The sequence below is a fragment of the Methylobacterium sp. GC_Met_3 genome (assembly GCF_026540775.1).
Classification (GTDB): domain Bacteria; phylum Pseudomonadota; class Alphaproteobacteria; order Rhizobiales; family Beijerinckiaceae; genus Methylobacterium.
Map to the genome: position 1 here is coordinate 55349 of NZ_JALNUL010000013.1, position 55361 is coordinate 110709.

General features: G+C 68.7%; 53 protein-coding genes and 1 pseudogene (1 of these 54 cut by a window edge). 31 read left to right on the forward strand and 23 right to left on the reverse strand.

Features of this window, described 5'->3' with window-relative positions:
* On the reverse strand, window positions 1-113 hold the 5' end (the start) of the coding sequence (locus tag OXS27_RS16960) for a hypothetical protein (RefSeq protein WP_267357701.1). Its footprint begins 880 nt before the window's first position; 113 of the gene's 993 nt are visible here — the first part of the coding sequence; the start codon lies at window positions 111-113; the stop codon falls past the left edge of the window.
* 393 nt (window positions 114-506) lie between these two features.
* On the opposite strand from OXS27_RS16960, the gene dnaK reads away from it, so the two are divergent.
* The 4 genes from dnaK to OXS27_RS16980 all read left to right on the forward strand — a co-directional run bounded on the left by dnaK (window position 507) and on the right by OXS27_RS16980 (window position 5018).
* The gene (gene dnaK, locus OXS27_RS16965; protein WP_243919146.1) at window positions 507-2426 is read left to right on the forward strand and encodes a molecular chaperone DnaK; all 1920 of its coding nucleotides are present in this window, start codon (window positions 507-509) and stop codon (window positions 2424-2426) included.
* A gap of 226 nt (window positions 2427-2652) precedes the next feature.
* A complete protein-coding gene (gene dnaJ / locus OXS27_RS16970; protein WP_267357704.1) occupies window positions 2653-3804 on the forward strand; it encodes a molecular chaperone DnaJ in 1152 nt (383 codons plus the stop codon).
* A 139-nt stretch (window positions 3805-3943) separates the two neighbouring features.
* Complete coding sequence (locus OXS27_RS16975) at window positions 3944-4582, forward strand: rRNA adenine N-6-methyltransferase family protein (protein ID WP_243919150.1); 639 nt, start codon at window positions 3944-3946, stop codon at window positions 4580-4582.
* Between the two features lie 109 nt (window positions 4583-4691).
* Window positions 4692-5018 (forward strand): hypothetical protein, encoded by a 327-nt coding sequence (locus OXS27_RS16980; RefSeq protein WP_243919151.1) that lies wholly within the window; start codon window positions 4692-4694, stop codon window positions 5016-5018.
* 145 nt (window positions 5019-5163) lie between these two features.
* Here the strand turns inward: OXS27_RS16980 and OXS27_RS16985 are convergent, their stop codons facing one another.
* From OXS27_RS16985 to OXS27_RS17010, 6 genes and pseudogenes are all read right to left on the reverse strand, one after another.
* Entirely contained in the window at window positions 5164-5469 is a 306-nt protein-coding gene (locus tag OXS27_RS16985) for a hypothetical protein (protein WP_267357825.1), read from the reverse strand.
* 127 nt (window positions 5470-5596) lie between these two features.
* Window positions 5597-6085: pseudogene (locus OXS27_RS16990) on the reverse strand (phytanoyl-CoA dioxygenase); the annotation flags it as partial.
* Window positions 6086-6371: 286 nt separating this feature from the next.
* Entirely contained in the window at window positions 6372-7685 is a 1314-nt protein-coding gene (gene deoA, locus OXS27_RS16995) for a thymidine phosphorylase (RefSeq protein WP_267357707.1), read from the reverse strand.
* A 1-nt stretch (window position 7686) separates the two neighbouring features.
* Window positions 7687-8418 (reverse strand): deoxyribose-phosphate aldolase, encoded by a 732-nt coding sequence (gene deoC / locus OXS27_RS17000; protein ID WP_267357709.1) that lies wholly within the window; start codon window positions 8416-8418, stop codon window positions 7687-7689.
* Window positions 8415-9233 (reverse strand): purine-nucleoside phosphorylase, encoded by an 819-nt coding sequence (locus OXS27_RS17005; protein WP_243919164.1) that lies wholly within the window; start codon window positions 9231-9233, stop codon window positions 8415-8417. Before OXS27_RS17005 ends, deoC begins: the two co-directional genes overlap by 4 nt.
* Entirely contained in the window at window positions 9226-9654 is a 429-nt protein-coding gene (locus OXS27_RS17010) for a cytidine deaminase (RefSeq protein WP_243919166.1), read from the reverse strand. The genes OXS27_RS17005 and OXS27_RS17010 overlap by 8 nt, the downstream gene beginning before the upstream one ends.
* 144 nt (window positions 9655-9798) lie before the next feature.
* Here OXS27_RS17010 and OXS27_RS17015 point away from each other — a divergent pair, with 144 nt between their 5' ends.
* Window positions 9799-10053: a type II toxin-antitoxin system prevent-host-death family antitoxin gene (locus tag OXS27_RS17015; protein ID WP_243919168.1), complete on the forward strand. Its 255-nt coding sequence runs from the start codon at window positions 9799-9801 to the stop codon at window positions 10051-10053.
* Window positions 10050-10322 carry a Txe/YoeB family addiction module toxin gene (locus tag OXS27_RS17020; RefSeq protein WP_243919169.1) on the forward strand — a complete coding sequence of 91 codons (273 nt, stop codon included), beginning with the start codon at window positions 10050-10052 and terminating at the stop codon, window positions 10320-10322. Before OXS27_RS17015 ends, OXS27_RS17020 begins: the two co-directional genes overlap by 4 nt.
* A gap of 10 nt (window positions 10323-10332) precedes the next feature.
* On the opposite strand, the gene OXS27_RS17025 is transcribed toward OXS27_RS17020, so the two are convergent.
* From OXS27_RS17025 to OXS27_RS17045, 5 genes are all read right to left on the reverse strand, one after another.
* The gene (locus OXS27_RS17025; protein ID WP_267357715.1) at window positions 10333-11097 is read right to left on the reverse strand and encodes an anti-sigma factor; all 765 of its coding nucleotides are present in this window, start codon (window positions 11095-11097) and stop codon (window positions 10333-10335) included.
* 193 nt (window positions 11098-11290) lie between these two features.
* The gene (locus OXS27_RS17030) at window positions 11291-11938 is read right to left on the reverse strand and encodes a sigma-70 family RNA polymerase sigma factor (protein ID WP_267357717.1); all 648 of its coding nucleotides are present in this window, start codon (window positions 11936-11938) and stop codon (window positions 11291-11293) included.
* Between the two features lie 55 nt (window positions 11939-11993).
* Window positions 11994-12548: a glutathione peroxidase gene (locus OXS27_RS17035; protein WP_267357719.1), complete on the reverse strand. Its 555-nt coding sequence runs from the start codon at window positions 12546-12548 to the stop codon at window positions 11994-11996.
* A gap of 237 nt (window positions 12549-12785) precedes the next feature.
* Entirely contained in the window at window positions 12786-14477 is a 1692-nt protein-coding gene (locus tag OXS27_RS17040) for a CHASE3 domain-containing protein (RefSeq protein ID WP_267357721.1), read from the reverse strand.
* A 232-nt stretch (window positions 14478-14709) separates the two neighbouring features.
* Window positions 14710-15837 (reverse strand): patatin-like phospholipase family protein, encoded by a 1128-nt coding sequence (locus tag OXS27_RS17045; protein ID WP_267357723.1) that lies wholly within the window; start codon window positions 15835-15837, stop codon window positions 14710-14712.
* 375 nt (window positions 15838-16212) lie between these two features.
* Between OXS27_RS17045 and ispG the strand changes: the two genes are divergently transcribed.
* From ispG to OXS27_RS17060, 3 genes are all read left to right on the forward strand, one after another.
* The gene (ispG, locus tag OXS27_RS17050) at window positions 16213-17544 is read left to right on the forward strand and encodes a flavodoxin-dependent (E)-4-hydroxy-3-methylbut-2-enyl-diphosphate synthase (protein WP_243919173.1); all 1332 of its coding nucleotides are present in this window, start codon (window positions 16213-16215) and stop codon (window positions 17542-17544) included.
* Window positions 17545-18044: 500 nt separating this feature from the next.
* Window positions 18045-20039, forward strand: a complete 1995-nt coding sequence (locus OXS27_RS17055) for a potassium transporter Kup (RefSeq protein ID WP_243919175.1) — start codon at window positions 18045-18047, stop codon at window positions 20037-20039.
* A 597-nt stretch (window positions 20040-20636) separates the two neighbouring features.
* Window positions 20637-20972, forward strand: a complete 336-nt coding sequence (locus OXS27_RS17060; RefSeq protein ID WP_243919177.1) for a hypothetical protein — start codon at window positions 20637-20639, stop codon at window positions 20970-20972.
* Between the two features lie 446 nt (window positions 20973-21418).
* Here the strand turns inward: OXS27_RS17060 and OXS27_RS17065 are convergent, their stop codons facing one another.
* Window positions 21419-21700, reverse strand: a complete 282-nt coding sequence (locus OXS27_RS17065) for a type II toxin-antitoxin system prevent-host-death family antitoxin (protein WP_267357726.1) — start codon at window positions 21698-21700, stop codon at window positions 21419-21421.
* A gap of 353 nt (window positions 21701-22053) precedes the next feature.
* On the opposite strand from OXS27_RS17065, the gene OXS27_RS17070 reads away from it, so the two are divergent.
* The 3 genes from OXS27_RS17070 (at window position 22054) to OXS27_RS17080 (ending at window position 25313) form a co-directional block, all read left to right on the forward strand.
* The gene (locus OXS27_RS17070; protein WP_267357728.1) at window positions 22054-22533 is read left to right on the forward strand and encodes a (2Fe-2S)-binding protein; all 480 of its coding nucleotides are present in this window, start codon (window positions 22054-22056) and stop codon (window positions 22531-22533) included.
* Window positions 22530-24860 (forward strand): xanthine dehydrogenase family protein molybdopterin-binding subunit, encoded by a 2331-nt coding sequence (locus OXS27_RS17075; protein ID WP_267357730.1) that lies wholly within the window; start codon window positions 22530-22532, stop codon window positions 24858-24860. The genes OXS27_RS17070 and OXS27_RS17075 overlap by 4 nt, the downstream gene beginning before the upstream one ends.
* A gap of 75 nt (window positions 24861-24935) precedes the next feature.
* Window positions 24936-25313, forward strand: a complete 378-nt coding sequence (locus tag OXS27_RS17080) for a hypothetical protein (RefSeq protein WP_267357732.1) — start codon at window positions 24936-24938, stop codon at window positions 25311-25313.
* A gap of 346 nt (window positions 25314-25659) precedes the next feature.
* On the opposite strand, the gene OXS27_RS17085 is transcribed toward OXS27_RS17080, so the two are convergent.
* Together OXS27_RS17085 and OXS27_RS17090 are read right to left on the reverse strand one after the other, a co-directional pair.
* Window positions 25660-25884 (reverse strand): hypothetical protein, encoded by a 225-nt coding sequence (locus OXS27_RS17085; RefSeq protein WP_243919186.1) that lies wholly within the window; start codon window positions 25882-25884, stop codon window positions 25660-25662.
* A 218-nt stretch (window positions 25885-26102) separates the two neighbouring features.
* Window positions 26103-26816, reverse strand: a complete 714-nt coding sequence (locus tag OXS27_RS17090) for an NAD-dependent deacylase (RefSeq protein ID WP_267357734.1) — start codon at window positions 26814-26816, stop codon at window positions 26103-26105.
* A 123-nt stretch (window positions 26817-26939) separates the two neighbouring features.
* On the opposite strand from OXS27_RS17090, the gene OXS27_RS17095 reads away from it, so the two are divergent.
* From OXS27_RS17095 to OXS27_RS17135, 9 genes are all read left to right on the forward strand, one after another.
* Complete coding sequence (locus tag OXS27_RS17095; RefSeq protein WP_267357736.1) at window positions 26940-27500, forward strand: isochorismatase family protein; 561 nt, start codon at window positions 26940-26942, stop codon at window positions 27498-27500.
* Window positions 27497-28642, forward strand: coding sequence for a helix-turn-helix domain-containing protein (locus OXS27_RS17100; protein ID WP_267357738.1), 1146 nt, complete (start codon window positions 27497-27499; stop codon window positions 28640-28642). The genes OXS27_RS17095 and OXS27_RS17100 overlap by 4 nt, the downstream gene beginning before the upstream one ends.
* Window positions 28643-28719: 77 nt before the next feature.
* Window positions 28720-30147 carry a dihydropyrimidinase gene (gene hydA / locus OXS27_RS17105; RefSeq protein ID WP_267357740.1) on the forward strand — a complete coding sequence of 476 codons (1428 nt, stop codon included), beginning with the start codon at window positions 28720-28722 and terminating at the stop codon, window positions 30145-30147.
* Window positions 30148-30193: 46 nt separating this feature from the next.
* Complete coding sequence (locus OXS27_RS17110; protein ID WP_243919191.1) at window positions 30194-31189, forward strand: ABC transporter ATP-binding protein; 996 nt, start codon at window positions 30194-30196, stop codon at window positions 31187-31189.
* Between the two features lie 17 nt (window positions 31190-31206).
* On the forward strand, window positions 31207-32469 hold the full coding sequence (locus OXS27_RS17115) for an extracellular solute-binding protein (RefSeq protein ID WP_243919193.1): 1263 nt from the start codon (window positions 31207-31209) through the stop codon (window positions 32467-32469).
* A gap of 211 nt (window positions 32470-32680) precedes the next feature.
* Window positions 32681-33610 (forward strand): ABC transporter permease, encoded by a 930-nt coding sequence (locus tag OXS27_RS17120; RefSeq protein ID WP_267357743.1) that lies wholly within the window; start codon window positions 32681-32683, stop codon window positions 33608-33610.
* A gap of 2 nt (window positions 33611-33612) precedes the next feature.
* Window positions 33613-34503 carry an ABC transporter permease gene (locus tag OXS27_RS17125; RefSeq protein WP_267357746.1) on the forward strand — a complete coding sequence of 297 codons (891 nt, stop codon included), beginning with the start codon at window positions 33613-33615 and terminating at the stop codon, window positions 34501-34503.
* A gap of 428 nt (window positions 34504-34931) precedes the next feature.
* Window positions 34932-35213, forward strand: coding sequence for a hypothetical protein (locus OXS27_RS17130; protein WP_243919201.1), 282 nt, complete (start codon window positions 34932-34934; stop codon window positions 35211-35213).
* 160 nt (window positions 35214-35373) lie between these two features.
* Window positions 35374-36072: a 50S ribosomal protein L25/general stress protein Ctc gene (locus OXS27_RS17135; RefSeq protein WP_243919203.1), complete on the forward strand. Its 699-nt coding sequence runs from the start codon at window positions 35374-35376 to the stop codon at window positions 36070-36072.
* Window positions 36073-36140: 68 nt separating this feature from the next.
* On the opposite strand, the gene pdxH is transcribed toward OXS27_RS17135, so the two are convergent.
* Window positions 36141-36764: a pyridoxamine 5'-phosphate oxidase gene (pdxH, locus tag OXS27_RS17140; RefSeq protein WP_267357748.1), complete on the reverse strand. Its 624-nt coding sequence runs from the start codon at window positions 36762-36764 to the stop codon at window positions 36141-36143.
* Window positions 36765-36857: 93 nt separating this feature from the next.
* On the opposite strand from pdxH, the gene OXS27_RS17145 reads away from it, so the two are divergent.
* Window positions 36858-37394 carry an RT0821/Lpp0805 family surface protein gene (locus tag OXS27_RS17145; RefSeq protein WP_267357750.1) on the forward strand — a complete coding sequence of 179 codons (537 nt, stop codon included), beginning with the start codon at window positions 36858-36860 and terminating at the stop codon, window positions 37392-37394.
* On the opposite strand, the gene OXS27_RS17150 is transcribed toward OXS27_RS17145, so the two are convergent.
* A complete protein-coding gene (locus OXS27_RS17150) occupies window positions 37388-37675 on the reverse strand; it encodes a hypothetical protein (RefSeq protein WP_267357752.1) in 288 nt (95 codons plus the stop codon). The genes OXS27_RS17145 and OXS27_RS17150 overlap by 7 nt on opposite strands.
* Before the next feature lie 339 nt (window positions 37676-38014).
* Between OXS27_RS17150 and OXS27_RS17155 the strand changes: the two genes are divergently transcribed.
* The 9 genes from OXS27_RS17155 (at window position 38015) to OXS27_RS17195 (ending at window position 48290) form a co-directional block, all read left to right on the forward strand.
* Complete coding sequence (locus OXS27_RS17155) at window positions 38015-39634, forward strand: formyl transferase (protein ID WP_267357755.1); 1620 nt, start codon at window positions 38015-38017, stop codon at window positions 39632-39634.
* Between the two features lie 122 nt (window positions 39635-39756).
* Window positions 39757-41727, forward strand: a complete 1971-nt coding sequence (locus tag OXS27_RS17160) for a monovalent cation:proton antiporter-2 (CPA2) family protein (RefSeq protein ID WP_267357758.1) — start codon at window positions 39757-39759, stop codon at window positions 41725-41727.
* A gap of 24 nt (window positions 41728-41751) precedes the next feature.
* Window positions 41752-43188, forward strand: coding sequence for an MATE family efflux transporter (locus OXS27_RS17165; protein ID WP_267357760.1), 1437 nt, complete (start codon window positions 41752-41754; stop codon window positions 43186-43188).
* Between the two features lie 117 nt (window positions 43189-43305).
* Entirely contained in the window at window positions 43306-44055 is a 750-nt protein-coding gene (locus OXS27_RS17170; protein WP_267357762.1) for a DUF937 domain-containing protein, read from the forward strand.
* A gap of 106 nt (window positions 44056-44161) precedes the next feature.
* A complete protein-coding gene (locus tag OXS27_RS17175) occupies window positions 44162-44473 on the forward strand; it encodes a cupin domain-containing protein (protein WP_267357764.1) in 312 nt (103 codons plus the stop codon).
* A gap of 151 nt (window positions 44474-44624) precedes the next feature.
* Entirely contained in the window at window positions 44625-45929 is a 1305-nt protein-coding gene (gene glyA / locus OXS27_RS17180; RefSeq protein ID WP_243919212.1) for a serine hydroxymethyltransferase, read from the forward strand.
* A 97-nt stretch (window positions 45930-46026) separates the two neighbouring features.
* Entirely contained in the window at window positions 46027-46560 is a 534-nt protein-coding gene (gene nrdR, locus OXS27_RS17185) for a transcriptional regulator NrdR (RefSeq protein WP_243919214.1), read from the forward strand.
* Window positions 46557-47666 carry a bifunctional diaminohydroxyphosphoribosylaminopyrimidine deaminase/5-amino-6-(5-phosphoribosylamino)uracil reductase RibD gene (gene ribD / locus OXS27_RS17190; RefSeq protein WP_267357767.1) on the forward strand — a complete coding sequence of 370 codons (1110 nt, stop codon included), beginning with the start codon at window positions 46557-46559 and terminating at the stop codon, window positions 47664-47666. Before nrdR ends, ribD begins: the two co-directional genes overlap by 4 nt.
* A gap of 3 nt (window positions 47667-47669) precedes the next feature.
* Window positions 47670-48290 carry a riboflavin synthase gene (locus OXS27_RS17195; RefSeq protein ID WP_267357769.1) on the forward strand — a complete coding sequence of 207 codons (621 nt, stop codon included), beginning with the start codon at window positions 47670-47672 and terminating at the stop codon, window positions 48288-48290.
* Window positions 48291-48296: 6 nt separating this feature from the next.
* Here the strand turns inward: OXS27_RS17195 and OXS27_RS17200 are convergent, their stop codons facing one another.
* The 6 genes from OXS27_RS17200 to OXS27_RS17225 form a co-directional block, all read right to left on the reverse strand.
* Window positions 48297-48725 (reverse strand): PaaI family thioesterase, encoded by a 429-nt coding sequence (locus OXS27_RS17200; protein ID WP_243919220.1) that lies wholly within the window; start codon window positions 48723-48725, stop codon window positions 48297-48299.
* A gap of 94 nt (window positions 48726-48819) precedes the next feature.
* Complete coding sequence (locus OXS27_RS17205; RefSeq protein WP_243919222.1) at window positions 48820-50391, reverse strand: SpoVR family protein; 1572 nt, start codon at window positions 50389-50391, stop codon at window positions 48820-48822.
* Between the two features lie 235 nt (window positions 50392-50626).
* Window positions 50627-51928: a YeaH/YhbH family protein gene (locus OXS27_RS17210; protein WP_267357772.1), complete on the reverse strand. Its 1302-nt coding sequence runs from the start codon at window positions 51926-51928 to the stop codon at window positions 50627-50629.
* Window positions 51929-52108: 180 nt separating this feature from the next.
* Window positions 52109-54061 carry a PrkA family serine protein kinase gene (locus OXS27_RS17215; RefSeq protein ID WP_243919237.1) on the reverse strand — a complete coding sequence of 651 codons (1953 nt, stop codon included), beginning with the start codon at window positions 54059-54061 and terminating at the stop codon, window positions 52109-52111.
* Window positions 54062-54280: 219 nt separating this feature from the next.
* Window positions 54281-54724, reverse strand: a complete 444-nt coding sequence (locus tag OXS27_RS17220) for a cadherin-like domain-containing protein (RefSeq protein WP_243919238.1) — start codon at window positions 54722-54724, stop codon at window positions 54281-54283.
* Window positions 54725-54860: 136 nt separating this feature from the next.
* Window positions 54861-55280, reverse strand: a complete 420-nt coding sequence (locus tag OXS27_RS17225; protein WP_243919239.1) for a hypothetical protein — start codon at window positions 55278-55280, stop codon at window positions 54861-54863.
* Window positions 55281-55361 lie beyond the last annotated feature (81 nt).

Consider the following 55361-nt stretch of genomic DNA (forward strand, 5'->3'; position numbering starts at 1 on the left):
CCGAACAGGCGTTCGAAGAAGTTCTGCGCCTGCGCCGGTGGGGCAGCGAGCAGGGCGGGAGCCGCGACGGCGAGCGCCAGGACGGGGAGCAGGGAGCTGCGGGTCGGGCGCATCGGACTCTACGACGAGGACACGAAGTGGTGGGGCCACACGCAACCCCTTGTCGAAGTGTTAACACGCCGTCGATGGCGCGGACGTGGCAGCGAAGCAACAAAATGCAATCACGCCATCCGGAGCAACGGCGGTCGCGGGCGCGATTATCAAGACCTCACAATCTGTTATCGCGGACATACGGGCCCGACCCGGTCGCGCAGGCTTCGCCTTGCGAGCCCGTCCGGGGGTTCTTATATCGCCCTCGACGCGGGATTGCGCGCTGGGTTTCAGCCGTTCACGGCCCTTGATCCGGCCCGGGTCCCATACTCACATCATCTTCGGACACCGCCATGGGCCGAGCTGCTTCGGGGCTCGGCGGTCTGCTTGAACGCGACACAAAGAGGGATCCCACCATGGGTAAAGTTATCGGTATCGACCTCGGCACCACCAATTCCTGCGTGGCCGTCATGGAAGGCACGCAGCCCAAGGTCATTGAGAATTCGGAAGGCGCCCGCACCACGCCGTCCATCGTCGCCTTCACGGATGACGGCGAGCGCCTCGTCGGCCAGCCGGCCAAGCGTCAGGCGGTCACGAATCCAGAGCGTACGTTCTTCGCCATCAAGCGGCTCGTCGGCCGGACCTACGACGACCCGATGACCCAGAAGGACAAGGGCCTCGTGCCTTACCCGATCGTCCGCGGCGACAACGGTGATGCCTGGGTCGAGGCCGACGGCAAGAAGTATTCGCCCTCACAGATCTCCGCCTTCACGTTGCAGAAGATGAAGGAGACCGCGGAGTCGCATCTTGGCCAGCCGGTCACGCAGGCGGTCATCACCGTCCCGGCCTACTTCAACGACGCCCAGCGTCAGGCCACCAAGGATGCCGGCAAGATTGCGGGTCTCGAGGTGCTGCGCATCATCAACGAGCCGACCGCCGCGGCGCTGGCCTACGGCCTCGACAAGAAGAAGGCCGGCACGATCGCGGTCTACGACCTCGGCGGCGGCACCTTCGACGTGTCGATCCTGGAAATCGGCGACGGCGTGTTCGAGGTGAAGTCCACGAACGGTGACACCTTCCTGGGCGGCGAGGACTTCGACAACCGCATCGTCGAGTACCTGACGGCCGAGTTCAAGAAGGAGCAGGGCATCGACCTGACCAAGGACAAGCTCGCCCTTCAGCGCCTCAAGGAGGCGGCCGAGAAGGCCAAGATCGAGCTGTCCTCGGCGACGCAGACCGAGATCAACCTGCCCTACATCACGGCAGACCAGACCGGCCCGAAGCACCTCGCGCTGAAGCTGTCGCGCGCCAAGTTCGAGTCGCTGGTGGACGATCTCGTCCAGCGGACGATCGAGCCCTGCCGCAAGGCGCTCAAGGATGCCGGCGTCTCGGCCTCCGAGATCGACGAGGTGGTGCTGGTCGGCGGCATGATCCGCATGCCGAAGATCCAGGAGGTGGTGAAGTCCTTCTTCGGCAAGGAGCCCCACAAGGGCGTCAACCCGGATGAGGTCGTGGCCATCGGCGCCGCCGTGCAGGCGGGCGTGCTCCAGGGCGACGTCAAGGACGTGCTGCTGCTTGACGTGACCCCGCTGTCGCTGGGCATCGAGACGCTCGGCGGCGTGTTCACCCGGCTGATCGACCGCAACACCACGATCCCGACCAAGAAGTCCCAGACCTTCTCGACCGCCGAGGACAACCAGAACGCGGTCACGATCCGGGTCTTCCAGGGCGAGCGCGAGATGGCAGCCGACAACAAGCTGCTCGGCCAGTTCGATCTCGTCGGCATCCCGCCGGCGCCCCGCGGCATGCCGCAGATCGAGGTGACCTTCGACATCGACGCCAACGGCATCGTCAATGTGACCGCCAAGGACAAGGCGACCAACAAGGAGCACCAGATCCGCATCCAGGCCTCGGGCGGCCTCTCGGACGCGGATATCGATCGGATGGTGAAGGACGCCGAGGCGAATGCCGAGGCCGACAAGAAGCGCCGTGAGCTGGTCGAGGTGAAGAACCAGGGTGAGAGCCTGATCCACGCCACCGAGAAGTCGGTGACCGAGTACGGCGACAAGGTCCCGGCCGCCGATAAGGGCGCGATCGAGACCGCGATGGTTGCGCTCAAGACCGCGCTCGAGGGTGAGGACGTCGAGGCCATCAAGGCCCGCACCACGGATCTGATGCAGGCTTCGATGAAGCTCGGCGAGGCCATGTATGCGGCCAACCAGGCCGCGGGTCCGGATGCCGGTGCCGAGGCGGCGGCCTCCTCCGAGAAGAAGGACGACGTCATCGACGCCGACTTCCAGGAAGTGGACGACAAGGACCAGAAGAAGCGCGCATAAGGGCATGCATGGTTCGCGAACGGGGCCGGAGCGATCCGGCCTCGTTCGCTGTCGTGCGGTCACGGGTTTCGAAAGGGACAAGTCTCTTTCGTGGGTACAGGGCAGAGCCCTGCGGTTGGGGGTGAAACCCCGATGCGTCGGGATATCACCCCGACGCCCCACCAAGGGGCTTGCCCATCGGAAACCCGAATGACGCGTGGATCGGATTGTCCGGAGACGGGGCGGGATGTCGAAGCGGGACTATTACGAGATCCTGGGGGTCGCCAAGACCGCCACGGAAAGCGAGATGAAGGTCGCCTTCCGCAAGCTCGCGATGACCTATCATCCCGACCGCAATCCCGGCGACAAGGACGCCGAGATCAAGTTCAAGGAAATCAACGAGGCCTATCAGTGCCTCTCCGACGGCCAGAAGCGCGCCGCCTACGACCGGTTCGGCCACGCGGCCTTCAGCCAGGGCGGCGCGGGCGGACCCGGATTCGGCAACGAGTTCGGCGACTTCATGTCGGACATCTTCGACAACTTCTTCGGCGACGGCCGTGGCGGCGGCGGTGGCCCAGCCAGGGGCCGGGGCGGAGCGCCGGGCCGCGAGCGCGGGGCCGACCTGCGCTACAACCTGGAGATCACGCTGGAGGAGGCCTACGCGGGCAAGGCCGAGACCATCAAGATCCCGACCTCGGTGACCTGCGAGGCCTGCGACGGTTCGGGCGCCAAGCCCGGCTCGAAGCCCCGGACCTGCCAGACCTGTGCGGGCTACGGCCGGGTGCGGGCCGCCCAGGGCTTCTTCGCCATCGAGCGGACCTGCCCGAACTGCCACGGCCGCGGCGAGATCGTCGACGATCCCTGCACCTCCTGCCAAGGCGCGGGCCGGGTCAACCGCGAGCGCACGCTCTCGATCAACGTGCCGGCCGGTGTCGATGATGGGTTGCGCATCCGGCTGTCCGGCGAGGGCGAGAGCGGGTTGCGCGGCGGACCGCCGGGGGATCTCTACGTCTTCCTGTCGATCAAGCAGCACGAGTTCTTCCAGCGCGACGGGGCCGATCTGTTCTGCCGAGTGCCGATCTCGATGGTCACGGCCGCGCTTGCGGGTGAGATCACTGTGCCGGTGATCGACGGCACGCAGACCCAGGTGCGGATTCCCGCCGGCACACAGACCGCCAAGCAGTTCCGCATCAAGGGCAGGGGCATGCCGGTGCTCCGCTCTCGGGAGGTCGGCGACCTCTACATCCAGGTCTTCGTCGAAACCCCGCAAAACTTGACCAAGCGCCAGCGCGAACTCCTGCAGGAATTCGATCAATCGGCCTCGCCGGAGAATCATCCGGAGTCTGCGGGCTTCTTCTCGAAGGTTCGGGACTTCTTCGGCGGCGCGGTCCGTCCGTGAGGGCGGATCCGAACGGCCCGCCGGCCTGTTATGCAACCGGCCGGCGTGGCTTGCGTACCCTAGGCGCCGTTGCAGCTTGACTGTAAGACAGCGGCGTCGATAGCCTTTCATTCTTATTCGGCATCAAGGAATCCAGGACTTGCCGCCGCTCCGCCGTCCTACCGCGAAGGCTCCCGTCCCCCGGAGCGCGATTTTCGGGCCGCGGCGCGACCCCCTGGAGGACGAGGCGCGGTTCCTACGCTCTTGGCTGGAACGCCCACTCGTCACCGGCGCGGTGACGCCGTCCGGCAAGATGCTGGCCCGCACCATGGCGGCCTATGTCGATCCGCGTCGCGAGGGTCCGGTGGTCGAGCTCGGCCCCGGCACCGGTCCGGTGACCGAGGCGCTGATCCGGCGGGGCATCGCCCCTGAGCGGCTCATTCTGGTCGAGTTCAACCCCGATTTCTGCAAGCTCCTGACCCGCCGCTTCCCCGGTGTAACGGTGATCCGAGGCGATGCCTACGACATGCGAGCGAGCCTGCGGGACGCGCTGACGGAGCCCGCCGCGGCCACGATCTCGAGCCTGCCTCTGTTCACCAAGCCCCTGGAGCAGCGGCTCGACCTGCTCAACACGGCCCACGACCTGATGCAGCCGGGGGCGCCGTTCGTGCAGTTCACCTACGCGGTGGTGCCGCCGATCCCGGCCCGCTGCGAGGCCGGCAGCTACACGGCCGACCGTTCCAACAGGGTCTGGTTGAACCTGCCGCCGGCTCGGGTTTGGGTCTACCGCCGGCCCTGAGCTGAACACGGCCTGAGCGAGCAGCTCACATTCGCGTCAACTGCCGGGTGTCAGACCTGAGCCATAGCCGGTCGCGGTACCGCGACCCGCGTGGAGCAGGAGAACACCGATGTTCACCAAGACCGCACGCACCCGCTTGGCCGCCGCCCTGGCGGTCGGGGGACTGGCCATCGCAGCCCCCGCCATGGCGGCGCCCCTCGGGATCGATTCCGGATTGCGCCAGGGCGCCAGCGATGTCGTGACCGTTCAGTACGGGTACGGCTATGGGCCGCGTCATCACGGCTGGCGCGATCAGGGCGGCTTCGGTCCGCGCCATCACCATCACGGCGGCTGGGGCCGCGGTCGTCATGACGGCTGGGGAGGCCCGCGGGGCTTCGGTCCGCGCCACCATCACCACGGCGGCTGGGGCCACCGCCACGGCTACGGCCGCTGGTAAGTTAGCGCTGCGCCCGCTCGTAAAAGTCGTGCCCCTCGCGGCACGGGAACTTTCCCTCCCCCTTTGCGGGGGAGGGAGGAACACAAGCGCTGCTCAAAGCGTCGTCCTGTCCTGAAACTCGACGGCCGGCCTTCGACAGCAGGCCCTACAGCGCGATCTGCTCCCGGACCGCCACGTCCGGGTTCGAAGCGCCGCAGGTCGGCAGGCTCTCGACCGGGCCGTGGACCGCCGAGGTCGTCGCCGACAGGTCGTGGTAGCAGACGCAGCCCTCGGCGAAGTAGTGGTGCACGAGCGCCTTGCGCGACCGCTGAATATCGGCTCGGGCCGAGCCGCCATGCAGCAGATTCGCGTGCCAGAACAGCACGTCGCCCTTGCGGGCCGTGAAGTATTCCGGCTTGGCCCCGTGGTCCTGGATCTCGCGCTGGGATCGCCGGCTCGTAGTGCTCGACATAAGCGCCGTAGCCGCGCTGTTGAAAATCCTCCGGCGAGATGCCGACATCGTGGCTGAACAGGTACGGCAGGCGGTGGGTGCCGGGATAGTAGACCAGCGGCCCCGAATCCGCGTGGATGTCCTCCATGGCGATCCAGCAGGCGGCGAGGTAGCCGACCGGGTAGGTCGTCATGTGGATCGAGTCCGAGTGTTCGGCCTGCTGGCTGCCCTTGTGGGACGCGATGGTCTGGAACGGGATCGCGGGGCGACCCAGCACCATGCTGCTGAAGTTGACCAGCACCGGATGCTTCAGGAGTTGGCCGATCTCTTCGACCTTCAGGTGCGGATTGAGGTAGCGGCCGGGATGCGGATCGTCCTCGCCGGCCTTTTCGGGGGCGAGGGTCACGTCGCCCCGGGCGATCGCAGCCTCGTAGGGGCCCCAGGCCTCGTCGATCGTGTCGGCATCGATGGCGCCGCGCAGGACGTAGTAGCCGTGCTCCTCCCAGGACCGGCAGATCTCGGCCTGCCGGGGCGTGATCTCCCGCCGCGCGACGCGCCGCGTGATGATCTCCTGCGCGTCCGGCTGGTCGAGCCACGGGCTGGGCCCGGATTCCGGAAAGTTCTCGGCCCGGAACACCTTGATTCAGCCGATATCGACCGGGACGTCGGCATCGACCACGAAGGGAGTTGGCGGCGGCGGCGCGTTAGGATCCCGTCCGGAATCTCGGTTTGATCGCGTCAGCGCGCGGGCAAGGTCCGCGACACGGCGGAACGGTCGAGCCATCATATCCTCCGCCCAACGGGCAGTGCTGCCGCATCTGCGGCGCGGGATCTACGCGACGCGTGCGACTTGCCGACGGACGTCACAAAGCTTCGCGGCATTCGTGAGACCGACCGAGCCGACGCTCGCATCGGCCGCTGCCTCAGGGCGCGATCGTCCTCGTACCCCGCACGGATCCGAGGATCGGCGGCCGTTCGGCAGGTGCCTCGCCCATCCGGTAGGCCGCGCGAAGGGCCGCCTCCGCCCGATCGGCGGCGGCCTCGTCGGCCGCGTGGACGATCCCGAGCAGCCCCCCGGACGATCCCGGTTCGGCGAGATCCGTGAAGCCGACCCGGGGGTCGATGGTATCCTCGGGGCGGGTGCGTCCGCCGCCGAGCCCGATCACCGCCAAGCCGATATCCCGCGTGGCAATAGCCGCTACCGTCCCGGCCTGATGGACGGGCCGCCGCACGGGCGCGGCGGGCAGATGTCGTTCAGGCTCGTCGAGCAGGTCCGCCGGGCCGCCCAGTGCCGTGACCATCTCGGCAAAGATCTCGGCCGCCCGACCTGAAGCCAGGACGGCTTCGAGCCGCTCCGCCGCGCCGGCCGCGTGCCGCGCAAGCCCCCCGGCCACGAGCATCTCGGAGGCCAGCGCCAGCGTGACCGCATGGAACCGTGGCTCCCGGAGCAGGCCCTTCAGGTAGTCGATCGCGTACACGACCTCGACGACGTTGCCGGCGGCACTGGCGAGCGGCGCATCCATGTCGGTGATGAGCGCCATCGTGCGCAGGCCCGCCCCCTCCGCTACCGTGACGATGCTCCCGGCCAGCGCCTCGGCTTCGGGCAGCGTCGCCATGAAGGCGCCGGAGCCCTGCTTGACGTCCATCACCAGCCCATCAAGCCCGGCGGCGAGTTTCTTAGACAGGATCGACGCGGTGATGAGGTCGAGCGACTCGACCGTGCCGGTGACGTCGCGGATCGCGTAGAGGCGCCGGTCGGCCGGGGCGAGATCGGCGGTCTGGCCGATGATCGCGCAGCCGACATCCCGGACGACCTTGCGGAACGCGTCGAGCCCCGGCGTCGCATCGTAACCCGGGATGCTGCCGAGCTTGTCGAGCGTCCCGCCGGTATGGCCGAGGCCACGCCCCGAGATCATCGGCACGTAGCCCCCGCAGGCCGCCACCATCGGAGCCAGGACGAGGCTCACCGTGTCGCCGATGCCGCCGGTGGAGTGCTTGTCGAGCACCGGGCCCGGCAGCGCCCAGCTCAGCACCGTGCCCGAATCCGCCATGGATCGGGTGAGCGCCACCCGCTCGGGCAGCGCGAGGCCGCGGAAGAACACCGCCATGGCGAAGGCCGCCGCCTGCCCCTCCCCAACGGTGCCGTCCGTGAGGCCCTGGATGAAGGCCCCGATCGCGTCCGGATCGAGCGGCAGGCCGTCGCGCTTGGCCCGGATGATCTCCTGCGGGAGCCGCATGTCAGAGGTCTCGCGCTTGAACCAGTGTGCCGTACAGGCTGCTCGCCCCGAGCCGGAAGGTTTCTGGAGTCACCCAGTCGGATCCCATGATCCGGTCGGCGAGCGCGAGATAGGTCGCGGCGTCGGCGACGCCGCGCAGGCCGCCCGACACCTTCAGGCCAGCGGGGCGGCCGCTCGCCCGAATCTCGGTCAGCATCAGTTCGGCGGCCTCCGGGGTGGCCGAGACGGAGCTCTTGCCCGTGGAGGTCTTCAGGAAATTGGCACCCGCCTCCAAGGCGAGCCGGCTCGCCGCCCGGATCGTCTCCGGATCGCCGAGTTCACCCGTCTCCAGGATCACCTTGAGGGTGGCCGTGCCGCAGATGTCGCGCACCGCCTCGACCATGTCGCGGGCCAAAGCCGCATCGCCCCGCTGCAGGGCGCGGTAGGGCAGGACGAGGTCGATCTCGTCCGCGCCGTCGCGCAGGGCCTCGGCCGTATCGTCGGTCGCCCGAGCGCAATCGTGACCACCTTCGGGGAAGTTGATCACTGTGGCGATCCGGATCCCGGTGCCAGCGAGCGCCCGCCGGCCCTGGGTGACGAAGCGTGGCCAGACGCAGATCGCCGCCACGGGGCCGACCTTCGCATCCCGGCACAGGACGTCGATCTTCGTCTCGGTGCAGGTCTCACCGAGGTCGGTGAGGTCGAGGAGCGGCAGCGCCCGGCGGGCGACCGCGCCGGTTCCGGGATCGGTCATGGCGTGTCTCCAACGGGCAGGCCGGCCACGAAGGCCCGGATCAGGCGGCCGAGCGCCGCCGCGGCCCGGGCCGCCACCGCCTTCGTCTCCGCATGGTGCGGTGCCCCCCCGGCGATCCCGGCGGCGAGGTTGGTCACCACGGAGACCGCCGCCACCGGCAGGCCGAGGAACCGGGCCAGGATCACCTCGGGCACCGTCGACATGCCGACTAGGTCGGCCCCCAGGATGCCGGCCATCCGGACCTCGGCGGGCGTCTCGAAGCTCGGGCCGGAGAACCACGCGTAGACCCCCTCCCCCAGCGGGACGCCGCAGGCGCTGGCCGCCGCGTGCAGGCGCGCGCGCAGGTCGAGGTCGTAGGCGTCGGTCATCGGCACGAAGCGGGCATCGCTCGCCTCACCGATCAGGGGGTTGAGGCCGGACAGGTTGATGTGGTCGGCAAGCAGGACGAGGCTGCCGGGGCCCACCGCCGGCCGCAGCGACCCGGAGGCGTTGGTGAGCAGCAGCCGCCGGGCCCCGATTTGCCGGGCGCAAGTAAGCGGCAGGCGCATCACCGCTGGGTCGCCCCGCTCGTAGGCGTGCGCCCGCCCCTCGAAGACCAGGACAGCCCGCCCCCCCAGGGACCCACGGTGCAGCCGCCCGGCATGGCCGCTGACTCCCGCTCCCGGGAAGCCGGGAATCGCTGCGTAGGCGAGGGAGACGGCATCCTCCAGGCTCCCCGCGATCCCGCCAAGGCCCGTGCCTGTCACGAGGGCGCAGGCGTAGTCCCCCGCGAAGCCCGCAGCGTGCAGCGCGTCGAGGGCGGCGGCCTCACTCACCGAGTGTCTCCGGTCCGAAGGATTCCGGCAGCAGCTCGGCGAGGGTGAAGGTTCTGGCGATGCCGTCCGGCGTGGCGGCGTGGATCGGCGTGTCCGGCCCCGCGAACTCACGGATGCGCTGGCGGCAGGCGCCGCAGGGCGTCACCAGGCCCGCGCCGTCGCCACAGACGAGGATCTCGGTGATGCGCAGCCCGCCGCTCGCCACCATGGCGGCAATCGCGCCGGCCTCCGCGCAGGTGCCGACCGGATAGGCGGCATTCTCGACGTTGCAGCCGGCATGGATGGTGCCGTGCTCGTCCCGGAGCGCCGCTCCGACGCGGAAGCGGGAATAGGGCGCATGCGCCCGCTCGCGGACATCCCGGGCGGCCGCCAGCAGGGCCGCCCCATTGTCCTCCACCCGTGCTGAATCCGTAGCCTGCATGACCAATCTTTGGCACCCGCTGGGGCGGAATGTCGAGGGTCATGGCGGGCCGGGATTCGGCATCGCAGCGGGTGCGGGTCCCAGCTTTGTGCGGGCCACGGCTTCACGATATGTACAGCATCCTGTACAGGTGCTTGCGGGCGGATGAGCCAGGTCAGCTACACCGAGTTCCGTGCCCACCTCGCCACGTATCTTGATCGTGTTGAGGAAGATCGGGCAGAGCTGATCGTGACTCGGCAGAACCGCCCGGACATCGTGGTACTGCCGCGGGCCGAGCTGAACAGCATCCGCGAGACGCTGCACCTGCTTTCGACGCCAGCGAACGCCAAGCGCTTCCTCGACAGCGTCGCACAGCTCGATGCCGATGCCGGTACCGAGCATGACCTCATCGAGCCGTGAAGCTCGTCTGGTCGGCGAACGCCTGGGAGGATTACCTGCACTGGCAGGCGACCGACCGGGACACGCTCGTCCGCATCAATGACCTGATCACGGTCAGCATGCGCACGCCGTTCGCGGGTATCGGGAAGGTCGAGCCTTTGAGAGGCAATCTCAAAGGGTGGTGGTCACGCCGGATCACGGGGGAACATCGTCTCGGCTACCGCGTGAAGGGCGTCGGGGACGACCAAGTCCTCGAGATCGCCCAATGTCGCTGGCACTACGACAGCTGAGGCGGCCCCGTCAGCGCGCCGCCGGCCCCGCACCGAGGAGCCCCGCCACCTGCCGGAGCCCGGCATCGTCCCGCGGGCCGATCAGCGCGTAGGCGGTTTCGCCCGCGTTCCAAGAGACGATATCGCCGTCCTCGGAGCCGGTGAGCGTTGCGGGGCCGCCGCGAATGCCACGGGTGGCGAACAGCGATGCCTCGCCGTAGTCCCCGGCCTCCAGCGCGACCTCGATACCGGTGCCGTGCCGGGCCGGGAAGATCTGGATGTCGCGCACCCGCCAGCCGTCCGGCAACGCCGGCAGGTCGATGCCCGTCACCGAGCGCAGGCGCACCCGGTCGTAGACCGGCCCGTCGGCCTGACCGCTGACGCTCTTGCGCAGCTGCGCCACGGCCCGGGCCTGCCGGGCATCGGCGATCAGCGCCGGGTCCGGCGTCGCCGCCAGGGTGTCGGGCACGCCGAAGCGGCCGATCTCGTCATGGGCGAGCCAACCCGCGCCGACCAGCACCGCGATGGCGGCGGCCCGCTTGAGGCGGGAGGCGACGCGGCGCCAGCGCATGTTCCGGTCAAAGCGGCGGGCGAGCGCGACGGTGCGGTCGGGCCCGGGGCCCGGGGCCCGCTCGAAACAGGCCCGCAGGGCATCGCGATCGTGCATCTCGGCCATCACCCGGGCGGCGGCCGCGGGATCGGTCGCCAGATGGGCCTCGACGTCCAGACGGCGCATCGGCTCGATCTGCCCGTCGACGAAGGCGATGAGATCGTCGTCTGTGATCGGATCAATCATCGTGAAGTCCTCGGTGCCAACGTGCCCCGGATCGCGCCGCCCTTCAACGGCGGTGGCCCCGGGCCTGTGTTACCGCATGGTGGAGTGGGAAAACCGGATGCCGCGTTCCCGCACCATGCCGCAGAGCGATCCGCCGGTCGCTGTCGTCAGTCCGCGCCGGCGCCGGGGACTGACCGATATCCTGATCCGGTTGCTAGTTCTCTCCGGCCGCACGCCGGAGAGGCCAGGCGGACCGGCCCGGCGGCGTGTCGGACACGACGAGCCGGAGGGTCGAGGGCGCCCCGCGCCCCTTGTCGGGTGTCCGGTCGGCGGCCCTGGTCTCAGCCTCCTCCCCGGAAGTCCGGTCGGTCCGCGCGCCCTCCTCGAAGGCCCGCAGGGCAGCCCGTCCGCGGCCGAGGCGGGACATCAGCGTCCCGATCGGAATGCCGAGGACCGCCGCCGCATCGGCGTAGGCCATGCCCTCCAGGGTCACGAGGTGCAGGGCGGCGCGCTGCTCCTCGGGCAACATGAGGAACGCCTTCCGGATCTGGGCGAGGCGGACCTGCCCCTCCTGGGCGGGGGGCGCCATGTCCTCGGCCATCCGGACCAGCGTGTCGGCGTGGCGCGCCTCCACCTGCCGGCGGCGCTGCTCGTCGATGAAGGCGTTGTGCAGCACCGTCATCATCCAGGTGCGCAGATTGGTGTTGGGCCGGAGCGCGCCCTGCATCTCCAGGGCGCGCACCAGCGTGTCGTGCACGAGGTCGTCGGCCCGCAACGCGTCGCGGGTGAGAGACCGAGCGTAGCGCCGCAGGGGCACCAGCAGGTCGAGGAGGTCAGAGCGCTTCTGCTTGTCTGAGGCCATAAAGCGTCAACGCGGGGCCCCGGCGCTTTAATCCCGCGGTCCTGTGTTGCGGTGTTCAGGCCTGGTCGAGGGTGGCCGCGATCCCCGAGATCACCCGCGGGTCGGTGGGTTCGACCTGCGTGGCGAAGGCGGCGGCAAGCGTACCGTCCCGGGCGATCAGGTACTTGTGGAAGTTCCAGCGCGGCGTCTCGGCCGGGCGCTCGGCAGCCGCCCACCGGTAGAACGGATGAGCCGCCGGCATCTTCACGTGAGTCTTGGCCGTGAGCGGGAAGGTGACGCCATGATTCTTCCGGGCGGCCTCCGCGATGGCCGGACCGTCCAAGGGCTCCTGATTGCCGAAATCCGGCGAGGGCACACCGAGCACAATGAGACCCCGGTCGCCGAACCGCGTCCACAGGGTCTGCAGGCCGGCGAGCTGCCCGGCATACCCGCAGGCCGTGGCGGTGTTGACCACGAGGATCGGCTTGCCCGCATAGGCCAATAAAGGCATCGGCGCGCCCTCTGGCGTCTCGAAGGCGAAGTCGGTGGCCCGCGTGGCCTCGGCGGCGCGGGCGCCGCTGGCCAAGCCGGCGCCGATCAGGATCAGGGCCTCGCGGCGCAGCAATGTCATGACGTCAGCCTCATCCGGGACGCAGTTCCCGGAACGCGGCACGAGGCCCGACGTTTCGCCCGCCGAGCCGGTCGATTCGCCGCAGGGCCGTGCCGCGCAGGGCTCTCTGCCTGCAGCCGCCTCTCGGAACGACTCCCGACAGCGCTCTCCGCCGAAGTGGATCCAGTTCGGCGCAAGAGAGCGCATCACAACAAAGGCTTGGAGCCACGTCCGATTGCAGCGCGATCGGGCGTCGCTCTAAGCGGCCCGGACCGAGTCGAGGAAGCGCCGGACCTCCGCTTCGAGGCTCTGGGCCTGGGTCGAGAGGCCGGAGGCCGAGCCCAGGACCTGCGCGGCGGCGGTGCCGGCATCCTCGGCCGCGCGGGCGACGCCGACGATGTTGGTGGTGACCTCGCCCGTGCCCTGCGCCGCCTGCCCGACGTTGCGCACGATCTCCTGCGTCGCCGCGCCCTGCTCCTCGACCGCCGCGGCGATCCCGCCGGCCAGCACGCTGATCTCGCTGATGCGGCTGACGACGACGGCGATCGCGTCCGACGCATCCCCGGTCCAGGACCGGATCTCCCCGATTTGCCGCGCGACGTCCTCGGTGGCCTTGGCGGTCTGGCTGGCGAGTTCCTTGACCTCCGTCGCCACCACGGCGAAGCCCCGGCCGGCCTCCCCGGCTCGGGCCGCCTCGATCGTGGCGTTGAGCGCCAGGAGGTTGGTCTGAGCCGCGATGCCCGAGATGAGGCTGACCACGTCGCCGATCCGGGCCGCACCCGCGCGCAGCGTCTGCATCAGGGCGGCGGACTTTTCGGCTTCCGCGACGGCCGCGGTGGCGAAGCCCGCCGAGCCGTGCACCTGCCGGCCGATCTCCGAGACGGAGGATCCGAGCTGCTCGGCCGCCGCCGCAACCGTGCCGACGTTCGAGGCCGCCTGCTCGGCCGCCGAGGCCACGGTGACCGATTGCTGCGCAGTCTGCGTGGCAGCCGCGCTCATGGTCTCGGCGGTGGATTCCAGCTGGGTCGCCGCCGCTGCGACGGCGCGCACGACGCCGCCGACCGCCGCCTCGAAGCGATCGGCCAATTCGCGCATTGCGGTCTTCCGCTGCGTCTCGACCGCCGACCGTGCCTCGGCCGCCTCCGACTCCAGCACCTGAGCCCACGCGAGCTTCTCCCGGAAGACCTGTACGGCGTCGGCCATGGCTCCGACCTCGTCGCGGCGCCCCGCGCCCGGCACCGCGACCGACAGATCGTCGGCGGCGAGCCGGGTCATCGTGCCCGTAATCGCGCGGATCGGCCGGGCGATGCCGATCTGGAGGAGGACCAGCCCACAGAGGGCCGCCAGCACGATCGCTCCCAGACCGGCGCAGCTGGCCCAGCGCGAGGACGCGATGGCAGCCGTCGAGGCCGTCGTGCGCACCTTCAGGAGGCCCCCTTCGACCTCCGCAAGTTCGGCCGCCTTGGCGCGCAGGCCGTCCATCGTGGCCCTGCCGATGCCCGAACCTTCGAGATGGCGCGCCTCCTCACGTGTCGCGGGCTCCTGCATCAGGGCGATTTCGCGATCCGCGACGGTCCGGCCCCACTCCTCGGCCACCCGCTTCAGCTCCGCGAGGCGCGCCTGCTGGGCGGCGTTGTTGCTGGTCAGGCTTCGTGCTGCCTCCCAGGCTGCCGCGAAGGTCTTCCGGCCCGTCTGCTCGGGTCCGAGAAAGGCGGCATCCGCGGAGATCAGGTAGCCGCGCAAGCCCGTCTCCCGGTTGATCATCGCGGCGGTCATCCGGTCGATCTCGGACAGGACCTTGTGGGTGTGGACGGTCCAGGCGTCCGACTCCTCGATGACGCCAACGTTTCGGAGCGAGATCGCCGCGACGCCGATCGTGATCGCCAACATCACCGCCATGATCAGCGCGATCTTCGCGCTGATCTTCAAATTGACCAATCTTTCGCTCATGGGCCGCCTCTGCCTACAGGCGAAGGCGCCCACGCTGGCCCCATTCCACCGGTCGCAGGCAGAAGATAGCGGCTCAGATCCGGTTCAGCGTAATCAGAAAACTTAACGCTCAAACAAGACGCAAATACATTTTCTGATGCCCATAAAGACTCAGACCCGACGCCTGCGAAGATACCCGCCGCATGGGCACTGGACTACCATCGAATCTTGATACTATTTCGGGCCTGCGAACCTACTGATACGTCTGCTGCAGGTCGATGGTGCAGCTCCGGCCGACGGCGTCGTAATTCTCTGCTAGCCAAGCCTGCGCGGCGGCGCGGCCCTTGTCGCGCAGGCGCTTGAACACGGTCCAGCGGGCGTCGAGCTTGGAGGCGGCGTTGTAATCCTCCAGGGCGTCGGTGCCGTCGATCCGGTGCACCAGCACCCGGCGGTACTGGCCCTGGCCGAGGGTGCCTTCCTCGATCAGCCCGTCGAGGAAATCGATCGCCCGCAATTCCCGCATCAGGTTCGCGTTGAAGGTGATCTCGTTCAGCCGGTCGCGGATCTCGCTCTCCGTGCGCGGGGTCTCGCGCCGCTCCACGGGGTTGATCTGGACGAGGAGGATATCGCGCGTCTGGGCCCCGCGGTGGAGCGGGTAGAGCGGCGGGTTCCCGAGATAGCCGCCATCCCAATAGGGCACGCCGTCGATCTCCACCGCCTGGAAGACGGTGGGCAGGCAGGCCGAGGCCATCAGGTGATCGACGGTCAGGCGCTCGCGCTCGAACACGGCCAGCTTGCCGGTCCAGACATTGGTGGCAGAGACGAACAGGCCGGCCGTGTCGGCCTCACGCAGGCGCTCGAAATCCACCTGATCGGCCAATGCCTTGCGCAGCGGGTTGATGTTGAGCGGGTTCGACACGTAGGGGCTGGGCGAGAACGCCTTGGCCCAGAACTCGGCGACCGGATTGCCCTTCCACAGGCTGAACAGCCCGCTGACGAAGTTGCGCTGGGCCGGGCCGAGGTCGCCATCGAGGCTGACCTCCCGCCAGAACCGCTCCAGCCCCTCGCGGGCGCCGTCCGGGCCGCCCTTGAGCCAGCCATCGACCAGCACGACGGCGTTCATCGCCCCCGCGCTCGCTCCGGTCACGGCCTCGAAGCCGAGACGCCCATCCTCGATCAGCGCGTCGAGCACGCCCCAGGTGAAGGCTCCGTGCGCGCCGCCGCCCTGGAGGGCCAGGGCCACCGGCTTCTGGGCATTCGGCCCGGCCAGCATGTGGTTCGGGCTCTGTGCGGGCAGCGCGTCGATCGCGTCCGAGACGGGCGTCTCGGGCACCGCGGTGACGGGGTTGTGCAGCTCGGCGCCGCCGTGTTGCTCGCTCATGTCGGCCTCCTGACGTCCCGTGAGAGATGGGATGCTGCGCTGCAACATCAACGGTTCGCCAGGGTTGCAAGCCGTGAGGAGCGGACGCGCGGCCGTCAGCGAATCGGCAACAGGGCCGGACGAAAACACGTTTGCGGCCGCGGTGGGCCATCGAGCGGGCGCAGGAAACTCGACATCCGCGCCCGGATACGACATGACAGCCGCGATGCTGTCTTGCGCGATGCCGTCCTGCGCGGCGCCGGCTTGAAGCGGCACCGGGTCATCCGCAGCTAACCCGCGGCAGCCCCGAAGTTCCGGCGAGGCGTGTCCCCGGGGACCGGCCCGGCAGCCATCAAGGCTCCGGCACCCCGCGAGGCGCGCACGCGAAGGTCCGCGATGGAAGTCATGGAAGCCACCCGTTCCGATAACCTTGCCGAGGCCCCGCTGTCCTATGGCGGCCCGGAGATCGCCGGCCCAACGCCACGGCACCGCACGGTCGGCGTCACGGTCGGCGAGGGCGAAGGGGCAGTCACGGTCGGCGGCGGAGCCCCGATCGTCGTCCAGTCGATGACCAACACCGACACGGCCGACATCGACGCCACGGTGGCGCAGGTGGCCCAGCTCGCCCGGGTCGGCTCGGAGCTGGTCCGCATCACGGTCGATCGCGACGAGGCCGCCGCCGCGGTGCCGAAGATCCGCGAGCGCCTCGACCGGATCGGCGTCCACGTGCCGCTGGTCGGCGACTTCCACTATATCGGCCACAAGCTGCTCGCCGATCATCCGGCCTGCGCCGAGGCGCTGGCCAAGTACCGGATCAACCCCGGCAATGTCGGCTTCAAGGACAAGAAGGACACGCAGTTCTCGTCGATCATCGAGCAGGCGATCAAGCACAACAAGACCGTGCGGATCGGCGCCAACTGGGGCTCGCTGGACGGCGAGCTACTCACCCACCTGATGGACGAGAACGCCAAGCTGCCGCGGCCGATCGATGCCCGCGCGGTGATGCGCGAGGCGATGGTGCGCTCGGCGATCGGCTCGGCCGACCGGGCCGTGGAACTCGGCCTGCCGCAGAACAAGATTATCCTGTCGGCCAAGGTCTCGGCCGTGCAGGATCTGATCGCGGTCTACCGCGAGGTCGCCCGCCGCTCGGATTACGCGATCCATCTCGGGCTGACCGAGGCCGGCATGGGCTCGAAGGGCCTGGTCGCGGCCTCCGCCGCCATCGGCGTGCTGCTTCAGGAGGGGATCGGCGACACGATCCGCTACTCGCTGACGCCCGAGCCCGGCGGCGACCGGAGCGTCGAGGTGAAGGCGAGCCAGGAACTCCTGCAGACCATGGGGTTCCGCACCTTCGTGCCGATGGTGGCGGCCTGCCCGGGCTGCGGCCGCACGACCTCGACGACGTTCCAGGAGCTGGCCCGCGACATCCAGAACTGGCTGATCACCTCCATGCCGGAATGGAAGAAGACCTATCCGGGGGTCGAGGGGCTGAACGTCGCCGTGATGGGCTGCATCGTCAACGGCCCGGGCGAATCGAAGCACGCCGATATCGGCATCTCGCTCCCCGGCACTGGCGAGACCCCGACCGCCCCGGTCTTCATCGACGGCAAGAAGGCGATGACGCTGCGCGGCGCGACGCTCGCCAAGGATTTCGAGACGGTGGTGATCGACTACATCCAGCGCCGATTCGGCCAGCAGGGCGGCGGGACGCGCACCGCGGCCGAGTGAGGGAGCAGAAACTCGCGCCTTTCCTCTCCCTTTGCGGATTCCGACCTCTCCACGCGGCACCAACGCTTTGAGAGCAAAACGCTTTTCCCTCCCCCTTGTGGGGAGGGGTGGGGGTGGTGCAGGATCGAGCGGTCCGGTGCCTGCTGCACCACCCCCACCTCCAACTCCTCCCCGCAAGGGGGAGGAGTGCGCATCGGCGCAGTTGGGTGAACCTCGTAGCCCACAGAGGGGGAGGAAAACCGCGCATCGCGGCCTGACCTTCGCACTTGCCGCCTCCCACGGCCCGACCGCGCCGAGACCCTGCCCCCCACCCTTCGCAACGCAACACGGTTTCCGCCCGCACGCGGCCGTGGTAGCAACGCGCCACGATCCCGTGAGTGGTCGGCCCGGTGGCCGGCCCGCGCGGTTCGGCGGAGTCTTCGCGTTTGCCGCATGGCCCCGACGGGCCCCCTGAGCCGAATCGCGAAACGCCGGCCACGCCCGAGCCTCCGACAATCCGCATGAGCCAGACCTTCGCACCCGGCGTAGACGCCCAACCCGTGCCCGCGGCATCGGACGCCGCGGCGACCGGCGGCCCCGATGTCGGGCAGGGACCGGCCCCCGCCGGCTCCCTCGATTCCCCCGAGAAGGCCGAGACCCGCCACGGCCATGCCGGGTTCTGGACCCTGCTGGTCGGCTCGGTGGGCGTCGTCTACGGCGATATCGGCACCAGCCCGCTCTACGCGTTCCGCGAGGCACTGGTCCCGGCCCGGACCGACGGCATCCTGCTGCCCGAGGAGGTGATCGGCACCGTCTCACTGATCCTCTGGGCGCTGTTCATGATCGTGACGGTGAAATACGTCGCGATCCTGCTGCGCATGGACAACAACGGCGAGGGCGGCATCCTCTCGCTGATGGCGCTGGCCCGCAAGGCGCTCGGCGGCTCGCGCATCGTGTTCATGCTGGGGCTGCTCGGCGCCTCGCTGTTCTACGGCGACGCGGTGATCACCCCGGCGATCTCGGTGCTCTCGGCCGTGGAGGGGCTGAAGCTCGTCACCCCGGCCCTGAACGATTACGTGCTGCCGATCACCGTGACGATCATCGTCATCCTGTTCCTCGTGCAGAATCGCGGCACCGCCAAGGTCGCGGCCTTCTTCGGGCCGATGACCGTGGTGTGGTTCGTCGCCATGGCGCTCGCGGCCCTGCCGCATATCGGCCTGCACCCGGAGGTGTTCCGCGCGATCAACCCCTGGTACGCGGTGCATTATCTGCTCGGCCATGGCAGCGGGGCGCTGGTGGCGCTCGGCGCGGTGTTCCTGGCGGTGACCGGCGCCGAGGCGCTGTTCGCCGATCTCGGGCATTTCGGCCGCAAGCCGATCCAGGTCGCCTGGGTCTGCCTCGTCTTCCCGGCGCTCGCCCTCAACTATCTCGGGCAGGCGGCCCTGGTGCTGGAAAAACCCGACACCGCCGATCCGTTCTTCCAGCTCGTCCCGGCCTGGGGCCTGCTGCCGATGGTGGTGCTGGCCACGCTGGCCACGGTCGTGGCAAGCCAGGCGGTGATCACCGGGGCGTTCTCGCTGTCGCGGCAGGCGATCCAGCTCGGCCTGCTGCCGCGGCTGGAGATCCGCCACACCTCCGAATCGCATGCCGGCCAGATCTACCTGCCGCAGATCAACGGGCTGCTGATGGTCGGCGTCGTGCTGCTGGCCGTGCTGTTCAAGACCTCGTCGTCGCTGGCCTCGGCCTACGGCATCGCGGTGACCGGCACGATGCTGCTCACCGCCTCCATGACCTTCCTGGTGATCTGGCGGATGTGGGGCTGGTCGCCGGTGGCCGCCGCCGCCGTGATGCTGCCCTTCATCATCCTCGAATTCCTGTTCCTGCTCTCCAACCTGATCAAGGTGGTGGAGGGGGGCTACGTGCCGCTGCTGCTCGCGGGCGGCCTCGTCATCCTGATGTGGACCTGGGTGCGCGGGGTCACGATCCTGTTCAACAAGACCCGCAAGACCGACGTGCCGCTGGTGGAGCTGGTCGGCATGCTGGAGAAGAGCCCGCCCCACCACGTGCGCGGCACCGCGGTGTTCCTGACCAGCGACCCCGAGATCGCCCCGGCCGCGCTCCTGCACAACCTGAAGCACAACAAGGTGCTGCACGAGAAGAACGTGATCCTCACCGTCGAGACGGTGGACACGCCCCGCTCCAACCAGGCCGACAAGGTGCGGATCGAGCCGGTGGGGCCGCATTTCTACAAGGTCGTGATGAAGTTCGGCTACATGGAGACGCCGAACATCCCCAAGACGCTGGTGCTGCTGCGCCGCCAGGGCTTCAAGTTCGACATCATGGCGACCTCGTTCTTCCTGTCGCGCCGCTCAATCCGGCCGGCGGCCCATTCGGGCATGCCGCTTTGGCAGGACCGGATCTTCATCACGCTGGCCAAGAACGCCAACGATGCGACGGACTTCTTCCAGATCCCCACGGGGCGGGTCGTGGAGGTGGGCACTCAGGTGACGGTTTGAAAAATCATATGGACTGATTTATTTTCCTTCTTCTAAGGCTCAGTAAAGCAAGTCAAGAATTCGATTTGCGCAATTTTTACTTACAATTGCAGTGTAGTTTCGCTTCGCTCAAGGTTGCCGTCCAGCGCGCGAGACCGCAGATAGGCTTTTTTTCATTGATTTTTTGATAAAAAACCTATATCTGTCGGGGCTAATAGGAGGACGCAATGCGGACTGGCCCTGGCATCGACAGTGCAATTGCTGCGCGGCGCGCAGAACTGGACCACCTCCAGCACGTCGTCGACGAACTTAGAATTGCGCTACGGACAAAGGAATACGACCCTAATCAACCCCGCATTCCTGCTCATCAAACTGGCGCGGGGCGCTGGACAAAAGACGGGAGCGCTGCAGGGATAGATGTTACAAAAACTGATCAATTCAAGAAACAACTCTACGCTACATCAAGGCGGCTAGAGGAATGCGCAGAAATGAATCGGCGCGATTTGATCGTTTGCAAATTTACTGGCCTTAGGCCCTGCTATGCGCAAGCAATGGTGAGATTTGTCGCATGTGAGAACGGCCACCCAATCCCTCCATTGAACTTTTGATGGTGATATCATGATCATTGCAGAGCGATCACTTTCAATTCAAAGCGGCACGGAATCTAAGGAGTGCAAGATATCCATAAGCGCTCCAGAATTTTCCGATGGCATGTGGATCTGTCGCTACACTATTGGGTGGCCAGATGCCGCTTGGGATAGTTTTGGCGCAGGCGTGGATTCTGTGCAGGCTATTCATCTAACCCTGCAGAAAATCGGCGTTGAGCTTTACGGCAGCGCTTATCACAAAGCGGGCATCTTGGTGTTCGACAAGCCCGGCGATGGATACGGCTTTCCTATCCCGAAAAACGGCCGCTATCTCTTGGTTGGTGCGGACAAGACCTTCGAGGGGTGAGCGGACGGCAGGATTCGCTCATCGAGTTGGTAGGCGGCGCCACCAGTAGGGGCGCGCCCAGAATCACAACAGTTCCGTCGGCACCCTCAAAGCGCTCCCCGCCTCGGCGAGCTTGCGATCGAGGGTTGCAATGCCCAATCCGGCCCCGAATGCGATGGCAAGGTGCAGCGCGTCGCCGGCTCGCACTCCGAACGGAGCTTAGTCGGCAAATCAAGCTGCAACCCGGTAATGCCGGTCGCAGACCGCGAGGACGTGGAACGACTCTGCCGTGATCCGAGAGAAGGCGGACAGGGCCGCGGCCCGATGTTCGAGCCCGAGCTGGCCTGAGCGGATCTTCAGCGAGAGAGCGGCCGAGAACTACCTCACGACCCGAGGATTGATCGCCAAGCCGCCTGGATTCTGATGCGCCATCCAGGCCTGCACATCCGCAGTCCGGGTCTCGTTGGTCAGCGCTGAGACCAAGACCGAGGTGTCGACATAGGATCTCCATAGCGGTCTTCATCCCGCATGGTGCGGATGAAGGACCCGGCGCTCTCACCCAGCTCCGGCATGGCGGCGGTCACCGCGCGGAGGACGTCAAGACTGATGGGCTGCAACGGGATGTCGGTACGGGTCAGAAGCGCAACCGGACGACCGTCACGGGTGAACGCGACCGAGTCGCCGATCGCGACGCGGTCGATCAGAGCGCCGAGCTGTGTCTCCGCATCCGCGAGGCTAATCGTGTCCATCAGCCGAGATCCGAAGTTAGAACCAGGGGGCTCGTTTTATACCGCGTCGCGGCGCGGTGGGCCAGCGGGCGCCGTCGGCTAGAGCACGATGACCGCGCGTGTCTTATCAGCTCGATTCACGTGCGCCACCGCACGTGGCATACCCGGAACGCAACCACGGTGGGATGACCCGCCCCCTCCCCGCGTTGCGCCCGACCCAGAGCCTGCTTTAGAATATTTATTATTCTGAGTTTGAGCGTTCGCCCGGCGGCGTGGCCGCCCGGCAGACGTGAGCCGGCAAAGCTGGCCTTGGCCCCCGGCCCGGCTCGGACCCGACTGAACGCCGCTCCGGCGCCGCCAGACAGGACGCAACGATGATCAAACTCACCGTGAACGGGGCTGCGCGCAGCTTCGACGGCGACCCCGACATGCCGCTGCTGTGGTACCTGCGGGACGAGCTTCAGCTCACCGGCACCAAGTTCGGCTGTGGCGTCTCGCTGTGCGGAGCCTGCACGATCCATCTCGGCGGCGCGGCGACCCGCGCCTGCATCACCCCGGTCTCGGCGGCGGCCGGCCAGGAGATCGTTACCATCGAGGGGCTGTCGCCGGACGGCAACCATCCGGTGCAGGCGGCGTGGCGTGACCTGAACGTCGCCCAATGCGGCTTCTGCCAGTGCGGCCAGATCATGCAGGCCGCCGCCCTGCTCAAGGACACGCCCAAGCCCTCCGATCAGGACATCGACGACACGATGAGCGGCAACATCTGCCGCTGCGGCACCTACCCGCGCATCCGCGCGGCGATCCATCAGGCTGCCGGCCAGACGGCCCCCGCCACCAAGGGAGAGCGCCTGTGATTCACGACGCCAAATTGTCCGCTGAACTCTTCGCCGGCACCAAGCCGGCCCTCGACAACGTCAGCCGCCGCGGCATCCTCGGCGGCGCCGGCGCCCTGGTGTTGGCCCTCTCGCTGCGCCCCGCACGGGCCGACGAGACCCAGACCAAGGAGCAGAAGGAACAGAAATTCGGCGCCGACGGCATGCCGCACGGGTGGCGCGACGATCCGAAGGTCTTCGTCGCCATCGCGCCGGACGGCACCGTCACGGTAACCAACCACCGCTCCGACATGGGCCAGGGCATCCGCACCTCGGTGGCCTTCACGGTCGCCGACGAGCTGGAGGCCGATTGGTCGAAGGTGAAGGTGGTCCAGGCCTGGGGCGACGAGGATCGTTTCGGCAACCAGGACACCGACGGCTCGCGCTCGACCCGCCACTTCTTCCAGCATTTCCGCCATGCCGGCGCCGCCGCGCGGCTGATGCTGATCCAGGCCGCCGCCAAGCAATGGGGCGTGCCGGCCACCGAGGTGACGGCCGTCAACCACACCCTGACCCACGCCAAGTCGGGCCGGACCCTCGGCTACGGCGCGGTGGCGCAGGCCGCCGCCGAACTGCCGGTGCCCACCGACGTCAAGCTGAAGGACCCCAAGGACTTCCGCTACATCGGCACCGGCAAGGTCGGGTTGATCGATAACTTCGACATCACCACGGGCCGGGCCATCTACGGCCTCGACACCAAGCTCGACGGGATGCTGTACGCGGTCGTCGCGCGCCCGGCCGTCTATGGCGGCACGGTGAAGTCCTTCGACGACAGTGAGGCCAAGAAGGTCCCGGGCGTCGTCAAGATCTTCAAGATCGACGGCGGCGCGATCCCCTCCGAGTTCATGCCGCTCGGCGGCGTGGCGGTGGTGGCCAAGAACACGTGGTCGGCCATGAAGGCGCGGGACGCCCTCAAGATCACCTGGGACGACGGCCCGAACGCCGGCTACGACACCGACGTGTTCCGCAAGGAGCTGGAGGCCGCTGCCCGCAAGCCCGGCAAGGTCGTGCGCACGCAGGGTGACGTCGACGGCGCGATGGCCAAGGCCAAGACGAAGCTTCAGGCCGAGTACTTCGTGCCCCACCTCGCCCAGGCCCCGATGGAGCCCCCGGCCGCTGTGGCCCGGGTGAAGGACGGGTTCTGCGAGGCCTGGGCCTGCGTGCAAGGTCCGCAGGCGGCCAACGATCGCCTGATGAAGGCGCTCAAGCTGCCCGACGACAAGGTCAAGGTCAACGTGACGCTGCTCGGCGGCGGGTTCGGGCGCAAGTCCAAGCCCGATTACGTGGTCGAGGCGGCGCTCTGTTCGCAGGCCGTCGGCGGCGCGCCGGTGAAGCTCGCCTGGACCCGCGAGGATGACATCCACCACGGCTTCTACCACACGATCTCGGTGGAGCACCTGGAGGCCGGCCTCGACGAGAAGGGCATGCCGGTGGCGTGGCTGCATCGCTCGGTGGCGCCGACGATCGGCTCGATCTTCGCACCGGATCCGAAGCACGAGCTGCCGTTCGAACTCGGGATGGGGCTGGTCAACACCCCGCTGAACATCCCGAACATGCGGCTGGAGAACCCCGAGGCCGCCGCCCATGTCCGGGTCGGCTGGTTCCGCTCGGTGTCGAACATCCCGCACGCCTTCGCGATCCAGTCCTTCGTCTCGGAGCTGGCGCATGCCGCCGGCCGCGAGCCGAAGGAATATCTGCTCGAACTCCTCGGCCCCGATCGGAAGATCGACCCGACCGAGATCGGCGATGTCTGGAACTACGGCGAGGACCCGAAGCGCTACCCGATCGACACCGGCCGCCTGCGCGGCGTGATCGAGGCGGCTGCCAAGGGCGCAGGCTGGGGGCGTGAGATGCCCAAGGGCCGCGGCCTCGGCATCGCCGGCCATTACAGCTTCGTCACCTACACGGCGGTGGCGGCCGAGGTGGAGGTCGACGACAAGGGCCAGGTCCAGGTGAAGGCGGTCGACATCGCGGTCGATTGCGGGCCGCAGGTCAACCCGGAGCGCATCCGTTCGCAGATGGAGGGCGCGGTGGTCATGGGGATGGGGCTCGCCCTCACCTCCGAGATCACCTTCAAGCAGGGCCGGGCGGTGCAGAACAACTTCGACGGCTACGAGATCACCCGGATCGATGCCGCCCCGAAGGTGATCCGCGTGCACCTCGTGTCGACCGGCGCCTATGACGGTCCGCTCGGCGGTGTCGGCGAGCCCGGCGTGCCGCCGGTCGCACCGGCCATCGCCAATGCGATCTTCGCGGCCACCGGCCGGCGGGTCCGGCAATTGCCGATCCGCGATCAGCTGAGCGCCTGAACCGTCACCCGTCGCGCGACGTTGGGGCCGTAGGGAAACCTGCGGCCCCTTCTTTTTGGAAAGCGATCTGATCCGATGATGCGTCCCGCCCTGACGGCCTGCCTGATCCTGATGGCGGCCCCCGCCCTCGCCTCGCCCTGTATCGACCGGATCGATAGCGTGTCGAAGCGGGTGCAGGCCGAGGTCAGCCAGTCGATCTCGGCCAATACCAGCGGCCAGGGCAACGCTGCCAAGCGCGGTGGCGAGGGTGTGACCGGCACGGAGGGCCAGCGGGCGAACGAATCCCCCGAGGCCCCGCCTGAGAAGTCGGCGCAGGCGGGCCAGGGGGCCGACGCCGCCCAGCAGGCGAAGGTCGCCCTGGAGGAGGCCCGCACGGCGGATTCGAAGGGTGACGCGACGGGCTGTGATGCGGCCGTCTCGCGAGCCGAGCAGCAGCTTAAGAAGGCCCCCTGACCGCAAGTCAGGGTTTGAAAAGGTCGGGGACCTTTTGCGGATGCAGGGCAGCGCCCTGCGATGAAGCTCCGCCCGAAACACCAGGGCTCCGCCCTGGCAACCCGCCAAAGGGCTCGCCCTTTGGAAACCCTGTGCCGCCTGCCCTCACGGGACCGGACGGTCCCGCGGGATCGTCCGGGCATGATTTTTCGGAGGCTGAATCCGGTCTTTGAGGGAAGCGGGGCACGGGTGCCCCCGGGATCGGGAAGGATCCAGCTCCGGCGGCGCTCCCGCTCATCTTGGAGGGATCGTCCCGTGCGTATCCTGCGTGCGGGATATGGGAGCGGCTGCACCGCTCCCGACAGCCTCAGGCTGCTTTAGCCGCCAGGGCGTGGCGGTGGCCGCTGAGGCCGGCGCAGAGATCGTCGATCTCCGTCAGGTTCAGGGACTCGCCAGTGTGGCTGGCGATCGTGTCGATCAGGTGGTCCTGGCGGGGGTCGAAGGGATGTCCCTGCATCCGGTAGAATTGATAATAGCGCAAAGCCGCCAGGACGGTGTCACGCTCGCGGTCGGTTACGGTGAAGTGCTGCATGGGTCGTGGCTTCCCCTTGTGGCTTCAACGAACGCTTGGGAGGGCCGCGACGCCGAGCCCAAGCTTGACCTTTGTAGCCGGCCGGCAACGCTCCGAACAGTTCTTGACAGCGCGCAGGGACGTGATTCGCAAAAATTAGGACATATATCCTCGACGACCGCAACCTACCTGGGGTCGAAATGCACAGCCGTTACAAGGCCTTGCTGCATTGGGTGCGGTTACAGACCGAGATCGGCCAAGTACCGCGGCAGCGCCTCGCTGGCCGGCCCGTACCGGGCCGCGTCGAACGCGTCGGCGTTGTCTGAGGGTTCGAGGTTGATCTCGCAGGTCGGAATTCCGAGCGTCCGGGCTTGTCGCACATAGCCGGCCGCCGGGTAGACCGCCCCCGACGTGCCCACCGCCACGAACAGATCCGCCTCCGCCAGTGCCCCCTCGATCGCGTCGAGGTGCATCGGCATCTCGCCGAACCAGACCACGTCGGGCCGCATCCGGCCCGCGACGCCGCAGGCCGGGCAGGATTCCGCCCGGGTCAAGTCCGCGCGCCAGGGCGTGACCGCCTCGCAGGCGCAGCAGCGGGCCTTGAGCAACTCGCCGTGCATGTGGGTGACCGCCCGGGAGCCCGCCCGCTCGTGCAGGTCGTCGACGTTCTGCGTGCACAGGAACAGCCGCCCGCCCCGCGCAGAGAGGCGCGCCTCGGCCTGTGCCAGGGCAAGGTGCGCGGCGTTGGGCTCGGCCGCGATCACGCCCCGGCGGCGATGGTCGTAGAAGTCGAGCACCGTGTCGGGATCGGCCGCATAGGCCTCCGGGGTGGCGAGCTTCACGGGATCGAACCGTGCCCAGATCCCGCCGCGGTCCCGGAACGTACCGAGCCCACTCTCGGCCGAGACGCCGGCACCGGTCAGGACGAAGAGTCTTTCGGGGTGTGCCGTCATGCGCGTGCTCCGGGCGGTTGCGTAGGATGGCCGGAAATGTCCGCTCGTTGGCGGCACGGTTGCTTTCGCGCCGAACCCGGGAGACGGATGCTCACGCGGCATTCACCCCTCGGGAGGCACGAAATGTCCGATGTTGCGCTGCTGGTCATCGATGTCCAGGAATCCTTCCGGCACAGGCCGTTCTGGATTGACGCCGGCATCCGGCGCTTTACCGAGCGCCTGCAGGCGCTCATCGACGGCGCCGTAGCGCGCGGCATCCCGGTGCTGCAGGTGTTCCACCTCGCCGAGACCGGCCCATTCTCGCTGGAATCGGGCCATGTCCGCACCCTCGATCCCATCGTGATTGCGCCGTCGGCTATCTTCCACAAGCGCCGGCACAGCGCCCTGGTCGATACCGGCTTGGCGGGCTGGCTGACGCAACACGGGATCCGCCGCCTGATCGTGTCGGGGATTCGGACCGAGCAGTGCTGCGAGACCACCACCCGCCACGCCTCCGACAGCGGCTGGCAGGTGGATTTCGTCACGGAGGCGACGCTGACCTTCGCCATGACCCATCCGGACGGCCGCCGCTTCGAGGCCGATGACATCAAAACCCGCACCGAGCTGGTGCTTACCGAGCGCTTCGCCCGCATCGCCACGGTGGAGGAGGCGCTGGCCGGCCGGGCGCTGCCCGCCGCCGCATGACCGGGTCGGGGCGCCGCATTCCGGTCCTGGTGGTGCTGCCGCCCCGCGCGCTGCTGCTCGATCTGGCCGGCCCGGTGGAAGTGCTGCGGATCGCCGGGGCAGTGCAGGACCGGATCGCGTTCGACCTGCGCTACGCGGCGCCGCAGGGATCGATCCGCAGCTCGATCGGGCTCGATCTCCGCGGGGCCGGCCCGCTGCCGCCGGAGATTGCGCCAGGGACGGTGGTGCTTCTGCCCGGCGCGACCGAGCACCCGCTCGGCCCGGCGCGAGATCACGCCGCGGATGAAGCCGCGGAGGCCGAGCTCGTGGCGTGGCTGCGCGCCGCGATCCGGCCGGGCCACACGGTCGTGACGGTCTGCGAGGGCGCGCTGCTGGCGGCCCGGGCCGGCCTGCTCGACGGCTACGCCTGCACCACCCATCACGGCAGCTGCGCTCGCCTCCGGGCAGCGGCACCCCGGGCGAATGTGCTGGAGAACCGGCTGTTCGTGCAGGACCGCGACCGGTTCAGCAGCGCCGGCGTCACCGCCGGCATCGACCTGATGCTGCACCTCGTGGCGGAGTGGGCCGGTCCGGCGACAGCCGTCGTGGTGGCGCGCACCCTGGTCGTGTACATGCGCCGCGGCCCGGACGATCCGCAGCTCTCCCCCTGGCTCGAAGGCCGCAGCCACCTGCATCCGGTGGTCCACCGGGCGCAGGACGCGATCGCGGCCGAGCCGGCCCGGGACTGGTCGCCCGTCACGCTGGGCAAGCTGGCCGGGGCGAGCCCGCGCAATCTCGCGCGGCTGTTCCGGCACCATGCCGGGATGACCGTGACGGAGGCGGTCAACCGCGCCAGGATCGCACGCGCCCGGGATCTGATCGCGCAGACCGACCTCGGCCTCGAACAAGTGGCCGAGCGTGCGGGCTTCGCCTCGGCCCGGCACCTGCGGCGGGTGTGGGCGCAGTTCCACGCGACGGCGCCCTCGGTTCTACGCGCCAAAATCCAGGATTCGAAAGGTCGGGACCTGTCGCGGGTTCAGGGCAGCGCCCTGATGGGCTCGGGCGAAGCCCGCCATCGGGGCTCCGCCCCGATCCCCCGCCAAAGGGCTGAGCCCTTGGAAACCCATGACCGGAAGTCGCTGGACCCCGACGATCGGCTGTGACCTCCTGCCGCCGTGATGGCGGTCGCCCGAATCGGCGCGGACCGTGCATCGGCCCCTCGGCGCAGAGGAGGAACCGCATGCCCGAATTCGATCTGGCGATCCGCGGCGGCACCGTCGTCACGGCGAGCGATACGGTGCGGGCGGATATCGGCGTGCGCGGCGGCCGGATTGTCGCGGTGGCCGAGGCCATCGCCGACGCCGCCCGGGTGATCGACGCCTCCGGCCTGCTGGTCCTGCCGGGCGGCATCGACAGCCACGTCCACATCGCCCAGGATTCCGGCCCCGGCATCGTCATGGCCGACGACTTCGCCAGCGCCACCCGGGCGGCGGCGGCCGGCGGCAACACCTGCGTGATGCCGTTCGCGCTCCAGCCCCGGGGCGCCTCGCTGCGGGGCGCGGTCGATGCCTATCGTGCCAAAGCCGAGGGCCAGTGCCACGTGGACGTGGCGATCCACATGATCATCTCGGACCCGAGCGAGGCCGTGCTGGGCCAGGAGCTGCCGGCACTGGTGGCCGACGGCTACACCTCGTTCAAGGTCTTCATGACCTACGACGATCTCGTGCTGAACGACCGCCAGTTGCTGGACGTGTTCCACGTCGCGCGGCGGCAGGGCGCCCGGGTGATGGTCCACGCCGAGGGCTACGACGCGATCCGCTATCTCAGCGAGCGGCTGGAGCGAGCGGGCGAGACCAGGCCTTACGGCCACGCCCTGTCCCGCCCGGAGGTGGTCGAGCGGGAGGCGGCCCACCGGGCGATCAGCCATGCCGAGCTGATCGACCTGCCGATCGTTATCGTCCACGTCTCGGGCCGCGAAGCCACCGAGCAGATCGCCTGGGCGCAAGCGCGGGGCCTGAAGATCCGGGCCGAGACCTGCCCGCAATACCTGACGCTGACGGCCGAGGACATGAAGGGGCTCGGCCAGGACGATCCCATGGCGGGGTCGAAATACGTCTGCTCGCCGCCGACGCGGGACGTCGAGAGCCAGGAGGCGGTGTGGTCGGGGATCCGGCGCGGGATCTTCGACGTGGTCTCCTCCGACCATTGTCCGTTCCGCTACGACGACCCGCAGGGCAAGCTGAACCCGCGCGGAAAGACCTCCTTCCGCTGGATCCCGAACGGCATCCCCGGCATCGAGACGCGGCTGCCGGTGTTCTTCTCGGAGGGCGTGTCGAAGGGGCGGATCAGCCTCAACCAGTTCGCCGCGCTGACCGCCACGAACCACGCCAAGCTGTACGGCCTCTACCCGCGCAAAGGCTCGATCGCCCCAGGCTTCGATGCCGATCTCACCCTCTGGGATCCGAACCGGCGCGAGACCATCCGCCAGGCTAACCTGCACCACGGCTCGGACTACACGCCCTGGGAGGGGTTCGAGGTCACCGGCTGGCCGGTGATGACCCTCGCGGGCGGGCAGGTCATCGCCGAGGACGGAAAGGTCCTGTCCGCGCCGGGCCGTGGGCGGGTGCTCGACCGGGCGGTCGATCCGGCCGAGCGGCGGGACGCCTGACGGCCGCGCTGGCCCGTCGCTTGCGTGATCTCCGGGGGAGCCTTGCATGAATGTCGAGCTGATCGGCCTGACCAAGCGCTACGGCGCGGCGATTGCGGTCGACGGCATCGACCTGAAGGTGCCGTCCGGCGCCTATTGCTGCCTGCTCGGCCCCTCGGGCTGCGGCAAGACCACGACGTTGCGGATGATCGGCGGGCACGAACGCGCGAGCGCCGGCGACGTGGTGATCGGCCCGAAGGCGGTGGGCGATGCGGCCCCGGCCGAGCGCGGCACCGCCATGATGTTCCAGAGTTACGCGCTGTTCCCGCATCTCGACGCGCGCGACAATGTCGCCTTCAGCCTCAAGATGCGTGGGGTCGGCAGGGCGGAGCGCCGCGCCAGGGCGATGGCGATGCTCGACCTCGTGCAGATGAGCCACCTCGCCGGGCGCCTGCCGGCCCAGCTCTCCGGGGGCCAGCAGCAGCGCGTGGCGCTCGCTCGCGCCCTCGTCACCGGCCCGAAGGTGCTGCTGCTCGACGAGCCGCTCTCGGCCCTCGACCCGTTCCTGCGGGTGCGGATGCGGGTCGAGCTGAAGCGGATCCAGACCGAGCTCGGCCTTACCTTCATCCACGTCACCCACAGCCAGGAGGAGGCGATGGCGCTCTCCGACCTCGTGGTGGTGATGAATGCCGGCCGGATCGAGCAGGCCGCCGACCCGCGCACCGTCTTCGAGCGGCCGGCCACCGCCTTCGTGGCCCGGTTCATCGGCGGCCACAACGTGATCCGGCTGCCCGACGGGCTCGTCGCCGTGCGGGCCGACCGGATGCGACTCGGCGCCGAGGCCGGCCACGCCGCGCTGCCGGCCCGGGTGGTGGCGGTCGAGTATCAGGGCACCAGCGTCCATGTCGGCCTCGACGCCGAGGGGCTGGAACGCGCGCCCGAGAGCCCGGCCGCGCTGACCGCAATCCTCAGCGACGCGGATTTCGCGGCCCGGCCGCTCCGCCTCGGCGACACGATCCCAGTCGGCTGGGAAGCAGCCGCCGCCCACCGCCTCGACGCGTAACAGGTACGGAGACGACCATGGACCTGCCCTCGAAGCCGAGCCGGCGCACGCTCCTGAAAGGTGCCGCCGCGCTGGCCGCCACGCCGGTGACCGGTTTCCCGGCGGTCCACGCCGCCGAGCCCGTGACCCTGCGCTACCTCGGCACTGCGGTGAACCAGTCCGCCGACATCGCCAAGAAGGTGAAGGAGGATCTCGGCATTACCCTCGAGTACATACCGGTGGTCACCGACGAGGTGACCAAGCGCGCCGTCACCCAGCCGAACTCCTTCGACCTGATCGACACCGAGTATTTCAGCCTCAAGAAGATCCTGCCCTCGGGCAACCTGCAGGGCATGGACGCCAAGCGGATCAAGCTCGCAGACAAAATTTCTTCCGTTTTCACCAAGGGGGAAGTGGCCGGCAAGCGGATCGGCGACCAGGGCACGGCGCCTCGCAAGGTCTTCTACCTGGAAGGTCTGGATTCCAAAAAGTTTGCCGGCGAACAGACCCAGTGGATCTCGCTGATCCCCACCGTTTACAACGCCGACACGCTGGGCATCCGGCCGGACCTGATCAAGGTGCCCGTCACGAGCTGGAAGGAGCTCCTGAACCCGGCCTTCAAGGGCAAGGCCTCGATCCTCAACATCCCGTCGATCGGCATTATGGACGCCGCCATGGTGGTGGAGGCGACCGGCGACTACACCTACGGCGACAAGGGCAACATGACGAAGCCCGAGATCGACCGCACCATCAAGGTGCTGATCGAGGCCAAGCGCGCCGGTCAGTTCCGGGCCTTCTGGCAGGACTTCAACGAATCCGTGAACCTGATGGCCTCGGGCGAGACGGTGATCCAGTCGATGTGGTCGCCCGCCGTCACCAAGGTCCGCGCGCAGGGCGTACCCTGCACCTACCAGCCGCTGAAGGAGGGCTACCGGGCCTGGGCCTCGGGCTTCGGTATCCCCAAAACGTTGAGTGGCAAGAAGCTCGACGCGGCCTACGACTTCATCAACTGGTTCCTGTCCGGCTGGGCCGGGGCCTACCTCAACCGGCAGGGCTACTATTCCGCGGTGCTGGAGACCGCCCAGGCGAACATGCAGCCCTACGAGTGGGCCTTCTGGATGGAGGGCAAGCCCGCCGAGAAGGACATCCTCGGCCCTGACGGCACGCTGATCGAGAAGGCCGGCGCCACCCGCGACGGCGGTTCCTTCGACGCGCGGATGGGCGCGGTCGCCTGCTGGAACGCGGTGATGGACGAGAACACTTACATGGTGCGCAAGTGGAACGAGTTCATCGCAGCGTGAGGGCGGTGCGCGCCAGTTCCCCCTCCCCCCTTTGCGGGGGAGGGTGGCCCGCGAAGCGGGTCGGGAGAGGGGAGCGCCGCATCCGAGAAGGGGGCGACGGGCTTCACATCCCGAACCGTCGCGCCGCCCCTCTCCCGACCCTCGCTGACGCGAGGGCCACCCTCCCCCGCAGAGGGGGGAGGGATGCGTCGGCGCGCGCAGGGCGAACCCGATGACCGATCTCGCTCTGCCTGCCCCTGCCACGGTGGCCGCAGCGCCCGCCGCGACAGCGCCCCGCCCGCGCCGCGCCCTCGCCTATCTTCAAGCCGCGCCGCTGGCCCTCGTCTTCTTGGTCTTCCTCGTGGTGCCGCTGGTGCTCACCGGGATCGTCTCGCTCTGGGAGTACAACGAGTACGAGATCATCCCGGCGCTGACCCTGCAGAACTACGTCGACGTGTTCGACGGCTGCCTGTCGGCCGACCTCTGCACCACTGTGCGGACTTACCTCTCGACGGTGAAGTTCGTCGTGCTGACGCTGGCCATCACCCTGCCGCTGGGCTTCGCCATCGCGTACTTCCTCACCTTCCACATCCGCTCCGGCACGGTGCGGATGGGCCTGTTCCTGCTCTGCACGATCCCGTTCTGGACCTCGAACGTGATCCGCATGATCTCATGGATCCCGCTGCTCGGCCGCAACGGCCTCATCAACGACACGCTCCGCACCCTCGGGCTGATCCGCGAGCCGATCGAGGGCCTGCTCTACTCCGACTTCGCGGTGGTGCTGGCCTTCGTGCACCTCGACACGGTGTTCATGATCGTGCCGATCTTCAACAGCCTCGCCCGCATCGACCGGCGGCTGATCGAGGCGGCGCGCGACGGCGGTGCGTCCGGCGCACAGATCCTCTGGAACGTGATCCTGCCGCTCGCCAAGCCCGGCATCGCGATCGGGACGATCTTCGTGACGACCCTGGTGATGGGCGACTTCGTCACCGTGGGCGTCATGGGTGGCCAGCAAATCGCCAGCGTCGGCAAGGTGATCCAGGTGCAGATGGCCTATCTGCAATTCCCGGCCGCCGCCGCCAACGCCATGGTGCTGCTCGCCGCGGTGCTGCTGATGATCCTGGGGCTGACCCGGATGATCGACCTCCGGCGGGAGCTGTAGCGATGGAGCAGCCCCGCGGCCTTGCCTTCTACGGGCTTGCTGGACTCTTCGCCCTCTACGTCCTGTTCCTCTACGGGCCGACGCTGACGATCCTGGCGCTGAGCTTCCAGGGCCCGTCCGGCGGCTTGACCTTCCCGATGAACGGCATCTCGACTCACTGGTTCGCCAAGCTGTGGGCGGGCGTCGGCGTCGTCGACATCTGGGCAGCGCTCCGGCGCTCCCTGGCGCTCGGCCTCGTGGTGATGGCGCTCACCGTGACGATCGCGTTCTTTGCCGGCCTCGCCTTCCGCAAGGGCTTTCGCGGCGCCGGCCTCGTCTTCGCCCTGGCTGTGTCGAGCCTGATCGTGCCCTCGATCGTGGTCTCGCTGGGGATCGGGCTGGAATTCCGGCTCCTCGACGACGCCATCAAGGCGCTCGCCGCCGCGACGGGCTGGGGATTCCTGCAGGACCACGGCACCCTGATGGGCCTCTACAGCTCGGCGCTCGGCGCGCACCTCACCTGGACGCTGCCCTTCGGCCTGCTGATCATGTTCGCGGTGTTCAACCGGTTCGACCCGGCCTACGAGGAGGCCGCCCGCGACCTCGGCGCCAGCGGCCCGCAGACGCTCCGCCACGTGGTGGTGCCGATTCTTGCGCCCGCGTTGGTTGGCGTCGCACTGTTCGGCTTCACCCTGTCGTTCGACGAGCTCGCCCGCACCAGCCAGGCGATCGGCGGCCGCAACACGCTGCCTTTGGAGTTGCAGGGACTGACCACCACCGTGACAACGCCCGAGATCTACGCGCTCGGCACGGTGACCACCACGGTCTCGGCCCTGGTGATCGGCACGGCGCTCGGCCTGACCCTGTGGCTGCAGAAGCGCCGGGCGCGGCGGGCGCTGGCGGGGTTGCCGTAGGTCGCTTGCCATCTCATCCTGCTTACATGCGAGTCGATGAGGGTCGCTTGTGTGGCTGGCCGGATCCGTTGCGGTCACGATTCTCGATTACGGCCGTGGAAATACGGTCCTGATCGAGATTGAGACTCCTGTCGGGCGGCAGCAGGCGGTGGGCGAACTGGAGCGGATCGGCCAAACATTGTATTTTCGTCGTGCCCATATCCAGGGGCTGCACACGGGCGCCCTCGGGCGGGTTCGGCTCAACGCGATCGGTGCGGCGATCTTGAGAGAGGCTGAAGTCGATGCGATCGTCATTGAAGGAGGCACTCGAACGACGGGGGCGGGACCGAAACGAGGGCGCCGACCACCGCCCTTCCGGTATCCCCGTTGAACTCCTGCTCCAGGCGTCGAGCCCGATCGAGCAACCCGTCAGCCTCGTGCGAGCGCTAATGGCCTTCGGCCTGGACTTGCGAGACGCGCACGACACCGTCGATCGCCTTGCGAGTGGCGATCAAGTCTCCGTCACCCTGCATCTGATGCCGGATAGCGACTCGCCCTTCGCCCTGCGCAAGTTCGGTGTGGCAGCGTCCGCGCCCCAGCCAGACGATGCGTCAACGATCCCCGGGGATGTGCTCGGCGCGATCGATGCGTGGCGTTTGTCGAGACCGGAGCGGCCGAGCCGCGAGGAGGCAATCGGCATCATCCTTCGGCGAGGCCTCGCGGCCGCGTAGGAGCCCCACCCGAACATTGCCAATTCCACCTCATCCGTGTATGCGCACCGCGCGCCCTCCGACACCCTTGGAGGCAGGGGCGCGCCGGGAAGGTCACAGCCGTCCGCGTCGGGCGGCTTTTTCGTTTTCCGGATCCCATTATCATCTGAAGGATCACGCCATGAGCGCAGTAAAGACGCTTGAGGCCGTGGCACGCGACCGGGTCGGCAAGGGGGCCGCCCGGGCCGTTCGTCGCCAAGGCCAAGTTCCCGCCGTCATCTACGGGGGCGGCCAGCCGCCGGAATCCATCGCGGTCGACCTCGTCCGCGCCCGCACCCTGATCTACGCTGGCGGCTTCAAGACCACGCTGTTCGAGATCAACGCCGGTGGCAAGAAGATCCGCGCGATCCCGCGCGACTTCCAGCTCGACCCGGTGAGCGGCGTCCCGCTGCACGTCGATTTCCTGCGCGTCGTCTCGGGCCAGACTGTCACGGTTGAGGTGCCGGTGCACTTCATCAACGAGGACGAGGCCCCCGGCATCAAGCAGGGCGGCGGCACCCTCAACATCGTGTCCCACACGCTGGCCCTCGACGTCGCCCCCGACCAGATCCCCGACGCGATCGAGGTCGACCTGACCGGCCGGCAGATCGGCGACGTGATCCACGTCTCCGACATCAAGATCCCGGCCGGCACCTACACCGGCGAGCAGACCGACCCGGTCGCCAACATCGTGCCGCCGACCGTGCTCGGCGCCGAGGTGGAGGCCGAAGAGGCCGCCATCGCCGAGGCACAGTCGGCCGAGGCCGCTGAGGAGAAGGCCGAAGCTGAGGCCGAGGCCGAAGGTGCCGAGGACGAGAAGAAGGACGGCGAGGAGGCCTGAGCCTCGTCGCACCGCGCACGCGAGAGCCCCGGTTTGGCCGGGGCTCTCTTCGTTTCGGGACGACAGCCTTAGGGATAGAGCCGCGCCCGGTTCCAGCCGTCGCCGGTCCGGGTGAAGCGAACCCGGTCGTGCAGGCGGAAATCGCCGTTCTGCCAGAACTCGATGCTCGTCGGCGCGATGCGGAAGCCGGTCCAATGCGCGGGCCGGGGGATCGGTCCGTCGCCGTAGCGCGCGGCCAGTTCCGCCACCGTGCCCATCAGCGTGGCGCGGTCGGCGAGCGGGCGGGATTGCTGGCTGGCGATCGCGCCGAGGCGGCTCTCCGGGTGACGGCTCGCGAAATACGCATCCGCCTCCTCCGGGCTCACCGGTGAGACTTGGCCGCGTGCGCGCACCTGCCGGCGCAGGCTCTTCCAGTGCAGCACCAGGGCCGCCTGCGGATTCTGCGCCAGCTCCTCGCCCTTGGCGGACTGGGCATTGGTGTAGAACACGAAGCCGCGCGCATCGAAGCCCTTCAGGAGCACCACGCGGACATCGGGCAGCCCGTCTGAGCCGGCAGTGGCAAGCGCCATCGCGTTCGGATCCTCAGGCTCGGCAGCCTCCGCCTCCTTCATCCAGACGGAGAACAGGGCGACCGGGTCGTCGCTTTGGGTGAAGTCCGCCCCTCGCGGGTCATCGGTCCTTAACTGATCCACGCCAAGACTCCTGCTTGCCGCGTCCAGGGGCCTGAGGGGGCACCGACATCGGCATGTTCGGTCGAGCGGAAAGCCCGTCGTGAGTCAGGTGTAATGCGACGATGCGCGTGTAAAGGGCCACGGCTGCGGTCACGCTTCGGTGCGACCACACTGCCGCTGGCGATGATGCTGGTCCTGGGCGGCTGCAGCCAGCCGCTGCTGGTCTTCCGTGGAGAAGACGAGGCGCCGCGCGTGGTCGCGGAGCCCACTGTCACCGGCAGCATCGAGAAGCGGCCCCTGAGCTTCGGCAACGATCTCGCCGAGGAGGATTGGCGCCGGGCCCGGGCAGCCCTGACGGTCGCGCTGGATCCGCAGGGCAATGGACGTCCCATGAAGTGGGACAACCCCGAGACGAGCCTGCACGGCACCGTCAATCCGACTGGCCTACCCTACGTGGCCGACGACCTGATCTGCCGCAACTTCCTGGCGTCCATCGTCGGGCCTAGGCGCAGCCGCTTCGTGCGCGGCACCGGCTGCAAACCTTCGGGCGGCGCTTGGACGCTCACGCGCATCCGGACAGCGAAGGGTCCGGATGCTTCTGATGACGGCCGGCCCCGTAAGGAGGCCGGCTCAAGCGGGACGTCTCAGTAGGGATAGCCGTAATACGGCCGCATGCGCAGCCGCGGCTGGGCAGCCGGCGGTGCGGCGTAGCGGGCGGCAGCCTCCGGATCATAAGTCCGGATGTAGGGATCGAGCGCCGGGTCGCGATAATTGCCGTTGTTCACGCCCGCCGAGCGGTCGTTGCCGCTGAGCGCCGCGTAGGGCGAGAGCCCGCTACCGCTGTCACCGCCGCCGCCGCCACCGAACGCGAAGGCCGTACCCGGCAGGGCGACGAGGAGCATTGCCGTAAGCGTCAGCGTCTTGCACGTCATGTCCTGTCTCCAAAACCTCTGACTCGGCGAACGGCGCAGCCGAACGGGGAGTTCCCGAGCGGCCCGGATCAACCGCGTGACATGGTATCTCGGCCGCGCAGCAGAGATTTACGATGCCGGATGAAACGTATCAATTTTTGATGACGCTGGCAGGAATCGCCCGGCATGACCGGCCTGCTGTGGTGGACAACCGATCGATCTTGCTGGATCGTGCCGCCAAGCAACAGTTTCCGAGCCCGCATCGACCGTATTGGCGGCCGTCTGAGGGCGTTTTCCAGGGCCCTTCACCGTGCGCGTCGTGACGCAATACGATAGGCCGAGCGCAAGGCCGCTCGGCTGATGGAGCGTGTGATCGGCGGCTCGGACCGACCGATGGCCGGCATCCGGGCTCCGGCCTGTCCCGTCCTTCAGCCGCCGCGTTCAGGCGCCGCCGCGCGGTCCGTCACCGTACGCCTCGACCGCCGGTCCCTGCGCGGCTGGCATATCCGCCTCCTCGACCAGCTCGGGCAGCATCCGGACCGGCGCGTCCGGATCGCCTGGGTCACGCAGGGCAGTGGCCTGCCGGCGAATGCCGAATTGCTGTTCCGCCTGGAGGCGGCGATTCACGGGCTGCCCCGACCCGGCCTCGCCACCGCGGCCGAGCCGGTCGCCCTCGCGCCCTACGAGGCCGGGCCGGACGGGACTGTGAAGACTGGGGACGACATTGTTCTCGACCTCTCGGGCGCCCCCGCCGACCCGACCGACTCCTCGACCACCGCGCCGGTCTGGCGGCTCGATTTCGACGGCCTGCCCGGGGAGGCAGGCCTGCTCGCCGCCCTGTTCGCCCGCCGGGCGCCGGTGGCGGCCCTGCGCGGGCCGAACGGCGCCCCAGTGGCGGTCGGCCGCCTCGGGGCGGAATCCCACACCGTGATGCTCGCCGCCTTCGAGGATTACCTCGCGCGGACGATCACGCTGATCGCCGCCGCCCTCGACGGGGCCGGATCGCCGACGCTTCCCGACGGCGCCGAGGCGCCGCTGCAGCCCGGTAGGGCCTTCGACCTCGACGGGTTCGGGGCCGGGCGGCGCGCCGCCGGGGGGCTCGCCCGGCAGATCGCCCGGCGGCTCTACGCCCTCTGCTTCCAGGGTCCGCAATGGCGGGTGGGCTGGCGGCAGGTCGTCGGTCCCGACCTGATCGACCTGCGCCGCCACCCGGAGGGCGGCTGGAACGACCTGCCGGACGACGGGCGCCGCTTCTACGCCGACCCCTTCGCCATCGCCCGGAACGGGGCCGTGACCCTGTTCGTCGAGGAGTTCGACTACCGCCGGGGCAAGGGCGTGATCTCGGCAGTCGATTTCGAAGCGGACGGCCCGCGGGGCCGCCCGGAGCCGGTGCTCGAACTCGAAACACACCTCTCCTACCCGTTCGTCTTCGAAGCGGATGGGCAGGTCTGGATGATCCCGGAATCCCACGCCTCCGGGACGATCGACCTCTACCGGGCCACCGCTTTCCCGCGGGGCTGGGTCCACGAGGCGGTGCTGGTCGACGGGGTCGTGGCCAGCGACGCGACCCTGCTGCACCACGGGGGACGCTGGTGGCTGTTCGCCACCGTCCGGGCCGGCGGAGGCAGCTATTCCGACACGCTGCACCTCTGGCACGCGCCGCATTTCCGCGGCCCCTGGACGCCGCACCGGCGCAACCCGGTGTTGATCGATGTCGGCTCGGCCCGGGCCGCCGGGCCGGTCGTGGCGCGGGGCGGCGCGCTGATCCGGCCGGTGCAGGATTGCCGCAACGGCTACGGCGCGGCGCTCGGCCTCGCCCGGATTCTGCGCCTCGACGAGGACGGCTACGCCCAGCGGGTTGAGACCCGGCTCGGGCCTGGAGCGGCCTGGCCGGGTTCGCGCCTGCACATGCTGAGCGCGGCCGGGGGCCTCGAATTCATCGACGGCTCGCGCCCGGCCCGGCCGCGTCTGCTGCGCTGATCCGGCGCGCACGATTCCCTCCGGTGCCGAACGGCACGCGCTTGCGGCTCGCATCCCGGCGCCGGCCGCGCTAATCGGAGGGCTCACGCGCGAACCGTAGAAGAACCGCCGGGACGATCTTCATGGCGAGCCCCGTCGAACATGCGAGCTTCCTGCCTCCGGTCCTGACCTTCCTGTCGGCGGCGGTGATCGGCGTGCCGATCTTCCGGCTGATCGGCCAGAGCGCCGTGCTCGGCTACCTCGTGGCCGGCGTGCTGATCGGGCCCTCAGGGCTGTCGCTGATCGCCGAGCCCGAGACCGCCGCGAGCGTCGCCGAGATCGGCGTGGTGCTCCTCCTGTTCATCGTCGGGCTGGAACTGCACCTGTCGCAACTCGTCTCGATGCGGCGCGACATCTTCGGCCTGGGCGCCGCGCAGCTGGTCGTCTGCGCCCTGGTGCTGGGCGGGGCCGGCCTGCTGGCGGGCCTGAATTTCGGGGCGGCTGCGGTGATCGGCCTCGCGCTGGCCCTGTCGGCGACCGCGGTGGCGCTGCAACTCCTGGAGGAGCGGGGCGACCTGAACAGCGCCTACGGCGCCCGCGCCTTCGCGGTGCTGCTGTTCCAGGACCTCTCGGTGGTGGGCATCCTGGCGCTGATGCCGCTGCTGGCCTCGGCGGGTGGGGCGACCGACCCGGCCTGGCTGGGGGATGCCGCGCTCTCCACCGGCAAGGCGGTCGCCGCGATCCTGACGGTGGTGCTGGTCGGCCGCTACGGCCTGAACCCGTTCTTCCGGCTGCTCGCGGCCAGCGGCGCCCGCGAGGTGATGACGGCCGCCGCCCTGCTGGTGGTGCTCGGCACCGCCCTGCTGATGGAACAGGTCGGCCTCTCGATGGCGATGGGTGCGTTCCTCGCCGGGATCCTGCTCGCCGAGTCGAATTTCCGCCATCAGCTGGAGGCCGATATCGAGCCGTTCCGCGGCATGCTGCTCGGTCTGTTCTTCATGAGCGTCGGCATGTCGATCGACGGCAATCTCGTGCGCGAGGTCTGGCCGGCTTTGTTCGGGGCGACGCTCGCCGCCATTTTGGTGAAGGTCGCCCTGGTGGCGGGCCTGTTCCGGCTGTTCGGCTCGGACACGCTCGGGGCGCTGCGCGGCGCGGCCGTCCTGGCGCCGGCCGGCGAATTCGCCTTCGTACTGCTGCCGCAAGCTGCGGATCTCGGCCTCACCGGCGCGACGGCGACGCGCTTCGCAGTGGCGCTCGCGGCGCTGACCATGCTGATCGGGCCGATCGCCGCCAAGGGGCTCGACAAGCTGATCGAGCGGCGCAACGCGCGGACCACGCACGACATCGAGGAGCCGTCGACCGAACTCGCCGAGAGCGGCGACGCCCGCGTCCTGGTGATCGGCTTCGGGCGGTTCGGGCAGCTTCTGACGCAGGTGCTGCTCGCCGAGGGCATCAACGCCACCGTCATCGACAAGGACGTGGAGCAGCTGCGCGCAGCCTCGCGCTTCGGCTTCCGCATCTATTATGGCGACGGCACCCGGCTCGACGTGCTGCGCGCCGCGGGCATCGGGCGGGTCGAGCTGGTCTGCATCTGCGTCGACGACCGGGAGGGCGCCCTCAAGATCGTCGACATCGTGCACGAGGAGTTCTCCGAGGTACGCACCTTCGTGCGGGCCTACGACCGCCTGCACGCGGTCGAGCTGATGAACCGGGACGTCGACTACCAGATCCGCGAGACCGCGGAATCGGCCCTCACCTTCGGGCGCGCCGCGCTGGAGGCGCTCGGCCTGTCGCCGGAGGCCGCGGCCGCCCGGACCGACGACGTGCGCAAGCGCGACATCGCCCGCCTCGTCCTGCAGCAGGCGGGCGCCCTGCCGGACGGCTCCAGCTGGATGCGCGGGGCCGCGGCGGGCCTGAAGCCCGAGCCGCTGACCTTACCCGTCCGGCCCGCCCGGGCGCTCAGCACCGAGACCCGCGACCTCGTGGGCAGCGACCGGCGCGAGGCGGCCGAGCGCGTGCTCGAGAGGCCGGCGCTGGCCCCGCAGGAGGTAGACGCCGCCGAGGGCGATCCGGAGGCGGAGCTGGAGACGGAAGGCGGCATCCGGGATGCGTGATCGTCCCGATGCCTGACGCGCACGATGTCTGACGGCCTGCCCCCACCGGAGTCCGGCCGCTTCGTCACGGGCTCGATCCTCCGGCACGTCGTGGTGATGGGCGCCACCGGCTCGGTGGGTCTGCTGGCGATCTTCGCCGTCGACCTGCTGTCGCTGCTCTACGTCTCGACGCTGGGCGACCCGAACCTCACCGCGGCGGTCGGATTCGCCGGCATCGTGCAGTTCTCCGCCACCGCGGTGAATATCGGCCTGATGATCGCCGCGGGCGCCCTGGTGGGGAGGGCCGTGGGTGCGCACGATCTAGCCTCGGCCCGCCGCCTCTCGACCTCGGCGCTGACGCTCGGAACCCTCGTCTCCGCCCTGATCGCGGGGCTGATCGCGCTCTACGCCGAGCCGCTTCTGACCCTGATCGGCGCACGCGGCGAGGCCCTGCGGGTGGCCACGCTGTTCCTGCACATCACCCTGGTGTCGAACCCCCTGCTGGCCGCCGGCATGTTGTTCACAGGCCTGCTCCGGGCGGTCGGCGCGGCTGGGCAGGCGATGCTGGTGACGCTCGCCGGCGCCGTGATCACGGCGCTCCTCGACCCGGTGCTGATCTTCGCCGCCGGCCTCGGCCTGGAGGGCGCGGCGATCACGGTCTGCGTGGCGCGGGTGACCTTCGTGGCGGTGGGTCTGCGCGGCGTCGCCCGACATGGCCTCCTGAGTTGGCCCCGCGGCGCCGACCTCCGGGGCGACACGGTTACCCTGGCGATCGTCGCGGGCCCCGCCATCCTCACCAACCTCGCGCCCTCGGCGGCGAGCGCGTTCCTGGCGCGTCTCTATGCCGGTTACGGCGCCGAGGCAGTCGCGGCCGCCTCGGTGATCGACCGCCTGACGCCGGTGGCCTTCTGCGGCCTGTTCGCCCTGTCGGGGGCGATCGGGCCGATCCTCGCGCAGAACTGGGGCGCGGGCCGGTTCGACCGGATGCGCGGCGTCCTGCGGGCCGCCGCCGGGGTGACGCTCGCCTACGTGAGCACGGTCTGGCTCGCCCTGGCGCTCGCCCGCGGCCCGATCGCCGCCCTGTTCGGCCTGCACGGGGTCGCGGCCGATCTGTTCGGCTTCTTCTGCCAGGTCGGCGGCGCGATCTGGTTCTTCAACGGGCTCCTGTTCCTGGGCAACGCCGCCTTCAACAATCTTGGCTTCCCCTTACGCTCCACGCTGCTGAACTGGGGGCGGGCGACGCTGGGCACGATCCCGCCCGGCCTGCTCGGTGCCGCACTCTACGGCCCCCGGGGAGTCGTGGCCGGCATGGGGCTCGGCTCGCTGGTCTTCGGGGTGCTGGGATTTCTGCTCGCGCGTCGCACCGTCGACCGGCTGGAGGGCGCCGGGCCGAACCTGCTGCCGGCCACGGGCGCGTCGGAGGTGCCCCACCGGGTCGCGCCCCTGCCGGTGGGCCATGCCCAGCATGGTCCGGTAAGCTGAACACGACGGTCGAGTCGCACTGAGCACAAGTTCCGCGGGTAGGAACTGGTATTTCCCCGCGCGACGGGTCACGATGCTCCATCCCGGCTGGTCCGACCGGGCCAGGATCAAGGCGTCATGTTCAACCCGCTCGAGATGTTCCAGGCCCAGGGCGAAGCCGGGTTCCAGGCCCTGGGTCAGCAATTCGGCCTGACGAACGAACAGACGGCCCGCGCCTTCGAGGCGCTGATGCCGGCCCTGACCCTCGGCCTCCAGCGCAGCGTCGGCATGGACCCGAGCGGCCTGACCCGGATGTTCGGCCTCCCCGATGCGGCGCGCCCCGCGGGGCGGCAGGGGCTCGATCCCCTGAGCCAGATGTTCGGTTCGGCCCAACTGCTGCAGGGGGTGCTGCAGCAGGCCTCGGCCACGAGCGGCGTGGGCGCGCAGGTGCTCCGCCAGATGCTGCCGATGATGGCGGGTGCCGTGGTGGCCAGCATCGTCCACGTGCTGATGAACCAGCCGCAGCCTGCGCCCGCCCAGGCGCGGGCGAGCGCGCCGCCGCCACCCGTGCCGTTCCCGTTCGGCCCGGCCTGGGCCGAGATGGCCAAAGCGTTCATGCCCACCGAGCCCCCGCCCCCCAAGCCGGTGCCCAAGCCGCCGGGGGCGAAGCCCGGCGAGGGCGGCTCGGACATGCTCCAGCAGATGCTGCGCACCGGGGCCGAGGTGCAGGGCAACAACATCCGGGCGATGCAGGACCTGTTCGAGACCTTCTGGCCCTCGACGGGGACGACGGCCGACGGCCCCCGGGATGCGCAGGCTGGCAGGTCACACGAGCCGCAGGCCGCGAAGGCCAAGCGCGGGCGCCCGCCCCAGGGCGGGACCGGGTGATGCAGGGACGAAGCCCCCGCGGCCGTTGCCTCGGCGGATCCGCGTCGCATCTCGTGCCGGTGCCGGTGCCGGTCCGATCCTGTCCGGCTGCCGGGGGAGCCCAGTGATGACCGACCACCTGACCGTCTGGGACGACCGGGCAGAGAGCGTCGCGGCCAACGGCGTCGCCAAACGCACGATTCCGGGCGCAGGGGCGAGCCTCGTGCGCGTGGTGGTGCCGGCCGGCGTCTCCGCCGCGCGCCACAGCCACGATCACGAGCAGTTCGTACAGGTTGTCTCGGGCTCCGGGATCCTGGAGACCGAGCAGGGCCGCAAGCCGTTCACCGCCGGCAGCGTGTTCCACTTCCCCGCCGGGGCGTGGCATGCCGCCGCATTCGAGACTGAGACGGTGTTGATCGAGACCAACCTAGCGCTTTGAAGAGCGCCGCCTTCAATTTCTTTCATCCCGGCTGAAAAAAGGCCTGTGCTTGGCCTGAGGGTTCGGCCCGTGTAGAAATCGGACCTTCAACGCCCGCCCGTGCACGCCGACGAAAGGCCGGGCATTGCCCCTACCAGAACAGAGGCTGACCATGAGCGCCGGTACTGCCGCCGACAAGCACTTCTCCAATAGCTTCTTCGCGGCTCCCCTGACGGATGCAGATCCCGAGATCGCCGAGGCGGTGGCCAAGGAACTCGGTCGTCAGCAGCATGAGATCGAGCTGATCGCCTCGGAGAACATCGTCTCCCGCGCCGTGCTGGAAGCTCAAGGCTCCGTGCTGACCAACAAGTACGCGGAGGGCTATCCGGGCCGGCGCTACTATGGCGGCTGCCAGTTCGTCGACATCGCCGAGGATCTCGCCATCGAGCGCGCCAAGCGCCTGTTCGATTGCGGCTTCGCCAACGTGCAGCCGAATTCCGGCTCTCAGGCCAACCAGGGCGTGTTCCTGGCTCTGCTGCAGCCCGGCGATACGTTCCTCGGCCTCGACCTCGCGGCCGGCGGCCACCTGACCCACGGCGCTCCGCCGAACGTCTCGGGCAAGTGGTTCAAGCCGGTGTCCTACACGGTGCGCCGGGACGACCAGCGCATCGACATGGAGCAGGTCGCCCAGCTCGCGCAGGAGCATAAGCCGAAGGTGATCATCGCCGGCGGCTCGGGCTACCCGCGCCATTGGGATTTCGCCAAGTTCCGCGAGATCGCGGATTCGGTCGGCGCCTACTTCATGGTCGACATGGCCCACTTCGCGGGCCTCGTGGCGGCCGGCGTCCATCCGTCGCCGTTCCCGCACGCCCACGTCGCCACCACGACGACCCATAAGACGCTCCGCGGCCCGCGCGGCGGCATGATCCTGACGAACGACGAGGCGCTCGCCAAGAAGTTCAATTCGGCGATCTTCCCGGGCATTCAGGGCGGCCCGCTGATGCACGTCATTGCCGGCAAGGCGGTGGCCTTCGGCGAGGCGCTGAAGCCCGAGTTCAAGATCTACGCCCGTCAGGTGGTGGAGAACGCCAAGGCGCTCGCCGACACGCTGATGTCCGGTGGCTACGACATCACCTCGGGCGGCACCGACAACCACCTGATGCTGGTCGATCTGCAGCGGAAGGGCCTGACCGGCAAGGCAGCGGAAGCCGCGCTGTCGCGGGCCGACATCACCTGCAACAAGAACGGCGTGCCGTTCGACACGCAGAAGCCGACGATCACCTCGGGCATCCGGCTGGGCACCCCGGCCGGCACGTCGCGCGGCTTCGGCGTCGCCGAGTTCAAGCAGATCGGCGGCTTCATCGTCGAGGTGCTGGACGGTCTCGTCGCCAAGGGCGAGGCGGGTGACAGCACGGTTGAGGCCGACGTCAAGACCCGCGTCCATGCGCTGACGGACCGGTTCCCGATCTACGGCTGAGGCTTGAGCGGGGCCGGCCTTCCGGGCCGGCCATGCGTGGTCTAGGAAACGGCCGCGGATCGATCCGCGGCCGTTTCCATGTCCGGGTACCCCATCCATGCGCTGTCCCTATTGCGGCGGCTCCGAGACCCAGGTGAAGGATTCGCGGCCCTCCGAGGACGGCGCTGCGATCCGCCGCCGCCGGGTCTGTCCGGATTGCGCGGGCCGCTTCACCACCTTCGAGCGGGTACAGCTGCGCGAGGTCGTGGTCCTCAAGCGCTCGGGCAAGCGCGTGCCCTTCGACCGGGACAAGCTCCAGCGCTCCATCGACGTGGCCCTGCGCAAGCGCAGCGTCGCGCCGGAGCGGATCGAGCGGCTGGTGAGCGGCATCACCCGGCAGCTCGAGAGCGCCGGTGAGCCCGAGGTGACCTCCGAGGTCATCGGCGAGTTGGTGATGGCGGGGCTCAAGGGTCTCGACGACGTCGCCTACGTGCGCTTCGCCTCGGTCTACAAGAATTTCCGCGAGGCCAAGGATTTCGAGGATCTGCTCGGCACGCTGAGCGACGGCACGCTGCCGCCGGTATCCGAGACCGCCCTGGAGGCGGAGCCGGAGCCCGAGGCCCCGGGACGCCGCCGCTCCGGTCGGACATGAGCGACGATACGACCTTCATGCGCCTCGCCCTCGCCCTGGGCCGGCGGGGCCTCGGCAGCACTTGGCCGAATCCATCGGTCGGTGCCGTCGTGGTCGAGCCCGAGACAGGCCGCATCCTGGGGACGGCCGCCACGGCGCCGGGCGGCCGCCCGCACGGGGAGCCGCTGGCGCTCGCTGCCGCGGGGGATGCCGCCCGGGGCGCGACCCTCTACGTCACCCTGGAGCCCTGCTCGCATCACGGCCGCACGCCGCCCTGCACGAACGCGATCCTGGCCGCCGGGATCGCCCGGGTGGTCAGCGCCCTGGAGGATCCCGACCCGCGTGTGGCGGGTCGCGGCCACGATCTCCTGCGGCAGGCGGGGGTAACGGTCGAGACCGGGTTGATGCGGGATGAGGCGGTGCGCGACCATCTTGGCCACGTCACCCGGGTGACGCGTGGCCGGCCCGCCCTGCACCTCAAGCTCGCCCGCACCCGCGACGGCTTCTGCGCGGCGGCCGGTCCCGAGCGCCTGCGGATCACCGGGCCGGTGGCCGATGGGGCGGTCCATCTCTGGCGGGCCCATGCCGATGCGATCCTGATCGGCATCGGCACCGCCCGGGCCGACGATCCGTCGCTCACCGTACGGCTGCCGGGGCTCGCCGGGCGCTCGCCCCTGCGGATCGTGCTCGACACGCATCTGCGGCTCTCGCCGGCGAGTGTCCTGGCCCGGACCGCCCGCGACACGCCGACCCTGGTGCTGACCACCCGCTCCGCCCCGGCCCATGCCAAGCGCGCCCTGGAGGCACTGGGCGTCGAGGTCGCCACCGTGCCGGCGGATGCGGCCGGCGGGATCGATCTGCCGGCCGCCCTGGCGCATCTGGGCGAGCGCGGCCTGACCCGCCTGTGCAGCGAGGGCGGCCCCCGCCTTGCGGAGGCGCTGGTCCGCGCCGATCTGATCGACACCTGCACGCTGGTGACCGGGCCGGTGGCGCTGGGGCCGGCCGGGGGCCTTCCGGCGCTGGGGCCCGCTCTGGCGGACGCTCTGGCGAGTGACCAGTTCCGCGAGGCCGAGCGGCTTCAGCTCGGTCCCGACACGGCCGTGACCTACGAACGCAACAGGACGTAAGCGATGTTCACGGGGTTGGTCAGCGCCATCGGCACAGTGGTCTCGGTCTCGGGCGAAGGCGACCTGCGCCGGATCGTGATCCAGACCTCCTACGATCCCGCCACGATCGCGCTCGGCGCCTCGATCGCCTGCGCGGGCCCGTGCCTCACGGCGGTCTCGGTGCAACCGGCCGAGGGCGGCTGTGTCTTCGCGGTGGACGCGGCCGCCGAGACCTTGATGCGCACCACGGTCGGCTCCTGGGCGCCGGGCACGCGGATCAACCTCGAACGCTCGCTCAAGGTTGGCGACGAGCTTGGCGGCCATCTGGTCACCGGCCATGTCGATGGCCTCGCCGAGATCGTCGAGCGTACGAGCGTCACGGCTGATGCCTGGGGGGCCAGCGAGCGCTTCACCCTGCGGGCGCCGGCTGCTGTGAAACACTTCATCGCCGAGAAGGGCTCGGTCTGCCTCGACGGCACCTCGCTCACGGTGAATTCAGTCCAGGACGACCGTTTCTCGGTGCTGCTGATCCCGCACACGCTCCAGGTCACCACCTGGGGTGAGCGACGCGCCGGGGACCGGCTCAACCTGGAAGTCGATCTGATCGCCCGCTACGCCGCGCGGCTCGCCGAAGCGCGGGCCTGAATCCGCTCAGCGCGGCGGGATCGAATAGGTCCCGGTGGCGTGGCAGACGAGGTCGGGGTTGCCGTCCGCGCTGATCAGAACCTCGCCCACCGCGAGCCGCCGGCCGAGCTTGAGCAGCCGGCATTCCGCCAGGAGATCCCCGGAGGCCGGCTTGCGCAGGAAGTTGAAATTGAGGCTCGTGGTCACCGCGAGCGCGACGGGGCCGATATTGGCGAGGATCGCCGCGTAGAGGGCGTAATCGGCCAACGCCATCATGGCCGGCCCCGAGACCGTCGCGCCGGGGCGCAGGAAGCGCTCCTGCGCTTCCAATCGCATCCGTGCCGTAAGCGGGCCCACGGCTTCGAGATGGTAGGCGCGCCCGCCCGCCTGCATCTGCGGGAATTCCTGGTCGAGAAAATTGCTGGTTTCTTCGAGGGTGAGGATCGTAGCGGTCATCGCGTCAAGCAGCACGGCCGTACCGCCAAGGCAATCTCGGGCTGCTCCCGACCAAACACCTCAGGATGAGGGTGCGGGAGGGAAGTCTCCTGGATCAGAAAAAAATCGGCCGCGCGCTGGCGGTGATCTCGCCCAGCACCGTGCCGGTGGCAGGCTCGACCTCCTTGAGCACCACGTCGTAGCCCCAGAGGTCGGCGAGGTGCTGCAACACCCGCTTGGCGTCGTCCTTCTGCAGGGTGATCTTGTTGATCGCCTTGTGGTGCAGGATCAGGCGACGATCCCCTTCGAGATCCACGTCCACCACCTCGATGTCGGGATCGAGCCACGCCACGTCGTATTGCCGGGCAAAGGAGCGGCGCATCTTGCGGTACCCGCGCTCGTCGTGGATCGCCTCCACCCGCAATTCCGGCTCATCGGGGTCGTCGACCACGTGGAACAGGCGCAGGTCGCGCATCAGCTTGGGCGACAGGAATTGCTGGATGAAGCTCTCGTCCCGGTAATTCTCCCAGCAGTCGCGCAGGACCGCCATGGCGTCGCCGGTGCCGGCGATCTCGGGGAACCAAGCCCGGTCCTCGTCGCTCGGCTGCTCCACGATGCGGGCGATGTCCTGCATCATCGCGAAGCCGATCGCGTAGGGGTTGTGACCGCCATAGGAACGGTCGTCGTAGTTCGGCTGCCGGATGACGTTGGTGTGAGATTGCAGAAACTCGAGGTAGGCCGCCTCGGTGATCTGCCCGGATTCCGACAGGGCGTTCATGATTCGGTAGTGGCTGTAGGTGGCACAGCCCTCGTTCATCACCTTGGTCTGGCGCTGTGGGTAGAAATACTGGGCGACCAAGCGGACGATGCGCAGGATCTCGCGCTGCCACGGCCGCAGGCGCGGGGCGACCTTCTCCAGGAAGTAGAGAATATTCTCCTGCGGTAGTTCGAGGAGCGCCTTGCGCCGTTCCGCCGCCAAGTCCGGCCGCACGGTGCCGATCTTCTGCGGCAGGGTACGCCAGAGGTCGTTGTAGATCTGCTCGCCGTGCTCGATCCGCTCCCGCTCGCGCCGCTGCTCGGAGGCGAGGTCCGGCCGCTTCTTGCGCGGGTAACGGTGGACGCCCTGGCTCATCAGCGCATGGGCGGCGTCGAGCACCTGCTCCACCGCCTGATGGCCGTAGCGCTCCTCGCAGCGGGTGATGAAGCCTTTCGCGAAATCCAGATAGTCCAGAATGCCTTCGGCGTCGGTCCATTGCCGGAACAGATAGTTGTTCTTGAAGAAGTGGTTATGGCCGAAGGCGGCGTGCGCGATGACCAGCGTCTGCATCGTCGCCGTGTTCTCTTCCATCACGTAGGAGATGCACGGGTCGGAGTTGATGACGATCTCGTAGGCGAGCCCCATCAGGCCGCGGCGATAGCCGGCCTCGTGCTGGGCGAAGTGCTTGCCGAACGACCAGTGCTTGTAGAACAGCGGCATGCCGATCGAGGCGTAGGCGTCGAGCATCTGCTCGGCCGTGATGATCTCGATCTGGTTCGGATACCACGACAGGCCGAGCTGCGGCCCGGCGATGGCCTCGCAGGCGTCGTGGATGCGCCGGATCGTGTCGAAATCCCAGTCGTTGCCGATGAACAGGGGTTTCTGGCTGCCGGAGATGATCTGGGGCGTGCGTGCCTTGACGAGCGTCATGCGGCCTCCCGTTTTTTTGGACCCGGCCCCACAAGAACGCGGGATGGGGACTCCCTCCCCCCTTTGCGGGGGAGGGTGGGCCTCGCGTCAGCGAGAGTCGGGAGAGGGGCAGCGCGACGGTTTAGGATGCGGGATCCGTCGTGCCCATTCCGGATATGGCGCTCCCCTCTCCCGACCCCCTTCGGGGCCCACCCTCCCACGCAGAGGGGGGAGGAAGATGCGGCGCGGGTCATTATCACCCCTCCGCCTCCACCCGCGCATCCTGGCGGCCGAACAGCTCGCGGAAGACCGCGTAGATCTCGCGCCGGTGGTTGACCTTGCGCATGGCGATTGGGCCGCCGGACTTGGCGATCGCCTCATAGGTCCGCCACAGGGTGGTGCGGTGCTCCACGAAGCCGGCGCGCGGGCCGTTCTCGTCGCCCACCTCCAGATAGGCGAAGTGCTGGCAGGCCGGCAGGATATGCGCCCGCAAGAGCTCCGTGGAGGTCGGCCCGTCCGAGGAGACGTTGTCGCCGTCCGAGGCCTGAGCGGCGTAGATGTTCCAGTCGTTGGGGTCGTAGCGCTCGGCGATGATGCGCTTCATCTCGACCAGCGCCGACGAGACCAGCGTGCCCCCGGTCTCCCGGGAGCCGAAGAAGGTCTCCTCGTCCACCTCGGTCGCCCGGTCGGTGTGGCGGATGAACACGATCTCCACGTGCCGGTAGCGGCGTGTCAGGAAGATGTGCAGCAGGATGTAGAACCGCTTGGCGAGGTCCTTCATGTGCTCGGTCATCGAGCCGGACACGTCCATCAGGCAGAACATCACCGCTTGCGCGATCGGCCGTGGGTAGGGCTCGAACCGGCGGAAGCGCAGGTCGAGCGGGTCGACATACGGGATGCGCTTGGCCCGCTCGCGCAGCTTCAGCAGCGCCTGCTCCAGCTCTGCGCGTTCGGGGTCACCCTCCGACAGCGCGTCGAGCTTCGCCTGCAGGGCCGCGACCTCCTCGGGCTTCGGCCGCTTGAGGGCGATCCGCCGGGACATCGAATTGCGCAGGGTGCGGGTCAGCGCCAGGTTGGCGGGCGAGCCCGTCACGGTGTAGCCGGCCCGGCGCAGGCCCTCGGTCTCGACCACCGCCAGCCGCCGCTTGGCGAGGTCCGGTAATTCCAGATCCTCGAGGAACAGTTCCAGAAACTCCTCGCGGGTGAGCACGAAGCGGAACGCGTCCTCGCTGTTCTCGCCGCCATCCCCGCCCTCGCCGGAGCCACGCCCGCCACCGCCGCCCGGCGGCCGCTCGATCGTGTCGCCCTCCACGTAGGTCTTGTTGCCCGGCAGGATGTGGTCCTGAAGCCCGGTACCCGGCTGGCGGGAGAAGCGCGGCTCGCGCACGCCATCGGCCGGTACCGTGACCCGGCCGTCCTTGCCCAGATCCTTGATGTCCTTCTCGCGGGCGGATTCGCGCACAGCGCGCTGGGCCACGTCCTTGACGCGGCGCAGGAAGCGCTGGCGGTTGGGGAGGCTCTTGCCGCCCGGGTTCAAACGTCGGTCGACGATGTGCATCCGCTGCGAAAACCCTCGTCCGCGTGTGCCGGCCGGGTTCCGACCCTTGTCGTACCATGCTGCGGCCGGAGGAAAGGATCCCAGGTTCGCAGCAGGGCCGACATCGTCACCGGCCGGTCGTCCGAAACTGTGGCGGTGGAGGGTCGGAACGGGGCCCGACTGACCGGGCCCCGTCGTCCCTCAGCCGGCCTGCTTCACCCGCATGTACCATTCCACCAGACGGCGGACCTGCCGCTCGGTGTAGCCGCGCGACACCATCCGCTCGACGAACTCGCCGTGCTTCTTCTCGGTGTCGCCATCCTTCTTGGAGCCGAAGGAGATCACCGGCAGCAATTCCTCCACCTGGGAGAACATCCGCCGCTCGATCACTTCGCGCAGCTTCTCGTAGGAGGTCCAGCTCGGGTTGCGGCCGCCATGCTGCGCCCGGGAGCGCAGGGCGAACTTCACCACCTCGTTGCGGAAATCTTTCGGGTTGGCGATGCCCGCAGGCTTCTCGATCTTGGTCAGCTCCTGGTTCAGCAGCTCGCGATTCATGAGCTGGCCGGTCTCGGCATCCTTGAAGTCCTGGTCCTCGATCCAGGCGTCGGCGTAGTCGATGTAGCGGTCGAACAGGTTCTGGCCGTAATCGTGGTACGATTCGAGATAGGCCTTCTGGATCTCGTGGCCGATGAACTCCGCGTAGCGCGGGGCCAATTCGGTCTTGATGAATTCCAGATACTTCTTCTCGGTCTCGGGCGGGAGCTGTTCGCGCTTGAGCGCTTGCTCCAGCACGTACATCAGATGCACCGGGTCAGCCGAGACCTCGGTGGTGTCATGGTTGAAGGTCGCAGCCAGGACCTTGAAGGCGAAGCGGGTCGAGATCCCGTCCATGCCCTCGTCGACGCCGGCCGTGTCCTTGTATTCCTGCATCGAGCGAGCGCGCGGATCGACCTCGCGCAGGGACTCGCCGTCATAGACCCGCATCTTCGAGAAGGCGTTGGAATTGGCGTGCTCGCGCAGGCGCGACAGCACCGAGAACCGCGCTAGCATCTCCAGCGTGCCGGGCGCGCAGGCCGCATCCGACAGTTCCGAGCCGGAGATCAGCTTCTCGTAGATGTGCTGCTCTTCGGTGACGCGCAGGCAGTACGGGACCTTGATCACGTAGATCCGGTCGATGAACGCCTCGTTGTTCTTGTTGGTCTTGAAGGTCTGCCACTCGGACTCGTTCGAGTGGGCGAGGATCACGCCGGTAAACGGGATCGCGCCGATATTCTCAGTGCCGACATAGTTGCCCTCCTGCGTGGCGGTGAGCAACGGGTGCAGCATCTTGATCGGCGCCTTGAACATCTCGACGAATTCGAGAACGCCCTGGTTCGCCCGGTTCAGGCCGCCCGAATACGAGTAGGCGTCGGGATCCGCCTGCGACAGGGTCTCGAGGCGACGGATGTCGACCTTGCCGACCAGCGAGGAGATGTCCTGGTTGTTCTCGTCGCCCGGCTCGGTCTTGGCGATGGCGATCTGGCGCAGGCGCGAGGGCCGGACCTTGATCACCTTGAAGCGCGAGATGTCGCCGTTGAACTCGTCGAGGCGCTTGAGTGCCCAGGGGCTCATCAGGCCGGTGAGCCGCCGGCGCGGGACGCCGTAGCGCTTCTGGATCTCCTCGCCCATCGTGTCGGGGTCGAACAGGCCCAGCGGGCTCTCGAAGACCGGCGAGACCTCGTCCCCGGCCTTGAGCACGTAGACGGGGTGGACCTCCATCAGCAGCTTCAGCCGCTCGGCGAGGGACGACTTGCCGCCGCCCACGGGCCCGAGCAGGTAGAGGATCTGCTTGCGCTCCTCCAAGCCCTGCGCGGCGTGGCGGAAGAACGAGACGATCCGCTCGATCGTCTCCTCCATCCCGTAGAACTCCCGGAAAGCCGGATACGTCCGGATCGTCCGGTTCATGAAGATCCGGCCGAGGCGCGAATCCTTCGAGGTATCAACGAATTCGGGCTCGCCGATCGCCGCCAGGATCCGCTCGGCGGCCGAGGCGTACATCAGGGGCTCGTCGCGACAGGCTTCGAGATACTCGGAGAGCGTCATCTCCGTGTCGCGGCGGGCCTCGTAGCCTCGGGCGAAGCTCTGGAAAAGGTCGTTCGTCGCATGCATCGGCATTCGATAACCCTCTCAGACCGTGACAGCTTCATCCTGTCTCGGCTCGGATGCAACCGACAGGCCCGCTTTTGTCGCAGTGCGGCGAGCATGTCGCCGGGCATGTCGATTGCATGCAACACTCTCCGGCCATGACGGCGGCGCAAACCAGAGTCTGTGCCGCCTTTGGGCATGTGTCGAGAGCCGAAAAACTGCGCAGGTGCCGCAGTTGTTCGCCGCGACTCACAAATCGGTGCCCTCTTTCTTGGCATCGTCTCCGGATTTGGCACCGCTTCCACCGACCGTGATTTTCACGGTCTGCGTCTGGACTTGCCCGTCGGAGGCTCTCACCTCGAAGGTGACTTCGTCGGTACCCGTGAAGCCGGCATTGGGCTGATAGAACAACGCTTGGACCGAGGCCTCCTTGTTGGGGCAGCGGTAGCTCGCCGGGGTCTTCAGCTTGCCAACCTTGGTGATCACCGAACCGTTCTTCGGCGGCCCGGAGACCTTGAATTCGGGCATCGGGCCGGGCGAGCAGTCCTTCTTAAGGTTCGGAGCGATCTCGAGCCGCACCGTCTTGCCGGGGGCGACCGTCTTCGATCGGCTCGTCGGGGATTGGGCCAGGGCCGGCCCGGCCAGAGCCAGACTCCCTGCGAGCAGCACGGCGAGCGGACGAAGGGCGATCATGAAAGCGTCTCTCCGGTGCCGATGCGGGCGCGCTCTCCGAAGGCCGCTCCGGGTGCCCCTTCCATCGGTGACCAGCATGTGGGGATGCCCGGCGCGGGCGTCGAGTGCGCCCGGCACCGGTTCATCGGGACGCTGCTTAATTCTGAAGCACCGCCGCCACGATCCCGGTGACGCGGGCGATCTGCGCGGCGTCAAGCTCACCCGCCAGGGCGGCGTTGAGGCGTGCCTCGACGCGGGCGCGCTCGCCGGCGTCGGCGATCGGCATGGAAGGTATCTCATCCTCGGCGAGGCGGCAGACACGGCGGATCGCCTCCGCGGCCGAGAGCAGTTTCTCCCGGTCGGCCGGGCCCATCTCCCAGAGCGGGTTGCGCAGGCGGCTGATCACGCGCTTCGCGTCGCGGTATTCCCGGTCGACGCTGGTGGCAGCCTCGATCTGGCTGACGAGGAACATCAGTTCCAGCATCTCCCCGGCCGCCTCTGGGCAGGTGCGGACGATCCGCATGATACGGGCCATCAGTTCCTGGCTGGGCGACAGCTTGGATCGGGGCGAGGCCATGCGGGCGACAACGCGGGGTCCTGGCGAAAGTTCGCCCAGCCCCTGCAAGAGCTTTGCCGTGAGTTTTATCGTGGCTTGGCC

Bases quoted from the DNA above. Each gene is read 5' to 3' on its own strand.
- OXS27_RS17110 (WP_243919191.1), top strand. From the start codon at position 30,194: ATGAATGTCGAGCTGATCGGCCTGACCAAGCGCTACGGCGCGGCGATT.
- OXS27_RS17030 (WP_267357717.1), bottom strand. From the start codon at position 11,938: ATGGCCTCAGACAAGCAGAAGCGCTCTGACCTCCTCGACCTGCTGGTG.
- OXS27_RS17215 (WP_243919237.1), bottom strand. From the start codon at position 54,061: ATGCCGATGCATGCGACGAACGACCTTTTCCAGAGCTTCGCCCGAGGC.
- OXS27_RS17060 (WP_243919177.1), top strand. From the start codon at position 20,637: ATGATCATTGCAGAGCGATCACTTTCAATTCAAAGCGGCACGGAATCT.
- deoA (WP_267357707.1), bottom strand. From the start codon at position 7,685: ATGCGGCTCCCGCAGGAGATCATCCGGGCCAAGCGCGACGGCCTGCCG.
- OXS27_RS17195 (WP_267357769.1), top strand. From the start codon at position 47,670: ATGTTCACGGGGTTGGTCAGCGCCATCGGCACAGTGGTCTCGGTCTCG.
- OXS27_RS17055 (WP_243919175.1), top strand. From the start codon at position 18,045: ATGAGCCAGACCTTCGCACCCGGCGTAGACGCCCAACCCGTGCCCGCG.
- OXS27_RS17010 (WP_243919166.1), bottom strand. From the start codon at position 9,654: ATGCAGGCTACGGATTCAGCACGGGTGGAGGACAATGGGGCGGCCCTG.
- OXS27_RS17100 (WP_267357738.1), top strand. From the start codon at position 27,497: ATGACCGGGTCGGGGCGCCGCATTCCGGTCCTGGTGGTGCTGCCGCCC.
- OXS27_RS17150 (WP_267357752.1), bottom strand. From the start codon at position 37,675: ATGACGTGCAAGACGCTGACGCTTACGGCAATGCTCCTCGTCGCCCTG.
- OXS27_RS17040 (WP_267357721.1), bottom strand. From the start codon at position 14,477: ATGAGCGAAAGATTGGTCAATTTGAAGATCAGCGCGAAGATCGCGCTG.
- deoC (WP_267357709.1), bottom strand. From the start codon at position 8,418: ATGACCGATCCCGGAACCGGCGCGGTCGCCCGCCGGGCGCTGCCGCTC.
- OXS27_RS17155 (WP_267357755.1), top strand. From the start codon at position 38,015: ATGGAGCGTGTGATCGGCGGCTCGGACCGACCGATGGCCGGCATCCGG.
- OXS27_RS17175 (WP_267357764.1), top strand. From the start codon at position 44,162: ATGACCGACCACCTGACCGTCTGGGACGACCGGGCAGAGAGCGTCGCG.
- OXS27_RS17130 (WP_243919201.1), top strand. From the start codon at position 34,932: ATGGCCTTCGGCCTGGACTTGCGAGACGCGCACGACACCGTCGATCGC.
- nrdR (WP_243919214.1), top strand. From the start codon at position 46,027: ATGCGCTGTCCCTATTGCGGCGGCTCCGAGACCCAGGTGAAGGATTCG.
- glyA (WP_243919212.1), top strand. From the start codon at position 44,625: ATGAGCGCCGGTACTGCCGCCGACAAGCACTTCTCCAATAGCTTCTTC.
- OXS27_RS17065 (WP_267357726.1), bottom strand. From the start codon at position 21,700: ATGGACACGATTAGCCTCGCGGATGCGGAGACACAGCTCGGCGCTCTG.
- OXS27_RS17070 (WP_267357728.1), top strand. From the start codon at position 22,054: ATGATCAAACTCACCGTGAACGGGGCTGCGCGCAGCTTCGACGGCGAC.
- OXS27_RS17160 (WP_267357758.1), top strand. From the start codon at position 39,757: ATGGCGAGCCCCGTCGAACATGCGAGCTTCCTGCCTCCGGTCCTGACC.
- OXS27_RS17210 (WP_267357772.1), bottom strand. From the start codon at position 51,928: ATGCACATCGTCGACCGACGTTTGAACCCGGGCGGCAAGAGCCTCCCC.
- OXS27_RS17090 (WP_267357734.1), bottom strand. From the start codon at position 26,816: ATGACGGCACACCCCGAAAGACTCTTCGTCCTGACCGGTGCCGGCGTC.
- OXS27_RS17125 (WP_267357746.1), top strand. From the start codon at position 33,613: ATGGAGCAGCCCCGCGGCCTTGCCTTCTACGGGCTTGCTGGACTCTTC.
- OXS27_RS17115 (WP_243919193.1), top strand. From the start codon at position 31,207: ATGGACCTGCCCTCGAAGCCGAGCCGGCGCACGCTCCTGAAAGGTGCC.
- ribD (WP_267357767.1), top strand. From the start codon at position 46,557: ATGAGCGACGATACGACCTTCATGCGCCTCGCCCTCGCCCTGGGCCGG.
- OXS27_RS17205 (WP_243919222.1), bottom strand. From the start codon at position 50,391: ATGACGCTCGTCAAGGCACGCACGCCCCAGATCATCTCCGGCAGCCAG.
- OXS27_RS17220 (WP_243919238.1), bottom strand. From the start codon at position 54,724: ATGATCGCCCTTCGTCCGCTCGCCGTGCTGCTCGCAGGGAGTCTGGCT.
- OXS27_RS17035 (WP_267357719.1), bottom strand. From the start codon at position 12,548: ATGACATTGCTGCGCCGCGAGGCCCTGATCCTGATCGGCGCCGGCTTG.
- OXS27_RS17080 (WP_267357732.1), top strand. From the start codon at position 24,936: ATGATGCGTCCCGCCCTGACGGCCTGCCTGATCCTGATGGCGGCCCCC.
- OXS27_RS17170 (WP_267357762.1), top strand. From the start codon at position 43,306: ATGTTCAACCCGCTCGAGATGTTCCAGGCCCAGGGCGAAGCCGGGTTC.
- OXS27_RS17145 (WP_267357750.1), top strand. From the start codon at position 36,858: ATGCGACGATGCGCGTGTAAAGGGCCACGGCTGCGGTCACGCTTCGGT.
- OXS27_RS17015 (WP_243919168.1), top strand. From the start codon at position 9,799: ATGAGCCAGGTCAGCTACACCGAGTTCCGTGCCCACCTCGCCACGTAT.
- OXS27_RS17095 (WP_267357736.1), top strand. From the start codon at position 26,940: ATGTCCGATGTTGCGCTGCTGGTCATCGATGTCCAGGAATCCTTCCGG.
- OXS27_RS17120 (WP_267357743.1), top strand. From the start codon at position 32,681: ATGACCGATCTCGCTCTGCCTGCCCCTGCCACGGTGGCCGCAGCGCCC.
- OXS27_RS17085 (WP_243919186.1), bottom strand. From the start codon at position 25,884: ATGCAGCACTTCACCGTAACCGACCGCGAGCGTGACACCGTCCTGGCG.
- OXS27_RS16980 (WP_243919151.1), top strand. From the start codon at position 4,692: ATGTTCACCAAGACCGCACGCACCCGCTTGGCCGCCGCCCTGGCGGTC.
- OXS27_RS17135 (WP_243919203.1), top strand. From the start codon at position 35,374: ATGAGCGCAGTAAAGACGCTTGAGGCCGTGGCACGCGACCGGGTCGGC.
- OXS27_RS17045 (WP_267357723.1), bottom strand. From the start codon at position 15,837: ATGAGCGAGCAACACGGCGGCGCCGAGCTGCACAACCCCGTCACCGCG.
- OXS27_RS16985 (WP_267357825.1), bottom strand. From the start codon at position 5,469: ATGTCGAGCACTACGAGCCGGCGATCCCAGCGCGAGATCCAGGACCAC.
- OXS27_RS17200 (WP_243919220.1), bottom strand. From the start codon at position 48,725: ATGACCGCTACGATCCTCACCCTCGAAGAAACCAGCAATTTTCTCGAC.
- dnaJ (WP_267357704.1), top strand. From the start codon at position 2,653: ATGTCGAAGCGGGACTATTACGAGATCCTGGGGGTCGCCAAGACCGCC.
- OXS27_RS17165 (WP_267357760.1), top strand. From the start codon at position 41,752: ATGTCTGACGGCCTGCCCCCACCGGAGTCCGGCCGCTTCGTCACGGGC.
- ispG (WP_243919173.1), top strand. From the start codon at position 16,213: ATGGAAGTCATGGAAGCCACCCGTTCCGATAACCTTGCCGAGGCCCCG.
- OXS27_RS17025 (WP_267357715.1), bottom strand. From the start codon at position 11,097: ATGATTGATCCGATCACAGACGACGATCTCATCGCCTTCGTCGACGGG.
- hydA (WP_267357740.1), top strand. From the start codon at position 28,720: ATGCCCGAATTCGATCTGGCGATCCGCGGCGGCACCGTCGTCACGGCG.
- OXS27_RS17225 (WP_243919239.1), bottom strand. From the start codon at position 55,280: ATGGCCTCGCCCCGATCCAAGCTGTCGCCCAGCCAGGAACTGATGGCC.
- dnaK (WP_243919146.1), top strand. From the start codon at position 507: ATGGGTAAAGTTATCGGTATCGACCTCGGCACCACCAATTCCTGCGTG.